Source organism: Streptomyces sp. NPDC051064 (assembly GCF_044455985.1).
Lineage (GTDB): Bacteria > Actinomycetota > Actinomycetes > Streptomycetales > Streptomycetaceae > Streptomyces.
This window is the reverse complement of sequence record NZ_JBITFK010000002.1, coordinates 166,482-221,908: the sequence shown is the minus strand read 5'-3', so window position 1 is coordinate 221,908 and position 55,427 is coordinate 166,482. Positions and strand designations below refer to the sequence as shown.

Below are 55,427 nucleotides of genomic sequence, written 5' to 3'. Positions count from 1 at the left end.
TGCCCAGCACCTTCTTGCCGTCGCTCATGGCGATCAGGTCGACCCGGACGGTGTTGTCGTCCAGCTTCGCGGCGACCTTGCCGCTGACCTCGATCAGCGCCCCGCTGTCGTCGTTCGGCACGACGACCGGCTTGGTGAACCGCACGCCGTACTCGACGACCGCGCCCGGGTCACCGGCCCAGTCCGTGACGACCCGGATCGCTTCGGCCATGGTGAACATGCCGTGCGCGATCACGTCGGGCAGACCGACCTCGCGCGCGAACTTCTCGTTCCAGTGGATCGGGTTGAAGTCACCGGAGGCGCCCGCGTACTGCACCAGTGTGGCCCGGGTCACCGGGAACGACTGCGCCGGCAGCTCCGTACCGACCTCGACCGCCTCGTAGGCGATGCTCGCCGTCATCACGCCTCCTCGGCGGCGCGCGCCACCAGCTTGGTCCATGCGGTCACCACGTGCTCACCGGACTCGTCGTGCACCTCGCCGCGGACGTCCACGATGTCGTTGCCCGCCATCGTCTTGATGGCCTCGATCGTCGAGGTGACCGTCAGCCGGTCACCCGCCCGCACGGGACGCACGTAGGCGAACTTCTGGTCACCGTGCACCACGCGGCTGTAGTCCAGGCCCAGCTGCGGGTCCTGCACCACCTGGCCCGCGGCCTTGAAGGTGATGGAGAAGACGAACGTGGGCGGGGCGATCACATCCGAGTACCCCAAGGCCTTGGCGGCCTCCGGATTCACGTACGCGGGATTGGCGTCACCCACCGCCTCCGCGAACTCCCGGATCTTCTCCCGGCCGACCTCGTACGCCGGAGTGGGCGGATAGGTCCGCCCCACGAAGGACTGGTCGAGCGCCATGAGCCCGGTACCTCCTGGTGAAAGTCGAATGGGGCGTTGACCACCCGAGTCATCAAGATAAACGACACGAGGCCGCCCCCAGTGGGGACGGCCTCGTGTACGAGCCTGTTTCAGCGCGTTTCGCGGTGCGCGGTGTGCGAGTTGCAGCGCGGGCAGTGCTTCTTCATCTCAAGACGGTCCGGGTTGTTACGCCGGTTCTTCTTGGTGATGTAGTTCCGCTCCTTGCACTCCACGCAGGCCAGCGTGATCTTCGGGCGGACGTCGGTGGCAGCCACGTGAGTGCTCCTTGGACGGACGGATGGACGGACGAACGCAAAAAAGAGTAGCCGATCGAAGGACCGACCCCACAATCGGCTACCGTTAGTAGCGGTGACCGGACTTGAACCGGTGACACAGCGATTATGAGCCGCTTGCTCTACCGACTGAGCTACACCGCTTTGATGACGAGTTTCCCCGCCGAAGCGGGGTCACCCGGTCACCAGAGCCCCAATGCGGAATCGAACCGCAGACCTTCTCCTTACCATGGAGACGCTCTACCGACTGAGCTATTGGGGCGAGCGAGGAAGACATTACACGCTCTGTCGCCGATCGCCCAAATCCGTTTCCGCTTCCCGCACCGGACCCCCTCCCGGCCCCCGGACGGCCCTGGTGGCCGCCCCCCTGATCAGGCCCTTGATCAGCACGTACGCCACCTCCACGGGCAGGCCCACGGGCCCCCCTGACGCCGCTCCCACCGCCTGCCCCGCAAGGCCACATTCGTACGACTAATTCGCTCCTCCTCGGAGTGCAGCGGGACCCGGCCTAGGCTCGGCGCACTCTGCGTGATCTTGCGTTTCGTCCAGGACTTCCAGGAGCGCTGCGATGCCCGAAAGTCCCGGCGAGGCGCCCGGGCTCCTCCTCAGCGGGGCACGGCTCACGGACGGGCGCTCCGTCGACGTGCGGATCGGCGGGCAGCGCATCGAGGCCGTCGGGACGGCGGGCAGCCTCACCACCCCCGGCATCCGCCTGGACCTGCGCGGATACCTCCTGCTGCCCGCCCCTGCGGAGCCCCACGCCCACCCCGGCACGGCGCTCACCGCCACCACGGGGGGCTCGCCGTCCCACCGCCCCGAGGACGTCCGGCGCCGTGCCACCGAGGCCGCGCTGCTCCAGCTCAGCCACGGCGCCACCGCGCTGCGCGCCCATGTGCGCGTCGGCGGCGTACAGGAGCTCGGCCTGCTGGAGGGCGTGCTGGCGGCCCGCCGTTCCCTGCGGGGCCTCACCGACCTGACCGCCGTCGCCGTGCCCCGGCTCCTCACCGGGGTGGCGGGCGCCGACGGCCTCGCCGTGCTCCGTGACGCCGTGGACATGGGGGCGGGCGTGGTCGGCGGCTGCCCCGACCTCGACCCCGATCCGGCCGGTCACGCCGAAGCCGTCCTGGATCTCGCCGCCGCCCACGGGCTCCCCGTCGACCTGCACACGGACGGTGACGACCCGGCCCGGCTCGCCCGGCTGACCGCCATGGCCGGCGGGCTCCGCCCGGGCGTCTGCATCGGACCCTGCGCGGGCCTCTCGCGGCTTCCCGGCGACGAGGCGGCCCGCGCCGCCGACCGGCTCGCCGCCGCGGCCGTGACCGTGGTCTGCCTCCCGCAGGGCGGCTGTTCCGAGGCCCGGCTCCGCGGCACCCCGCCCGTACGGCTGCTGCGGGACGCCGGGGTGCGGGTGGCCGCGGGCAGCGGAGCCCTGCGTGACGCCTCCAACCCCGTCGGCCGGGGCGACCCCCTGGAGGCGGCGTACCTGCTGGCCTCGCAGGAGGGTCTCCGCCCCGAAGACGCCTACGACGCCGTCTCCGGCGACGCCAGGGCGGCCCTGGGCCTGCCCGGGGTGCGCGTCGAGGCCGGCTTCCCCGCCGAGCTGCTCGCCGTGCGCGGGGACGGGCTCGCCGGAGCGCTCTCCCTCGCGTACAGCAGGATCGTCGTGCACCGGGGGCGCGTGGTGGCGCGGACCAGTGCCGTACGTGAGTACCGCGACTCCGGGGCCGCCTCGTCGGCCCTCGACCTCCCCCGTCAGGGACGCACCGATTCCGGCCCCGGCGGCGGGCCTTGAGCACGAGCGCTCCCCGCGGCGTACGGTCGGAAGCATGCGCATTGTCATTGCAGGTGGACATGGTCAGATCGCGCTGCGGCTCGAGCGGCTGCTCGCCGCGCGCGGTGACGAAGCGGTGGGCGTCATCCGGAATCCGGAGCAGAGTGACGACCTGAGGGCGGCGGGCGCCGAGCCCGTCGTCCTCGACCTCGAATCGGCGTCCGTCGAGGAGGCGGCGGAGGTCCTGCGGGGCGCGGACGCCGCGGTCTTCGCGGCCGGCGCCGGCCCGAACAGCGGTTCGGCCCGCAAGGACACGGTGGACCGCGGAGCGGCCGTTCTCTTCGCGGACGCGGCGGAACAGGCGGGAGTGCGGCGCTACATCGTGGTGTCCTCCATGGGCGCCGACCCGGATCACACCGGCGACGAGGTCTTCGACGTCTACCAGCGGGCCAAGGGCGAGGCGGACGCGTACGTACGTTCCAGGAGCGGCCTGGACTGGACGATCCTGCGCCCCGGCATGCTCACGAACGACGCCGGGACCGGCCAGGTCCTGCTCGCCGCCTCGACGGGCCGCGGCCCGATCCCCCGCGACGACGTGGCGGCGGTGCTGACGGAGCTGCTGGACACCTCCGCGACGGCGGGTCTGACGCTGGAGCTGATCAGCGGGAGCAAGCCCGTTGCGGTCGCGGTGAAGGACGTCGCCGGGAACTGAGTGCGGGGGCCGCCGGACCGGCTCACTCCCCCGCAGGTGGTTTTCCGCAGGTCCGCTTCCTGCGGAGAACCGCAGCGGAGCGGACGGCCATCCGCATAGCGGCCGTTGAGCTGCGGTTTCTAACGTGGAGGGTGATCGGGGTAGACGCCCCGGGGTAATGACCCGCCGCCTTGGAGACTCATATGCATCTCATGTACTCGGCTTCGCCGCAGGAGCCCTCGGGTGGTATCGCGGGCTGGGCCACGGATCTCGTCGACACCATGGGCGGTCCCGGAGCCGGTCTGGCCATCGCGCTGGAGAACCTGTTCCCGCCGCTGCCGAGCGAAGTGATCCTGCCGCTGACCGGGTTCGCCGCCGGGCAGGGGGTCCTCAGCCTGGCTTCCGCGCTGTTCTGGACCACGCTCGGCTCGGTCGTGGGAGCCGTCGTCCTCTACTGGATCGGCGCGGCCTTCGGCCGTGAACGCATGCACACCATCTGGGGAAAGCTCCCGCTGGTGAAGGCCTCCGATCTGGTGCGCACGGAGAAGTGGTTCGCGAAGCACGGCACCAAGGCGGTCTTCTTCGGCCGTATGGTGCCGATCTTCCGCAGCCTCATCTCCATCCCCGCCGGTGTGGAGCGGATGCCGCTCCACGTCTTCGTCGCGCTGACCGCACTCGGCAGCCTGATCTGGAACTCCGTCCTGGTGATGGCCGGTTACTGGCTGGGGGACCGGTGGGAGACGGTGGAGACCTACGTCGGGTTCGCCTCCAAGGCCGTACTGGTCCTGGTGGTCGTGGCCGTCGCGACATACGTCGTCCGGAGGCTGCGCTCCACCGACCGGGCCCAGCACCGCCGCAGTTCATGACCCACCCCGGGCATCCGCGGGCGGCGGCCCCGCCTCCGCGTCAGCCCGATCGGTCTTGCTGCGCCCCCACGGCCGCACTAGGCTCCGCCGTCGTGGGCGGTCGGACACTCTCCTGGTTGCGCCGGGGCCTGGGCACGATCCTCGGCTGCGTGACCGCCTCGGCCGGATTCCTCTACTTCCTCGCGGCCGGCACCGCTCTCGGCCCCTTCCTGCTGTGGCCGCTCACCCGGGCCCGCGCCCTCGGCGTCCTCATGGCGGGAGCCCTGCGACTGACGGGCGTGGAACGGGCGCGGAGGTCCTTCTTCTTCGACGACCGCTTCCCGGAGCACTACGAGGCGTCCGGCCAGAAGGTCCTCCGCTACCTCGCGGTACGCAGCTATACCGGCCTGTTGTGCGCCCTCGTGATCGGGCTGCTGGGTTTCGGTGTCGTCCTGGCGGGACTGTTGTCCAGGGGGGTGGTCCAGGGCTCGCTCGGGTGGGACGAACTGCTGGTGCAGGCAGTCCTCGGCGGGGTGCTGCTCTTCCTCGACCTCCAGGGGCTCCGCTCGCTCGTCGCCCTGGACTCCCGGCTCGCCCGCGAGTGCTTCGGCCCCTCCGAGCAGGAGCTGTTGCGCCGTCGCATCGACGAACTGTCCAGCAGCCGGGCGGCGGTCGTACAGGCGGTGGACGCCGAACGCCGGCGCATCGAGCGGGACATCCACGACGGGATCCAGCAGCGGCTGGTGGCCCTGGCCATGCTGCTCGGCCGGGCGCGCAGGGGGCGCGAGCCCGAGCAGGCGGAGGCCCTGCTGCTCCAGGCGCACCAGGAGTCGAGGGACGTACTCGCGGAACTGCGCGAAGTGGCCTGGCGGGTCTATCCGTCGGCGCTCGACAGCCTGGGTCTCGAGGAGGCCCTGGGAGGGGTGTCCGAGCGGTGCTCCATACCCGTCCGTACCGTGTTCGATGTCAGCCGGCCTCTGCCACGGCCGGTGGAGACCGCCGCGTACTTCGTGGTGTCGGAGTGCGTGACCAACGCGGCCAAACACTCAGGTGCGACGGCGGTGTCCGTACGCGTCGTGCTGGGCGGGGGCGTGCTCACGGTGCGCACCCAGGACAACGGCAAGGGCGGCGCGGATCCTGCGGGCATGGGGCTGAGCGGCCTGCGCAGCAGGGTGGACGCGCTGGACGGCACCCTGCACATCGACAGCCCCGAGGGGGGACCCACCATGGTGACCGCGGAGCTTCCATGCGTCTGATGCTCGCCGAGGACTCGACGCTGCTGCGGGAGGGTCTGGTACGGCTCCTCGTCGAGGAGGGGCACGAGGTCCTGGCCTCGTTCGGGGACGCGGTGTCCCTGCTGAAGGAGATGGAGACGCGACGGCCGGACATCGTCGTCCTCGACATCCGGATGCCTCCGACGCACACCACCGAGGGGCTGCGCGCGGCCCTGGAGATCCGCGAGCGATGGCCGGAAACGGGCGTGCTGGTGCTCTCCCAGCACATCGAACGCCACTACGCGGCCCAGTTGCTGGCCTCCAGCGCGGAACGCGTGGGGTATCTCCTCAAGGACCGGGTCGCGCAGGTCGACGAGTTCCTGGACGCGTTGGAGCGCATCCAGGCGGGTGGCGCCGCCCTCGATCCCGAGGTGGTCCGGCAGTTGGTCATCCGCTCCACGCACGGGGACCCGCTGGCCCGCCTCACGCCCCGCGAGCGCAGTGTGCTCGAACCCCTGGCCCAGGGGCTCACCAACACGGCGATCGCGAAGCAACTGCACATCTCCGTGAGTGCGGTGGAGAAGAACCTCAACGCGATCTTCGACAAGCTGGAGCTGTCGCACACCACCGGTCACAGCCGGAGGATCCTCGCTGTCCTGAGGTACCTGGAGTCCTAGGTGTAACGACCCGCGAGGCGTTGCGGCTCGCCGGAACGTCCGCGGGCTACCGTCGGGCACATGAACGGTGGCCCGGACAGCCGAGGCTGGCTCCCCTGTTGTCTCAGCGGGGCGGTGTTCGCCGTATGCATGGCGGGGACGACCCTGCCGACCCCGCTCTACAGCCTCTATCAGGACGAACTCGGGTTCTCCGAGCTGACGGTGACGGTCGTCTACGCCGTGTACGCCTTCGGTGTCATCGGGGTCCTGTTGCTCGCCGGAAACGCCTCCGACGCGGTGGGCAGGCGGCCTGTGCTGCTGTGGGGCCTGGGCTGCGCGGCGGCGAGCGCCGTCTGCTTCCTGTGCGCCACCGCCCTGGGCTGGCTCTTCGCGGGGCGGCTGCTTTCGGGCCTGTCGGCCGGGCTGTTCACCGGGGCGGCCACCGCGTACGTCATGGAGCTGGCGCCCGGCAAGGGCTCCCCCAGGGCCTCGTTCGTGGCGACGGCCGCCAACATGGGCGGTCTGGGCTGCGGGCCGCTGCTGGCCGGAATCCTCGCGCAGTACGCACCCTGGCCGCTGTATCTGCCGTTCGTCGTACACCTGGTGCTGCTGGCCGTCTCTGCGGTTGTCCTGCTCGGCCTGAAGGAGACCGTGGGCGAGCGGCGCCCCCTGAGCACCGTCCGCCCGCAGCGCCCGGGGCTGCCGCCCCAGGTCCGTAAGGTCTTCAGGCCCGCGGCGCTCGCCTCCTTCGTGGGGTTCGCCCTGTTCGGCGTGTTCACCTCGGTCAGCCCCGCGTTCCTCTCCGAGTTCCTGGACGTGGACAACCACGCCGTGAGCGGTCTGATCGTCGCGCTGGCCTTCTTCGCCTCGGTCGCGGGCCAGTCGGCGGTCGGCAGGATCGGAGAACAGCGGTCACTGTCGCTGGGCTGCGCCGGCCTCCTGGGCGGACTGGCGCTGCTCGCGGCCGCACTCTGGTGGCAGCTGCTGCCCCTGATCGTGCTGAGCGCGCTCCTCGGCGGCGCAGGCCAGGGGCTGGCGTTCCGGGCGGCCCTGTCCCAGGTGGCGGCGGCGTCGCCCGCGGACAGCCGGGCGGCGGTGATCTCGACGCTGTTCGTGGTGGCGTACGCGGGCATCTCGCTGCCGGTGATCGGCGTGGGCATCCTCTCGGACCACATCGGGCTCCAGGACGCGGGGCTGGCCTTCATCGCGTGCATGGCCGTCCTGGTCACCTGCGCCGGCCTCTACCTCCTGCGGCGCCCCGCGGGGCAGAAGGCCTGAAGGCGGCTCGCCCGGCGCGTGACCACTGCTTCAGGAGTCCTGGGAAACCACCCGACTTGCGACAGGAGCCGCAAGTCAGGAGAAACACGCACCAAAAGGCTAGGGTCGGCGAGTGGACCGAACCGAGGAGAGCGCCGAAGGCGCAGGGCCGTTCACGACCCGGCTGACCTGGCACCTCAGCGACGGGGCCACCGCCGTATGGGAGTCACGACCGGCGCGCAAGCGCGGGCTGCTCACCGTGCGGGCCGTGAGTGAATCGGAACCCCTCTCACGAAGCGCGGACAGCGAATCGGTCGGCCGCCTCAGGCGGCTGAACACCATTGCCTCGGGTGCCTTCACGGTGGGTGGGGGCCTGTTCGCCGCCGGTGCCGCGGTGGCCCAGTTCGGCACCGGCGACGCGACGAGCGCCTGGATCTACTTCGTCGGCGGCCTGTTCTTCAACACGGGCGGTTACGCCTCGCTGCTCCAGGCGGTCAACGCTCCCCGCCGGGACAGCGGAATCGGTGCTCTTGCCGCAACGCGCTGGAGATGGTGGAGCTACGAGCCCGGACGGATCGACTGGCTGAGCACCTTCCTGCTGTTCGTGGGAACGCTCGTGTTCGGCATCAACCTGCTCAGCTCCCTGCTGCAGGGGCTCTCCGTGCAGCAGGAGAACAGGCTGATCTGGGCTCCTGACCTGGTCGGATGCATCCTGTTCCTGGTCTCGGGGCACCTTGCTCTGGCAGAGGTCTGCCACGGCCGGCCGGGCATCCGCCCCCGCGATCTCGGCTGGTGGATCGTCGCGGTCAACCAACTCGGATCCGTGCTCTTCATGGGTTCGGCACTGGCCGACTTCACCCGTCCCGCCACGGGGAGCGTCCTGAACATCGACATCGCCAACTGGGGCACCCTCACGGGCGCGCTCTGCTTCTCCGTCGGAGGCGTACTCCAGTCCTTCGAACGCCCCTAGGATGCGCCGACCGTCCGGCGCACTTCGCGGTCCCACGTGCACACATGCAGAAACCCCGCCCGACCTGGTGTTTAAGCAGGTCGGACGGGGTTTCCCGTCCTGTGGCGGCGCCAGGGTTCGAACCTGGGTAGGCTGAGCCGGCAGATTTACAGTCTGCTCCCTTTGGCCACTCGGGCACACCGCCTCGAACGACGCGTCGGATCCCGGTTGGGGCTCCTTGGCGACGTCGTAAACGATACCTGATGCCCAGGGGTGCTACGCCACCTGATTGATCAGCACCGGACGCGCCCGGGTGGCTAGGCTTTGTGCCGTACCCCAACGCATACGACGCAAGGAGCCACACGTCATGGCCGACTCCAGTTTCGACATCGTCTCGAAGGTCGAGCGGCAGGAGGTCGACAACGCCCTCAACCAGGCCGCCAAGGAGATCTCCCAGCGCTACGACTTCAAGGGGACGGGCGCGTCGATCTCCTGGTCCGGCGAGAAGATCCTGATGGAGGCGAACGGCGAGGAGCGGGTCAAGGCGATCCTCGACATCTTCCAGTCCAAGCTGATCAAGCGCGGGATCTCCCTGAAGTCGCTGGACGCGGGTGAGCCGCAGCTTTCCGGCAAGGAGTACAAGATCTTCGCCACGATCGAGGAGGGCATCTCCCAGGAGAACGCCAAGAAGGTGGCGAAGATCATTCGCGATGAGGGCCCGAAGGGCGTCAAGGCGCAGGTTCAGGGCGAGGAGCTGCGGGTCAGCTCCAAGAGCCGGGACGACCTGCAGGCGGTGCAGGCGCTGATCAAGGGCAAGGACCTCGACTTCGCGGTGCAGTTCGCCAACTACCGGTAGACGGTTCGCTGCCGTGTGCAGCGGGTCGTGGGCGGGGCGGGGCGTGCCGGTCGGCATGGCCCGCCCCGTAGCCGTGTCCTGAGGGGCCGGGCGGGCGCCGGGTCAGCGGCGGTCGCGGGAGTTGCCGAAGAGCAGGCGGTAGGCGATCAGCAGGACGAGGGATCCGGCGATGGCCGCCACCCAGGTGGCCGTGTCGTAGAAGTCCGTGCTGATGGGGCGGTCGAGGAAGCGGGACGACAGCCAGCCCCCGAGGAAGGCGCCCACGATGCCGATGACGGTCGTGCCGATGATGCCCCCGGGGTCGCGGCCCGGCAGAAGAAACTTGGCTATTGCTCCGGCCAGCAGCCCGAGGATGATCCAGCTGATGATGCTCATGTTCGCGTACCTACCCGTCACTTGTTCCTGCAAGCCAGGACGCTTGCGGGGACGGGTGCGGTTGCCCGCGGGCCGTCTGTCTAGCGGGTGGCGAACGGCTGGTCCGTGGGGACGATCTCCTTGCCGAAGGGCATCAGCGAGACCGGGATGAGCTTGAAGTTCGCGAGGCCCAGGGGGATGCCGATGATCGTGACGCACAGGGCGATGCCCGTGAAGATGTGGCCGAGGGCGAGCCACCAGCCGGCCAGGATCACCCAGAGGACGTTGCCGATGAGGGAACCGCCGCCCGCGTCGTGACGGTCGACGACGGTGCGCCCGAACGGCCAGAGGGCGTAGACGCCGATGCGGAACGCGGCCACGCCGAAGGGGATGCCGATGATCGTGATGCAGAGCAGGAGCCCGGCGGCGATGTAGCCGAGGAACATCCACAGTCCGCACAGGACCAGCCAAATCACGTTCAGGATTGCGTTCATGGTCGGTACCCTGCCATCTGCTCGAGTCGGGCGATGCGTTCGGCCATGGGCGGGTGGGTGGAGAACATCTTGGACATGCCCTGACCGGGACGGAACGGGTTCGCGATCATCATGTGACTCGCGGTCTCGATCCGTGGTTCGGGTGGGAGCGGAAGCTGTTTGGTCCCGGCGTCGAGCTTGCGCAGGGCGGACGCCAGGGCGAGCGGGTCCCCGGTGAGCTGGGCCCCGGACGCGTCGGCCTGGTACTCACGGGAACGGCTCACGGCGAGCTGGATCACGGAGGCGGCGAGCGGGCCGAGGATCATGATCAGGAGCATCCCGAGGAGGCCGGGGCCGTCGTCGTCGTCGGACCGGCCGACGGGGATGAGCCACGCGAAGTTGACCAGGAACATGACGACCGAGGCGAGGGCACCCGCGACCGACGAGATGAGAATGTCGCGGTTGTACACATGGCTCAGCTCGTGGCCGAGGACACCGCGCAGCTCGCGCTCGTCGAGGATCTGGAGGATCCCCTCCGTGCAGCACACGGCTGCGTTGCGCGGGTTCCGCCCGGTGGCGAAGGCGTTGGGTGCCTGGGTCGGGGAGATGTAGAGCCGGGGCATGGGCTGGCGGGCCGCCGTAGAGAGCTCTCGGACGGTGCGGTAGAGCTGCGGCGCCTCGAATTCGCTGACCGGGCGTGCCCGCATGGCGCGCAGGGCGAGCTTGTCGCTGTTCCAGTACGCGTAGGCGTTGGTGGCGAGCGCGACCAGGAGGGCCACGATCAGGCCGGTCCGTCCGAAGAAACTGCCGATGACGATGATGAGGGCCGAGAGGCCCCCGAGGAGTACAGCGGTTTTCAGCCCGTTGTGCCGGCGGTGCACGGTACGCCCTCCAAGTGGTGCAGCAGGGGAACCCTTGCTCGGTGGTGCTCCACTCCCCAGTGGAGCCTCCCGTACTGGTCAACGCGAGGCGACGGAAGCTAGTTCCCTTGTGCGAGGTGGCCGGGGGCACAGGCAGCAGGGGCGGATCCGGTCGGATCCGCCCCTGGGCCGTACGGGTGGGTGCGCCTGCGCGAGCCTGTGAGGGCCGGCGGCGACAGGTCAGCGCTGGGCGGGGAGCCCTGCGAGCGCGCGGGCTTCCGCGTCCGGCTCGACCTCGCTGGTGCAGTGGGCGCAGCGGCTGGCGATGGAGGGGATCTCGCTGTAGCAGTGCGGGCAGTCGCGCAGGGCGGCCTTGATGCCGGCCTTCTCCTCCTCCTCCTTGGTCGTGAAGCGGTTCTGGACCTTGGCCATGGGCAGGACGACCAGGAAGTAGAGGACCGCGGCGGTGATCAGGAAGGCGATGGCGGCACTGACGAAGAGGCCGTAGGGGAACGTCACGCCGTCGACGCTGTAGGAGGCCTTGCTGAAGTCGCCGGTGCCGCGGGTGAAGAGGCCGATGAGCGGCACGATGAACGCGTTGCTGAAGCCGGTGACCACCGCGGTGAAGGCGGCTCCTACGGCGAGGCCGATGGCCATGGAGATGACGTTCCCGCGAAGGATGAAGTCCTTGAACCCGTTCAGCACCGCTCTGGCTCCTCTGTGCTCTTCAGTGTGTGCTCGTCCTGCGCGCTCCGATACGTGACGCGTGCACGCATGACCATGCCCTGTGCGTGGCTGCACGGGCAAGCCGGTCGTAGCCGGTCAGAAGAGGCTGAGGGTGGCGAAACGGAGGATGAGCTGGGGGGCGCCGGACAGTGTGATTCCGGCTACGGCGGTGAGGGCGATCGCCAGGGTGAGCGGAGCGGGGACCCGGAGCGCGGGGGCCATGGGCGCCTGCTCGGCCGCCGGGGCCGGCTCCGGGGTGCTGAAGAGCGCGGCGGTCCACCGGAGGTAGTAGTACAGCGCGATCACCACGTTGACGGCCATGACGACGGCGAGCCAGCCGAGCCCGGCGTCGACGGCCGAGGAGAAGACGGTGACCTTGGCGAAGAGGCCGATGATGCCGGGCGGCAGGCCTGCCAGGCAGAGCAGGAAGAAGCCCATGGCGAGCGCGGCCAGGGGGCGGGTGGCGTACAGGCCGCGGTAGTCGCTCAGGCGGTTGCCGGGGCGGGTACGGGCGACCAGGGCGGCCACCGCGAAAGCCCCGAGGTTCACCACGGCGTACATGAGCGCGTAGGCGACGGTCGAGCCGATCTGGGCGTCGCTGGAGTACGCGGCGGCGGCGATCGGGACGAGGAGGTAGCCCGCCTGCCCGACGGACGACCAGGCGAGGAGGCGTACGGCGCTGCGGGCGCGGGTGGCGGTCTGCCGGAGTGCGGCGACGTTGCCGACGGTCATGGTGAGCGCGGCGAGGACGGCCAGGGCGGGGCCCCAGACGTCGGCGTACGACGGGAAGCCGATCACCGTGACGAGGATGAGGCCGGAGAAGCCGACGGCCTTGCCGACGACGGAGAGGTAGGCGGCGATGGGGAGCGGGGCTCCCACATAGGTGTCGGGGACCCAGAAGTGGAACGGCGCCGCGGCCGTCTTGAAGGCGAAGCCGACGAGGGTGAGGACGACGCCTGCCTCGGCGAGGGTGGAGAACCGGCCCGGTACGTCGTCGAGGCGGGCGGCGATCTCCGTGAGGTGCATCGTGCCGGCGGTCGCGTAGACGAAGCTGACGCCCAGGAGCATCACGGCGGTGGCGACGACGGAGGACAGGAAGAACTTCAGGGCCGCTTCGGAGGAACGGCGGTCGCCGCGCTTGATGCCGACGAGGGCGAACGCGGGGAGCGACGCGACTTCGAGGGCGACGACGAGGGTGGCGAGGTCCCGGGCGGCGGGGAGAAGCGCGGCTCCGGCCGCGGAGGACAGCAGCAGGAACCAGAACTCGCCCGCGGGGAGCTTGCGGGTGTCGCCGATCGAGAGCAGCGCGGTGAGCAGGGCTCCGCCGAGCACGAGGGCCTGGATGACGAGGGCGAAGTGGTCGGCGGTGTAGCTGCAGGCCTGTGTCCCGCCGGCGAGGCAGAAGGTGGAGCGGTCCCCGGCGCGCAGCGGGACGAGCATGACGAGCGCGGCTACGAGCCCGGCCACGGCCCCGTAGCCGAGGAGCGGCTTACGGCGTTCGCCGGTGAAGAGGTCGGCGACGAGGACGAGCAGGGCCACGGACGCCGCGATGACGGGCGGGGCGATCGCGAGCCAGTCGATGGACTGGACGAGGCTCGCCGCCCCGGTTGCGCTGTCGGCTGCCACGGTCACGACTTGCCTCCTGCGAGGAGCTTCTGCACGGCCGGGTCGGTGAGGCCGAGGAGGACGGCGGGCCAGAGGCCGGCGAGGACGGTCAGGGCGGCGAGCGGGGTCCAGGCGGCGAATTCGTAGTGCTGGATGTCGGCGACCGGCTGCTGCTCGCGGTGCTCGCCCATGCAGACGCGGCGTACGACGATCAGCATGTACGCGGCCGTGAGCAGGGTGCCGAGGGCGCCGATGGACATGAAGGTGAGGAAGGCGGGGCGGCTGAGCCCTTCGGCGGGGTCGAAAGCTCCGAACAGGGTGAGCAACTCGCCCCAGAAGCCGGCGAGGCCGGGGAGTCCGAGCGAGGCGACGGCGGCGAAGGCGAGGAGGCCGCCGAGCCGGGGCGCACGGCCGTAGAGAGCGGCTCCGGTGGCTCCGGACAGGGTGTCGAGGTCCGCCGTGCCGTAGCGGTCCTTGACCGCGCCGACCAGGAAGAACAGCAGGCCTGTGATGAGGCCGTGGGCGATGTTCGCGAAGAGCGCGCCGTTCACGCCGGTGGGGGTCATGGTCGCGATGCCGAGGAGCACGAAGCCCATGTGACCCACGGAGGAGTAAGCGATCAGGCGCTTGAGGTCGCCCTTCGCGCCGGGGCGCGCGAGGGCCAGGCAGGCGAGGGAACCGTAGATGATCCCGACGACGGCGAACGCCGCGAGGTACGGCGCGAAGGTCTGCATCCCGTCGGGGGTGACGGGGAGCAGGATGCGGACGAATCCGTACGTGCCCATCTTCAGCAGTACGCCGGCGAGGAGCACGGAGCCGACGGTCGGGGCCGCCGTGTGGGCGTCGGGGAGCCAGCTGTGCAGGGGCCACATCGGGGTCTTCACGGCCAGCCCGATCCCGACGGCCAGTACGGCGATGACCTGCACGGATGTGGTGAGGCCCCGGCCGTTGTCAGTGGCGAGTGCCACCATGTCGAAGGTGCCGCTCTTCAGTCCGATGAGGAGCAGTCCGAGCAGCATGATCACGGAGCCGAGCAGCGTGTAGAGGATGAATTTCCAGGCGGCGGGCTGCTTCCGGTCGCCGCCCCAGCGGGCGATGAGGAAGTACATCGGGATGAGGACCATCTCGAAGGCCAGGAAGAACAGCAGCAGGTCGAGGACGGCGAAGGTCGCGAGGGTGCCGGACTCGAGGACGAGGACCAGGGCGACGAAGGCCTTCGGGGAGGGGCCTGCGGGGAGCTTGAAGTAGCTGTAGAGCGCGCAGAGGAAGGTCAGCAGCGCGGTCAGCACGAGAAGGGGGAGCGAGATGCCGTCGGTACCGAGGTGGATCCGGACGTCGAGTGCCGGGATCCAGCTGATGTCCGTGGTGGCCTGCATCTTCGACGGGTGGTCGTGGTCGAAGCCCGCGGCCAGGACGAGCGCGGCGAGGAGTACGGCGCCGGTGACGGTCACGCCGTGGCGGAGCACGGCCTGGTCGGGGCTCCTGCCCTTGAGGCCGGGCGGGGCGGGCAGGAGCGCGGCGGCCGCGCCGAGGAGCGGGCCGACGACGATGAACGCCAGAAGGAACTGCATCACGGATGCGCTGATATCGAACACGGCTCACGCCCCGGCGTAGACGTTGGCAAAGACGACGGCGGCGATCGCCAGGACAAGGGTTCCGGCGAGCAGCGCGCCGAGGTAGGTCTGCACGTTGCCGGTCTGGGCGCGGCGGATCAGGGTGCCGAGTCCGCGGGCGATGCCGCCCGAGCCGTGTACGTAGGTGTCGACGACCTCACGGTCCAGGAAGCGGACGAGCCGTGCGGCGGCTCCCACGGGGTGGACGAACAGCGCCGTGTACACGGCGTCGAGGTGGAATCCGGTGACCGCGTGGCGGTGCAGCGGGCCCAGCAGGAGCCTGCCGGGGTCCGAGGGGTCCTGGGCGTCCGCGATGGTGCCGTACGCCGCGGTGTGCGAGGCCATGGCCTCGGCCTCCACGAGGGCGGGTTCGGCGTCGGGGTGAGCGGCCACCGCGCCGACCGGGGGGCGGTCCGCGAGTGCCGTGGTGTGGCGCCAGGCCCCGTAGGTGACGAGTCCACCGACGAGTCCTACGCCGGTGGAGAGGACGGCGGTCGTGAGGGACGGGGTGAGGCCGTGTCCGTCGAACCAGTCGGTGAGGACGCCGGTGGTGAGACCGAACGCGATGGTGGGGACGGCGAGGACCCAGAGGACGGAGGTCATCGCGGCGGGCTGCCTGCCGTGGTCCGGGGCCTCGGGGCCGCGCCCGCGGAAGGCGAGGAGCCACAGCCGGGTGGCGTAGGCGGCGGTGAGGACCGCGGCGGCGAGTCCGGCGACGAGGATCGTCCAGCCGGCCGCTGCGGGGGCGACGTCACGGTCCCCGAAGGCGGTGTGCTCGGCGGCGACGAGGACGGCTTCCTTGGAGAAGAAGCCGGCGAACGGCGGGATGGCGGCGAGCGCGAGGAGGGCGACGGTCATCGTCCAGTAGGCGTCGGGGATGCGCTTGGCCAGCCCGCCCATGCGGGACATGGCGGCGAGTGAGTTGGTTCCCGCGGCGTGGATGACGACGCCCGCCGCGAGGAAGAGGACGGCTTTGAACGCACCGTGCGACAGGAGGTGGAAGACGGCGGCCCCGCGGTCGCCCACGGCCAGGGCGCCGGACATGTAGCCCAGCTGGCCGATCGTCGAGTAGGCGAGGACGCGCTTGATGTCGTCCTGGGCGAGTGCGGCGAGTCCGGAGCCGATCATCGTGACGGCCGCCATGACGGCGAGGACGACCAGGGCGGCGCCGGAGGCTGCGAAGACGGGGAGGAGCCGGGCCACGAAGTAGATGCCGGCGGCGACCATCGTCGCGGCGTGGATGAGCGCGGAGACGGGGGTGGGGCCGGCCATCGCGTCGGGCAGCCAGGTGTGCAGGGGGAACTGCGCGGACTTGCCCGCGACACCGGCGAGGAGCAGCAGCGCGATGAGGGTGGGGTGGTCGAGCCCGCCGTTGGTGACGGCGGCCAGGATCCCGGTGATGCGGAAGGTGCCGGTGTCGGCGGCGAGCGCGAACAGGCCGATGAGGAAGGGCACGTCGCCGAGCTTGGTGACGAGGAAGGCCTTGAGGGAGGCCGCGCGGGCCTCGGGGGTCTCCCAGTAGTGGCCGACGAGGAAGTACGAGCAGATGCCCATGATCTCCCAGCCGACCAGGAGCACCATCAGGTCGCCGGAGTAGACGACGAGCAGCATCGCGGAGGTGAAGAGGGAGACGAGGGCCGCGTACGACGGGTAACGGACGTCGTCCTTGAGATACGCCGTCGAGTAGATCTGCACGCAGGTGGCTACGAGTCCGACGAGCACGGCGACGAGGACCGCGAAGCCGTCCAGGTGCAGGGCCAGGTCGACCGGGACCGAGCCGGTGGGGGTCAGCTGGGTCGCGGCGTCGATGGGCCGGCCGCCTCCCTGGCGGGCGGCGACGAGGACGGCGAGGACGGCGGCAGCGACCGTCGGTAGCACGGCGAGGGGACGGACGAAGCCGGGTACGGTCCGGCCCAGGAGCAGCCCTGCGGCGGCGCCCAGGAAGGGGAGGAGGGGGACGAGGACGGCGAGGGTCGTGGTGGTCACGCGGTGGCCTCTGCCTTCTTTGCCTTCCCTGCCGGAGCAGTGGCCTGGTCTGCGGTGGTGTCCCGGGCGTCGTTGTCCGCTTCGTCGGGGAGCGTCTCGGCGTCGTCGGTCTCCGCGGTGTCGCGGAGGCGGTCGACGTCCGAGCTGCCGCGGTTGCGGTAGACGGCCAGGACGATCGCGAGGCCGATGCCGATCTCGGCGGCGGCGATGGCGATCGTGAAGAGGGTGAGGGCCTGGCCGGCGTGGAGTGCGTCGCGGAGCCAGACGTCGAAGGCGACCAGGTTGAGGTTGACGGCGTTGAGCATGAGCTCGACGGACATCAGGACGAGGATCGCGTTGCGGCGGGCGAGTACGCCGTAGAGCCCGGTGCAGAAGAGGAGGACGGCGAGGACCGCGGGATAGGCGAGGTGCATCAGCTCTTGTCCTCCCGGTCGGCGGCGGGCCGTCCCTGCTTGTCCTGGTGCCTGCTGTCCTCGCTGCCCCGCCCGCCCTGGCGGCCCTGCCTGTCCTGGCGGTCCTGCCTGTCCTGGCGGTCCTTGCGGGACAGGACGATCGCGCCGACGAGGGCGGCGAGCAGCAGGACGGAGAGCGCTTCGAAGGGGAGCACCCAGTGCCGGAAGAGGAACTCCCCCGCGGCCTTGGTGGAGCCCTGGGCGGGACCGTCCAGATCGATCCAGGTCGTCCGGAAGGCGTCCACGACGACCCAGACGAGGGCGCCCGCGGCGGCGACGGATGCGCCGAGGGCGATCCACCGGTTGCCCGAATCGGCGTCCGGGGAGCGGCCGATGGGGGCTCTGGTGAGCATCAGCCCGAAGAGGAGGAGGACCACGATGGAGCCGATGTAGATCAGCACCTGCACCCATGCGATGAACTCGGCGGTGAGGAGGAGGTACTCCACCGCCAGGCCGCCGAGCGCGACGACGAGCCAGAGGGCCGCGTGCACGAGTTGCTTGGTCGTGACGGTGATGAGAGCCGCGCCGAACGTGGCGAGCCCGACCAGGAGGAAGGCGATCTCGACGCCGGTGGGTGAGAGGAAGCCGGGGTGGCCGGCTGTAGCCGCGAGGGTCATTCCTGGCCCTCCTCGTCCGGGGACTGCCCCGGCCTGGCCTGCTCAGCTTTCTGCGCCGCCTGGGCTTCCTGGGCCGCTTGGGCTTCCTGGGCCTGGAGCTTGTCGGCCGCCTTGCGGGCGGCGGCGATCTCCTTCGGCTCCTCGGCTCCCGGGTCGAGCGCGGGCGGCTCCGGAACGGTCCACATCCACTCGCGGAGCTTGTCGCGCTCGTGGGTGAGTTCGTGGATGTCCGTCTCCGCGTACTCGAACTCGGGCGACCAGAACAGCGCGTCGAAGGGACAGACCTCGATGCAGATACCGCAGTACATGCACAGGGCGAAGTCGATCGCGAAGCGGTCCAGGACGTTGCGGCTGCGCTCACGGCCGCCGGGGGCGGCCGGGGGCACCGTCTCCTTGTGGGAGTCGATGTAGATGCACCAGTCGGGGCACTCACGGGCGCAGAGCATGCAGACCGTGCAGTTCTCCTCGAACAGTCCGATGACGCCCCGGGTGCGGGGCGGCAGTTCGGGCTGGACGTCCGGGTACTGCGCGGTGACCGTGCGCTTCGTCATGGTCCGCAGGGTGACGGCGAGACCCTTGGCCAGGCCTGAGCCGGGGATCGGGGGCACTAGTTGATCGCCACCTTCACGATGCCGGTGAGCGCGATCTGCGCGAGGGCGAGGGGGATGAGCGTGGTCCAGGCGAGCTTCTGCAGCTGGTCCTCGCGCAGGCGCGGGTAGGTGACCCGGAGCCAGATGACGACGAACGCGAGAACGCCGGTCTTGAGCAGGGTCCAGACCCAGCCGAGCCCGTCCGCGCCGAGCGGCCCGTGCCACCCGCCGAGGAACAGGACCGTCGTCAGACCGCACAGGACGACGATCCCGGCATACTCGGCGAGCAGGAACAACGCGAACCGGAGGCCGGTGTACTCGGTGTACGCCCCGAAGATGATCTCCGAGTCGGCGACCGGCATGTCGAAGGGCGGGCGCTGGAGTTCGGCGAGACCTGCCACGAAGAAGACGAGCGCGCCGACGATCTGCCAGGGCAGCCACCACCACTCGAAGGCGTTGAGGATGCCGGGGAGCGAGACGGTGCCGGCCGCCATGGCCACGGAGGCGGCGGCGAGCAGCATGGGCAGTTCGTACGCGAGGAGCTGCGCGGCGGTGCGGAGGCCGCCGAGGAGGGAGAACTTGTTGGCCGAGGCCCACCCGGCCATCAGCGAGCCGAGCACGCCGACGCCCATGACGGCCAGCACGAAGAAGATGCCCGCGTCGACGACCTGACCGACCGCCCCCTCGCTGGGGCCGATCGGGATGGCGACGATCACGAGGAGGTACGGGAGCAGGGCGACGGCGGGTGCCAGCTGGAAGATGCGGCGGTCCGCTTCGGCCGGTACGACGTCTTCCTTCTGCGCGAACTTCACCCCGTCCGCGACGAGCTGCGCCCAGCCGTGGAACCCGCCCGCGTACATCGGGCCGAGGCGGCCCTGCATGTGGGCCATCACCTTGTGTTCGGCCTGTCCCACGATCAGCGGGACGACCATGAACACGGCGAAGACGATGACGAGGCGGAGGGCGACGTCGAGTACGTCGTTCACGCTGTATCGCCTCCGGCGGGACGGTCGGGACCGTCGGAACGGTCCGTGCGGGATGAGGAGTCGGGGGTGCCCTTACGCTCGGCGGTGCTGTCGGGGGCAGGGTCGGCGTCGTCCTGCGCGGGGGCCTCCGACGACGGCTCGGGCTCGCTCGGCCGCTCGGCGACCTCCGACTGCTCCTCGGGCTCGGGCTCGCTCGGCCGCTCGGCCTCGGACGGCGCCGGCCCTTCCGGGGCAGGCTGCTCCGGGGCAGGCCGTTCCGGCGCCGGCCGCTTCGGGGTGTCGTCGAAGGCGGGGCGCGCGTCGTGCCAGGGTGCGTCCGCCCCACCGGCCGCGCCCTTCGCGGGTGCCGAGCCGCCGTCGTCCCCCGGGCCGGCCGGAGGCGTGGCCGCAGGGCCGGTGGTCTGGCTCGCCGAGCCCTGGGAGGCGCTGCGGGTACGGCGTGGTGGCGCCGCCGGCTGCGGGGTCTCAGCCGCGTCCGGCCGCCGGCCCGCCGAGCCCTCGCTCGCGCTGCGGGCCCGGCGCACCGGGCGGTCGCCCGCCGCGCGGGCCCCTCGGGCGGGGCGGGCCGGTGCGGGCGGGAGCTGTCCCTTGAGCGGGCCCCATTCGTTGGGATCGGGCACCCCCGGCGGCAGCATGGTCCGCCGCTTGGGTCCCCCGTGTTCGGACTCTCCCGGCTCCTTCGCCCCCGGCCAGGCCTTGGCGACCCGGGCCGCCAGGACGAAGTCCTTGCGCAGCGGGTGGCCCTCGAAGCTCTCGGGCAGCAGCAGCGGGACCAGATGGGGATGGTCATCGAAGCCGATGCCGAACATCTCGTGCGTCTCACGCTCGTGCCACGCGGCGCCCGCGTAGACGCCGACGGCGGTGGGCAGGGTGGCCGCGTCGTGCGGAACGGTCGTACGGAGCAGCAGGCGCCGGACCGTGCCCCCGCCGAGAGCCGCGACATGGGCGCAGACCCGGAAGCCGGTGCCCGGTTCGTCGACGGCGCTCAGCCAGTCGAAGTAGGTGCAGCCCAGCTCGTCGCGGGCCGTTTCGAGGGCGGCGGTCCAGGAGGCGGCCGGGACGTCGACGGTCAGCAGGTCGTACGCGTGCGCGGCGGTGGCGTCCGCGCCGAAGACGTCGGTGACGGCGTCGGGGAGCGTGCTGTAGAGGTCCGGGGCGGTCACTTCCCCTCCTCCCCCGGTGCCTTCGGCGCCTCGACGAGACCGCTGCGCAGGGCGGCGGCCGACGGGCGGGCCGTGTCCTCGGTGCTGTACCGCTCGGCCAGCGATTCGCGGGCGATCTTCTCCTGGAGCTTGAGGATGCCCTGGAGGAGCGCCTCGGGCCGGGGCGGGCAGCCGGGCACGTAGACGTCGACGGGGATGATCTGGTCGACGCCCTTCGTCACGGAGTACGAATCCCAGTACGGTCCGCCGCAGTTGGAGCAGGCGCCGAAGGAGATGACGTACTTCGGCTCGGGCATCTGCTCGTAGAGCCGCTTCACGGCAGGGGCCATCTTGTCCGTCACCGTGCCGGAGACGACCATCAGGTCGGCCTGCCGGGGGCCGGGCGCGAAGGGGATGACGCCGAGCCGGATGAAATCGTGCCGCGCCATGGAGGCGGCGATGAATTCGATGGCGCAGCAGGCGAGTCCGAAGTTGAAGACCCACAGGCTGTAGCGGCGGCCCCAGTTCAGGACCACCTTCATCGGTTCGGGCGCGAGCCGGGACAGCACGCCGAGCCTCTTCGGCTCGGGCAGCGGCGTCGGGTCGGGCAGCGACACGGGGGGTTCGGGGTTCGGCCGGCTCGTCACGCCCATTCGAGGACGCCCTTCTTCCATGCGTAGAGCAGTCCCACGGCCAGGAAACCGAGGAAGATGAACATCTCCACCAGAGTCGTCGCCCCGTACCCGGGGGCCGCGAAGACCGTCGCCCACGGGAACAGGAAGATCGAGTCGACAGCGAAGATCACGTACAGGAAGGCGTACACGTAATAGCGAACCTGGGTGTGGGCCCAGCCCTCGCCCACGGGGTCCACGCCGCACTCGTACGTGAGGAGTTTCTCCGGCGTCGGGACCACGGGCCTCAGCAGCCGGCCGGCCCCGAAGGCGACGGCGACGAACACCACGCCCACCAGGGCGAGCAGTCCGACCACTGAGTAGCTCTGGAAGTAGTCCGACGCGAGAACGGTCGGTCCCGGCACGTCCGCCACGTCCGCCCCTCGCTCCCTCAACCTGTTCGACGGTCTGTACGCACGGGAGTCTAGGCCCTGTTAAAGAGACGGTAAGCAGCCCCGTCGCACAACGGGTGGGGCAGAAGGCGCATGACGGGTGGGGCGGGAGGTGACGGGGGAGAGCCGACGCGAGGTGGGGTTATCCCTACTCGTCCTCACCCACGAACCCCATGGCGTGGGCGCGCCCGGCCCGGCACGCTGGTCGTATGACCATGAGCCCCTCCCTGCCGGACAACGACCGGCCGCCGCCCGCGCGCTTCGCCTTCGACCGGTGGACGTGGAAGGAGATCGCGTATCTCCTGGCCAATCTGCCGATGGCGCTCGTCGGGTTCGTCTACACCGTGTTCCTGGTCGCCGTGGGCGCGGGGCTCTCCGTCACCGTGATCGGGCTGCCGCTGCTCGCGCTGGGGCTGAAAGGCGCGCGCGGTCTCGGCCGGGCCGAGCGCGGCAGGGCGCGGAGGATGCTCGGGGTGCGGATCGAGGAACCGAGCCCGATGGTGCGCGGCCGCCGGGACCAGGGCTTCTTCAGCTGGCTGTGGTCGGGGCTGAAGGACCCGGTCGGCTGGCGGGCGTTGCTGTATTCGTTCATCCGGCTGCCGTGGGGTGTGGCGACGTTCGCCGTGACGCTGGTGAGCCTGTTCGTCCTCTGGCCGGTGCTCCCCTACCTCGCGCGCGGCCTGACGAACGCGGACCGGGCGATGGTACGGGGGCTGCTCTCGCCCTCCGACGAACTGGAACGCAGGATCGCCGAGCTGGAGTCGGACCGGGGTGTGGTGGTGGACACGGCCGCCGCGGACCTGCGCCGCATCGAACGCGACCTCCACGACGGCGCACAGGCCCGCCTCGTCGCCCTCGCCATGGGCCTGGGGCTGGCGAAGGAGAAGCTCGAACACGACCCCGAAGCCGCCGCCCGCATGGTCGACGAGGCCCACGGCGAGGTCAAGGTCGCTCTCCAGGAACTCCGCGACCTCGCCCGCGGCATCCACCCCGCCGTCCTCACCGACCGCGGACTCGACGCCGCACTCTCCGCCATCGCCTCCCGCTGCACCGTCCCCGTGACCGTTTCGGTGCAGCTGCCGGCCCGCCCGGCCGAGGCCATCGAGGGCATCGCGTACTTCACGGTCTCCGAGCTCCTCCAGAACGTCAGCAAGCACAGCCGCGCCGGTCAGGCCTCGGTCGACGTGTGGCGGTCCGGCGACCGGCTGATGCTCCAGGTCCGGGACGACGGGACGGGCGGCGCCCGGCTCGACGGCGGTACGGGCATGTCGGGGCTGGCGGAGCGGCTGGGAGCGGTCGACGGGGTGTTCGTCCTGGACTCCCCCGAGGGCGGCCCGACCACGGTCACCGCGGAGCTGCCCTGGCGCGACCGCCTCGCCACCGTGGCCGAGCGGGCCGGTGCGGCGTGACGCGGCGACAGCGGGGGCTCCCGTCCCGGGTAGGGGGCGGGGCGTCCCCGTGGTGGGGAAAACCCCCGGCCGGATACGGAGACGGCCCTCATGGTGAGGCGGGCCCCGGCACAGCACTCTTGAGCTATCAGCCGTTGTATCGGTCCGCGGGGAGTTCCCGCTCAGAAGAAACGGACGGACGCCACTGATGGCCACGGCATACGGACCGGACACCCGGGACCAGCACAGGCCCGGCACCGGGTCGGGGGGCTACCCGCCGGCGAAGCACTTCTTCCCCGCGGCGCTCCGCGCGCCCTTCGAGGCGCGTACGTGGCGCGAGCTGGCCTATCTGCTCCTGAGCCTGCCGATCAGCGTGGTGCTGTTCTCCTTCGCGGTGACCATGGTGTCGCTCGGCCTCGGCATGCTGATCACCTTCCTCGGCATTCCGATACTCGCCGCCGGCCTCGTCATGTGCCGCGGCTTCGGTGTCATGGAACGCGGCCGGGCGCGCGGGCTGCTGAAGCTGGATGTCGCGGATCCCGCACCGGTGCGCGGCAGGGGCGGCCTGATGTCCTGGGTCGGCGCGACGCTGAAGAGCGGGGTGTCCTGGCGGCATCTCCTCTACGCGGTGCTGCACATGCCGTGGGCGGTGTTCGCGTTCACCGTGGCGGTGACCTTCTGGTCCTACGGCTGGGCCGCGTTCACCTATCCGCTGTGGCACTGGGTCTTCCCCGCGTACGTGGGTGTCGACGGCCTCCAGCTGTACGGCGACAACACGCACCAGGTCTACCTCGACTCGCCCTTCGAGCTGGCGGTCACCAGCGGGCTCGGCCTGGCTCTCGTCCTGGTCACGCCGTGGATCATCAGGGGCCTGGCGACCGTGGACCGGGCCATGGTCGCGGGTCTGCTCGGCCCTTCCCGGCTGGCCACCAGGGTCTCGGAGCTGGAGTCGGGCCGGGGTGTGGTGGTGGACACGGCCGCCGCGGACCTGCGCCGCATCGAACGCGACCTCCACGACGGCGCACAGGCCCGCCTCGTCGCCCTCGCCATGGATCTGGGGCTGGCGAAGGAGAAGCTCGAACACGACCCCGAAGCCGCCGCCCGCATGGTCGACGAGGCCCACGGCGAGGTCAAGGTCGCCCTCCAGGAACTCCGCGACCTCGCCCGCGGCATCCACCCCGCCGTCCTCACCGACCGCGGACTCGACGCCGCACTCTCCGCCATCGCCTCCCGCTGCACCGTCCCCGTGAAGGTCGTGGTGGACCTGGAGTCGCGACCCGCGCAGGCCATCGAGGGCATCGCCTACTTCACGGTCTCCGAACTCCTCCAGAACGTCAGCAAGCACGCCCGGGCCACCCGCGCCTCGGTCGACGTGTGGCGGGCGGCGGACCGGCTGATGCTCCAGGTCAGCGATGACGGGCGCGGCGGAGCCGGTGTGTCGACGGGCAGCGGTCTCGCCGGGCTGACGGAGCGACTGGACGCGGTGGACGGCATCCTCGTCGTCGACTCCCCCGCCGGCGGACCCACGACCGTCACGGCCGAGCTGCCCTGGCGGGGCTGACCATCCGGCTCCGCACCGCGCCGCAGTGCCCCGGCCGCCATCACGGCGGCCGGGGCACTGCGGCGCGTCCGGTGCCGCCGGAACCGCTGGTGTACGGCCCATCCGGGCGCCGGAGCTGGAATGCTGGGCACACGAGCGGCCGCGTGCCGGCGGCGAACAGACGGAACACCGACAGTGGGGGACACAACGTCGTGGAGGAAAGAGTGCGGGTCGTCATCGCCGAGGATTCGGTGCTGCTCCGGGAGGGACTCACCCGGCTGCTGACCGATCTGGGGCACGACGTCGTCGCGGGGGTCGGGGACGCCGAGGCGCTGATCAAGACGGTGGGCGACCTCGCCGGGCAGGACGCGCTGCCGGACGTGGTGGTCGCCGATGTGCGGATGCCGCCGACCCACACCGACGAGGGCGTGCGGGCGGCGGTGCGGCTGCGCAAGGACTACCCGGACATCGGGGTGCTGGTGCTCTCGCAGTACGTCGAGGAGCAGTACGCCACCGAGCTGCTGGCCGGCAGCAGCCGCGGGGTCGGCTACCTGCTGAAGGACCGGGTCGCCGAGGTCAGGGAGTTCGTGGACGCCGTGGTCCGGGTGGCGCAGGGCGGGACCGCCCTGGACCCGGAGGTCGTGGCACAGCTGCTGGGCCGCAGCCGCAAGCAGGACGTGCTGGCGGGGCTCACGCCGCGCGAGCGGGAGGTCCTGGGTCTGATGGCGGAGGGGCGCACGAATTCAGCCGTCGCGCGGCAGCTGGTGGTCAGTGACGGAGCGGTGGAGAAGCACGTCAGCAACATCTTCCTGAAACTCGGCCTGTCACCCAGTGACGGGGATCACCGGCGTGTTCTCGCTGTTCTCACTTATCTGAACTCGTGACAAGGCGATGATCTAGTCGCGAGGATCTGGATGATCCACCGGTAGCCGAGTGCGACCCCAGGACCAGGACGAAAGGATGAGCACCGGGGCCTCGTCCAGTGATCGAAAGGTCCGGAAAAGATATGGCAAAGCGTGACGCTTTCATGTCTCAAAAACGCGTCCACCATATGACCGGTCCGAGGAAGGCGACCCTTACAGAAGTAGGGTGGGGCCCGGACCGCCGACGGGTCGGCCGGTCCCGAGCCGCCGCCCCGAGGGAGGTCCAGTTCAGTGACCAGCCAGGTCAGTAGCCCAGCCGGAAAGTCCGATGAGGCCGACGAGGCTGTCGTCGGGGAGCAGCGAGCCCCGCGCATTGATCGTACGGGTGCCACCGAGAAGGAAATCCGCCGCCTGGACCGGGTGATCATCCGTTTCGCGGGTGACTCCGGTGACGGCATGCAGTTGACGGGCGACCGGTTCACGTCGGAGACCGCGTCGTTCGGGAACGACCTGTCGACGCTGCCCAACTTCCCGGCCGAGATCCGGGCACCTGCCGGGACGCTGCCGGGCGTGTCGTCGTTCCAGCTGCATTTCGCGGACCACGACATCCTGACCCCGGGCGACGCGCCGAATGTGCTGGTCGCGATGAATCCCGCAGCGCTGAAGGCGAATATCGCCGATGTGCCGCGCGGGGCCGACATCATCGTGAACACGGACGAGTTCACGAAACGCCCGATGGCGAAGGTCGGGTACGCCGAATCCCCTCTCGAGGACGGCTCGCTCGAGGCGTACAACGTGCATCCTGTGCCGTTGACGACCTTGACGATCGAGGCATTGAAGGAGTTCGGGCTTTCCCGCAAGGAGGCCGAGCGGTCGAAGAATATGTTCGCGCTCGGGCTGTTGTCCTGGATGTACAACCGTCCGACCGAGGGGACGGAAACATTCCTCCGGACGAAGTTCGCCAGCAAGCCGGACATCGCCGAGGCGAATGTGGCGGCGTTCCGCGCGGGCTGGAATTTCGGTGAGACCACGGAGGATTTCGCGGTCTCGTACGAGGTCGCACCGGCGTCGCAGGCCTTCCCCACCGGCACGTACCGCAATATCTCGGGGAACCTGGCATTGTCGTACGGGCTGATCGCGGCGGGCCGGCAGGCGGATCTGCCGGTGTATCTGGGCTCGTATCCGATCACTCCGGCGTCCGACATCCTGCACGAGCTCAGCAAGCACAAGAACTTCGGCGTACGGACGTTCCAGGCGGAGGACGAGATCGCCGGCATCGGGGCGGCGCTCGGCGCTTCGTTCGGCGGGTCGCTGGGTGTGACGACCACGTCGGGTCCGGGTGTGGCGCTGAAGTCGGAGACGATCGGTCTGGCGGTGTCGCTGGAGCTGCCGCTGCTGATCATCGACATCCAGCGGGGCGGGCCGTCCACCGGCCTGCCGACCAAGACGGAGCAGGCCGACCTGCTCCAGGCCATGTACGGGCGCAACGGTGAGGCACCGGTCCCGATCGTGGCGCCGAAGACCCCGGCGGACTGCTTCGACGCGGCGCTCGACGCCGCCCGGATCGCGCTGACGTACCGGACACCGGTGTTCCTGCTCTCGGACGGGTATCTGGCGAACGGCTCCGAGCCGTGGCGGATCCCGGAGATCGACAGCCTCCCGGACCTGCGGACACAGTTCGCGACCGGGCCGAACCACGAACTGGCCGACGGCACCGAGGTGTTCTGGCCGTACAAGCGGGACCCGGAGACCCTGGCCCGCCCCTGGGCGGTGCCGGGCACGCCGGGTCTGGAGCACCGGATCGGCGGGATCGAGAAGCAGGACGGCACGGGGAACATCTCCTACGATCCGGCCAACCACGACTTCATGGTCCGTACGCGTCAGGCGAAGATCGACGGCATCCGGGTCCCCGACCTGGAGGTCGACGACCCGGCCGACGCCACGACCCTGGTCCTGGGCTGGGGTTCGACGTACGGGCCGATCACCGCGGCCGTACGGCGGCTCCGCGCGGCGGGCGAGACGATCGCGCAGGCCCATCTGCGCCACCTCAACCCGTTCCCGCGGAATCTCGGTGAGGTGCTGCGGCGTTACGACAAGGTCGTGGTCCCGGAGATGAACCTCGGGCAGCTGGCTTTGCTGCTGAGGGCCGAGTACCTCGTGGACGCCCGGAGTTACAACCAGGTCAACGGAATGCCCTTCAAGGCCGAGCAGCTCGCCACCGCCCTCAAGGAGGCCATCGATGCCTGACGCCAACGAACTCCTCCAGCTGGTCCCCAAGGCCGAGGGCAAGCAGTCCATGAAGGACTTCAAGTCCGACCAGGAGGTGCGCTGGTGCCCGGGCTGCGGTGACTACGCGGTCCTCGCGGCCGTGCAGGGCTTCATGCCCGAACTGGGGCTGGCCAAGGAGAACATCACGTTCGTCTCCGGCATCGGCTGCTCGTCCCGCTTCCCGTACTACATGAACACGTACGGGATGCACTCCATCCACGGCCGCGCCCCCTCCATCGCGACGGGCCTGGCCACCTCCCGCCGCGACCTGTCCGTCTGGGTCGTCACCGGTGACGGCGACGCGCTGTCCATCGGCGGGAACCACCTCATCCACGCCCTGCGGCGCAACGTCAACCTCAAGATCCTGCTGTTCAACAACCGGATCTACGGGCTCACCAAGGGGCAGTACAGCCCCACATCCGAGATCGGCAAGATCACCAAGTCGACGCCGATGGGCTCCCTCGACGCCCCCTTCAACCCGGTCTCCCTCGCCCTGGGCGCCGAAGCCTCCTTCGTCGCCCGCACCGTCGACTCCGACCGGAAGCACCTCACGAGCGTGCTGCGCGCGGCCGCCGACCACCCCGGCACCGCGCTCGTGGAGATCTACCAGAACTGCAACATCTTCAACGACGGCGCCTTCGAGGTGCTCAAGGACAGGGAGCGGGCCCAGGAGGCGGTCATCCGCCTCGAACACGGCCAGCCGATCCGCTTCGGTGCGGAGAATGCCAAGGGGGTCGTGCGCGATGCGCTCACGGGTGACCTGAGCGTCGTCGCGGTCACCGAGGAGAACCAGTCGCGGATCCTCGTCCACGACGCCCACAACCCCAGCCCCACGACCGCGTTCGCGCTGTCCCGGCTGGCCGACGCCGACACCCTGCACCACACGCCGATCGGCGTGCTGCGCAGTGTGGAGCGCCCGGTCTACGACGCGCTCATGTCCGACCAGCTCGATGCCGCGATCGAGCAGCACGGCAAGGGTGACCTGAGCACCCTGCTGGCGGGCAACGACACATGGACCGTGGTCGGCTGATCCGCCGTCACGCCTGTCCGCCGGGGCCCGGAGCCGACTGGTTCCGGGCCTCGTCGTATGCCGCGCGGGCGGCCTCGACCCCGTCCACCTGCCGCTCGGACCAGCGGGCCAGAGCCCAGACCTGGTCGGCGGCCTCCCTGCCGACGGGGGTGAGCGAGTAGTCCACGCGGGGCGGGATCACCGGCTTCGCGTCCCGGTGCACGAAGCCGTCGCGCTCCAGCGTCTGGAGGGTCTGGGCCAGCATCTTCTCGCTGACGCCACCGACCGTGCGGCGCAGTTCGCTGAACCTGTAGGAGCGTTCCAGGAGCGCGGCCAGCACGAGCACGCCCCACCGGCTGGTGATGTGTTCGAGGACCAGCCGGGAGGGGCAGTTCTGCTGGTTGACGTCCGGGCGCCGGCCGCCCACTTCGTCCAGGATGCTCACCGTCATACCAGCACCTTACTTCAAAGTGGGTACTTTCCCAGAGTTAGTACACCCCCTATGGTGAGTTACGTTCCACTCGCAGCAGGACCAGCGTCACCAGGAGAGAACCCTCATGAGCATCGTCGTCACCGGAGCCACCGGCGCCCTCGGCCGCCTCGTCGTCGAGCGTCTGCTCGACACGGTCCCGGCCAACCAGGTCGTCGCGGTCGTCCGCGACAAGGAGAAGGCCGCCGCGCTCGCAGCCCGGGGCGTCGAGCTCCGTATCGCCGACTACGACCACCCCGAGACCCTCGCCGGCGCGTTCCGGGCAGGTGACCGCGTGCTGCTGGTCTCGGGCAGCGAGGTCGGCAGGCGGATACCGCAGCACACCGCGGTGATCGACGCCGCGAAGGCGGCCGGGGTCGCACAGCTCGCGTACACCGGGGTGCTGGGCGGGCCCGGGGCGGATTTCCTGCTGGCCGAGGAGCACAAGGCCACCGAGCAGCTGATCCTCGACTCCGGGCTCCCGTACACCTTCCTGCGCAACGGCTGGTACACCGAGAACTACACGGCGAATCTGGCGCCCGTCCTGGAGCACGGCGCCGTCGTCGCCAACGCGGGTGACGGACGCGTCGCCTCCGCCACCCGGGCCGACTACGCGGACGCGGCCGCCGCCGTGCTGACCGGAGAGGGCCACCTGGGCGTGGCGTACGAGCTGAGCGGCGACGTGGCCTGGTCGCTGGCCGAGTACGCCGACGTGGTGGCCGCCGCGGCCGGCAAGGAGATCGCCTACAAGAACGTCCCGGCCCCGGTGCACCAGGAGATCCTCGTCGGCGCCGGGTTGCCCGAGCCCTTCGCCGCGATCCTCGTCGACGTCGACGAGGCCATCGCACGCGGCCTCCTCGCCGGGACGAGCGGCGACCTGGCCCGCCTGATCGGCCGGCCGACCACTCCGCTGGCCGAGACGGTCGCGGCGGCGGTCGCCACGGCCTGAACGGGCACGCCCGCGCCTGTCACGACCGTTTCCCTGAGACGGCAATGACAGAGGGCCCTTCCGGCGCTACCGTCGTGCAGTCGGCCGTCCGCCGACGCAGGAGTGCCGGGAGGGCCCGTGAAGGGGAAGAACGAACAGCGGGCAGGCCTGCTGTACGGAATCGGCGCGTACGGGATGTGGGGCCTCGTGCCCCTCTTCTGGCCGCTGCTGGAACCGTCGGGGGCGGTGGAGATCCTCGCCCACCGGATGGTGTGGTCGCTGGGCGTCGTCGGCATCGCCCTGCTGTTCCTGCGTCGCTGGGCGTGGATCGGGGAGCTGCTCCGGCAGCCCCGGCGGCTGGGGCTGATCGCGATCGCCGCGACGGTGATCTCGGTCAACTGGGGTCTCTACATCTGGTCCGTGAACAACGGCCACGTCGTCGAGGCGTCGCTCGGCTACTTCATCAATCCGCTGGTCACCATCGCCATGGGCGTCCTGCTGCTCGGCGAGCGGCTGAGGCCGGTGCAGTGGACCGCGGTGGCGACCGGCTTCGCCGCGGTGCTCGTGCTGGCGATCGGCTACGGGCAGCCGCCGTGGATCTCGCTGGTGCTGGCGTTCTCCTTCGCGACGTACGGGCTGGTGAAGAAGAAGGTCAACATGGGCGGCCTGGAGTCCCTGGCCGCCGAGACCGCCGTGCTGTTCGTGCCCGCGCTCGGGTTCCTGCTCTGGCTCGGGGCGAGCGGCGACGCGACGTTCCTGGCCGGGGGCGCGGGCCACGGAGCCCTGCTCGCCGCGACAGGACTCGTCACCGCGATCCCCCTCGTCTGCTTCGGCGCCGCGGCGATCCGGGTGCCGCTGTCCGTCCTGGGCCTGCTGCAGTATCTGGCGCCGGTGTTCCAGTTCGCGCTCGGCATCCTGTACTTCCACGAGGAGATGCCGCCCGAGCGGTGGGCCGGATTCGCACTGGTCTGGGTGGCCCTGATGCTGCTGACCTGGGACGCGCTGCGGTCGGCTCGTCGCACGAGGGCCGAGGCCCTGCGCCTGGCCGTCCGGGCGGCGGAGGCCTCGGCCCCCGTCGACACGGCTTCCGCTTCCAGGCCGGACACGGACACCCCGGCCATAAAATAGTTACTGAGTTGCCTTTTTGACTCGGTTGCGTTTTCCTGTACGGCAGGACGACGCCCACCGAGGAGCAGGCATGACCGACGTACTGATCGTGGGCGCGGGCCCGACCGGACTGACGCTGGCCTGCGATCTGGCCAGGCGTGGCATCGCGGTCCGGATCGTGGACAGATCGCCGGAGTATCCGCGCAGTTCGCGGTCGAAGGGCCCCAACGCGCGCTCCCTGGAGGTGCTGGAGGACCTGGGGGTCGTCGAGGCGGTGCTGGCGGCGGGTTCACCGCCGCTTCCGATGCGCAAGTACCGCGACGGTGTGCCGGTCTCGGACGCCGATCCGTACGCCGGTTCCTCGCCGACGCCGGACGCCCCGTACGACCGGGGCCGGCTGATCGCCCAGTGGCGGCTGGAGGAGATCCTGCGCGACCGCCTCGCCGGGTACGGCGTGGCGGTGGAGACCGGCACCGAGGTCGTGGGCCTCACCGACGACGGGTCCTCGGTGACCGTCGCCCTCGCCGACGGGTCCGTCGCCCGCGCACGGTACGTGGTGGGCTGCGACGGTGCCCACAGCCGCGTGCGGAAACTGCTCGGCGTCCCGTTCGACGGGGAGACGGACGAGGAGCAGATGATGGTCTGCGGCGACGTCGAGATCACCCCGGGCGTCCTGGACCGGGGCATCTGGCACCAGTGGTTCGACGAGGACGGAGCCGTCATGCTCTGCCCCATCCCCGGCACACGGACGGGCTGGTGGTTCCAGTCGGGCCCGGAGCGTGACGCGGACGGCCGGCCCCTCGCCCCCGCCCTCGACGGTTTCAGGCGGCTCTTCGCCCGGCACACCCGGCTGCCGGCCGACAGCCTCACCGGGGCCACACTGCTCTCGACGTACCGCGTCAACGTGCGCATGGCCGACCGCTACCGGGTGGGCCGGGTCCTCCTGGCCGGGGACGCCGCCCATGTGCACGCCATCGCGGGCGGGCTGGGCATGAACACCGGCATCCAGGACGCCTACAACCTCGGCTGGAAGCTCGACCGGACGCTGCGGGGGCGGGGCGGACCGGGGCTGCTGGACACCTACGAGGAGGAGCGGCTGCCGGTCGCCGCCTGGACGCTGGACCTCACCTCGGAGCGGCTGCGGGCCACGCTGGAGGCGATCAGGGAACCGGGCGGCGGACTGGACACCGCGATCACCCCGTCGACGGCGGGGCTCGACCGCGGCTACCGGTGGAGCTCCCTCGCCCGGCCCGGGGGCGGGGACGGCGTACGGTCGGGCGACCGCGCGCCGGACGCCCCCTGCACCGAGGCCGCGACCGGTGCGCCCACCCGCCTGTTCCGTCTCTTCGCCGGTCCGCACATCACGGTGCTGGGCTTCGGGGCGGGCGCGGAGCGGGCGTTGCGGGAGGCGGCCGACAACCATGGCGACGCGGTGCGGACCTTCCGGGTGTACGGCGCCGGGGCCTCCGGGCCCGGCGCCGGCGCCGCCGCTCCGGACGCGCTGCACGACCGGAAGGGGCTCGCCCGCGCGGCCTACGGCGTCGACGGTGACACCGTCGTCGTGGTCCGGCCCGACAACCATGTGGGGCTGATCGCGGACGCCCGCGACCGGGACGCGGTACGGCGGTATCTCGACGCGCTGGACGGGGCGCGGGAGCCGGATCCGATGAGTGTGGCAAGCATGGTGGACGGCACCCGCAAAGGCTGATTGAGTGCCCGGATGGGGACGATCCTGAGGGACATGAGGCACGTTCAGTGGCATGAGCTGCGCCATGCCCAGGGCTCCGCGTCCCAGGTCCCCGGGTTGCTGTCACGGATCGCCTGGGGCGACAGCGAGTCGGCGGAGGACGCCCTGAGCGATCTGGGGCGGTGGATCGGCGCCATGGCCGTGTTCGACGCGACGGCCGCCACGGTGCCGTTCCTCTGGGAGCTCGCCGCCATGGAGACCGTGAAGGACCGCGTGGGGGTGCTCGGCCTGCTGGGGACGATCCTCGCCCATGGCCACGCGCACCATCCGGAGTGGACCAGGGACGCGCATCTGGCGGTGCTGGCGGGCCGGACGACGGCCGAGCGGCTCGCCACGGACGGCGATCCGGCGGTGCGCGCGGCTGCCGGGACCCTGCTGACCGCGTGCGCCGGACACGTCTGCTCGGCCTGCCCGCCACGGTGAGCAGGCCCTGGAGTGCGCCGGATTCAGCCTCCGCCGACGGGGCCGACCGTCCCCGCAGGTCAGCGACGTAGGACGGGAAGGCGATCTCTCTAGGCTGACCCCATGTTCACGCCACCCGCCGCATACACCCTTGTCGCCACGGATCTGGACGGCACACTGCTGCGTTCCGACGACACCGTGAGCGCCCGCTCACGCGCCGCCCTCACCCGCGCCGCGTCGGCCGGCGCACGACATCTGATCGTCACGGGCCGGCCGGTGCCCGGCATACGCGCCCTGCTCGCGGACCTCGGCTACGAAGGGCTCGTGGTCTGCGGCCAGGGCGCACAGGTGTACGACGCCGGGTCGGCCCGCATGCTGAGTTCGGTGACCCTGGACCGGGAGCTGGCCGACACCGCGCTCGGCAAGATCGAGGCCGAGGTGGGGCAGGTGTTCGCCGCGGTGGACCAGGACGGCGCCGACGGCCGGACCCTGATCGAGCCGGGCTACCGCATGCCGCACCCCTCGCTCCCCGCTCAGCGCGCCGGGCACCGGTCGGAGCTGTGGGCGGCGCCCGTCATCAAGGTCCTGATACGCCACCCGGAGCTGACGGACGACGAGCTGGCCGCCGCCGCCCGGGGAGCGGTGGGCGGCGATCTGGCGTCCGTCACGATGGCGGGCCCCGGCACGGTGGAGCTGGCCCCCTTCGGCGTGGACAAGGGCACGGGGGTCACTCTGGCCGCCGGGCTGCTGGGCCTCGACCTCGCCGGCGCCGTGGCGTTCGGCGACATGCCCAACGACCTGCCCATGTTCCGCCTGGTCGGCCACCGGGTGGCGATGGCCGACGCGCACGCGGAGCTGCGGGCCGCCGCCGACGAGATCACGCTCTCGAACGAGGAGGACGGCGTCGCGGTGGTCCTGGAGCGGCTGTTCGCCTGAGACCGCACGCGCGGCCGGCCGGGACCATGCGCCGACACCCAGGACCATGCGCCGCCCCCGGGCCCTCGCGACACACCCGAGGCTTCGCGACACCCCGCGGCCGAAAAGCACCTCCCAAAACTTTATGCACATGCATATGATTGCGTACGCCGGTAAAAGCCGTACGCAATCAATTGGGGGCATGGCATGACCACGCGCGACTTCCTCTTCCTGCTCGGCAGCAGCCGCACCGGCGGCAACACCGAGACACTGGCCCGGCTCGCGGCCGAGCAGCTCCCGGCCGGCACGGGACAGCGCTGGCTGGACCTGCGGGACCTCCCGCTGCCCGACTTCGAGGACCGGCGGCACGCGGACGGACGGCCCCCCACCCTCACGGGCAACTCCGCGACCTTGCTGGAGGCGACACTCACCGCCACCGACGTGGTCATCGCCTCGCCGCTGTACTGGTACTCCGTCTCCACCTCCACCAAGCGCTACCTCGACCACTGGTCCGGCTGGCTGGAGGCCCCCGGCGCCGACTTCCGGCGGCGGATGGCCGGGAAGACGCTGTGGGGGGTCACCGCACTCGCGGACGACGACCCCGCGGTCGCCGAACCGCTCGCGGGAACCCTGCGGAATTCGGCGCGGTACCTCGGGATGCGGTGGGGCGGGGTACTGCTGGGCAACGGCAGCAGGCCCGGTGACGTGCTGACCGACACCGAGGCCGCGGCCCGGGCGAAGGTCTTCTTCAGCTGACGCGCCCACCCCCGGCGGCGCCCCCACCGCCGGGGGCGTCCCCGGGCGTGCCGGCGCCGGTCAGGGACCGCAGGACATGGGCCACCAGCGTGGCGACCGTCGCCTCGTCCTGCGCCGGCTTCCGCAGCACATGGCGGTAGTAGACGGGTCCGTAGAGCATCTCCACCGCGAGCGGCAGATCGGCGCCGTCCGGTATCTGCCCCTGCTCCTGGGCACGCCGCATGCGCCCCACGGCGGCCTCGAAGCGCGGGTCGACCAGCTGCTCGCGTACGGCCAGTGCGAGTGCGTCGTCATGATGCATCTCGGACAGGATCCCGGCATAGGCCGGGCCGTAAGGCGCCGTGGAGACCAGCTTCACCGCACTGTTGATGTGCGTCCGCAGATCGGCCTCGATGTCACCGGTGTCGACGAACGGCGTGGAGCCGACGAACACCTCGGCGAACGCCTCCAGCATCACCGCGCCCTTCGACGGCCACCAGCGGTAGATCGTCTTCTTGCTCACGCCGGCGCGGGCCGCGATGGCCTCGACGGTGACCCGGCCGTACCCCTTCTCCGTACACAGCTCCAGCGCGGCGTCCAGCGTCGCCCGTCGTGACCTCTCACTGCGGCGCAGGGAACTCGGCGATGTGATCATTCGGTGAGCATAGGGGTATTCCGCCCACCGCTTATTGACAGGTCGTCGCCAAAAGTCGAACAATGACCAGGCTGGAAACGGAACGTACCGTGTCGTGACGTTCCGTGCAGTACACCGTTCGTGCCGTTCGTGCCGCGACGAGCCGATCGGGGGACGGCTCGACCGGCCGACGGTACGGACGGCCCGTGCCGAGCCCCTCAGACGGTGACGTCCCTCGTGGTGAAGCGCGCCCAGGCCGCGGAGCCGAACACCGCCGCGTACACCGCCTGCAGGCCCAGATTCCTGGCCATCTCGTCCCAGTAGACCGGGTCCCGCAGCAGGTCCGTGAAGGACAGCCAGTAGTGCGGGAAGAGATACGGATGCATCCCGTGCAGCTGCGGCATCGTGTCCAGGATCTGCACGGTGATCAGCACACCGACGGTGGCCGCCATCGCCGCGATCCCGCTGTTGGTGAGCGTCGAGACGAAGAGGCCCAGCGCCGCGAAGCCGACGAGGGACACCGCCACCGCGACCGCGATCAGTCCGGCCCGCAGGAGTCCCTCGCCGAAGCCGATCCGGGTACCCGAGATCGTCGTGACCTCCCCGACGGGGAAGAGCAGCGCCCCGGCCGCGAGCGCCGATGCCACCACGACCAGGGTGGCGACCAGGCAGAACACCAGCACGGACGCGTACTTCGCGAGCAGCAGCCGGGTGCGGCCCGCCGGCGCCACCAGCAGATAGCGCAGGGTGCCGCCGCTCGCCTCGCCCGCGACGGAGTCCCCCGCGATGACGCCGACGGCCATAGGGAGGAAGACGGGCAGCGTCGCGGAGAGGGCCGCGAAGACCAGGAACAGTCCGTTGTCGGTGACCTGGGAGAGGAAGGCGGGTCCGCCCCCGCCGCCGGGCCCGGCCTGGGAGCCGTCACCCGTCCCGATGCGGAGGGCGATCCCGATGAGGACGGGTACGGCCGCCAGGACCCCGAGCAGCGCCAGGGTCCGCCACCGGCGGAGCATGGTGGTCAGTTCGGAGCGGAGGATCCCGAGGGTCCACAGCGCACGGCGCGCCGCCGGGGGCGCCGGGGGCGCCGTGAGTTCAGCCTGCGACATCGAATCCCTCTCCGGTGAGCGCGACGAAGGCGTCCTCCAGCGAGGCCCGTTCGACGCCGAAGGCGCGTACGCGGACACCGCCGCGCACCAGGGCCGCGTTGAGGTCCGCGAGTTCCACCTCGCCCGGCGGCGCGTCGGCGCTCACCCGGTCCCCGTCGGTCACGAGGCCCGTCGCCCCGCGTTCCGCGAGGACGCGGGCCGCGTCACCCGGGTCGGGCGTGGTCACGGCGAGGCGGTCCCGGGCGCCCGCGGCGAGCGTGGCGACCGGGCCCTGGACGAGGAGCCGGCCGCGGGCCATCACCGCGGCGTGGGTGCAGACCTGCTCGATCTCGTCGAGCAGGTGGGAGGAGAGGAAGACGGTGGTGCCCTCGCCCGCCAGCTCCCGCACCAGGGAGCGGATCTCGCGCATGCCCTGCGGGTCGAGGCCGTTGGTCGGTTCGTCCAGCACGAGCAGTCTGCGCGGCTGGAGGAGAGCGGCGGCCAGCCCGAGCCGCTGCTTCATCCCGAGTGAGTACGCCTTGGCCTTCTTGCCGGCCGCGGCGGCGAGCCCGACCCGCTCCAGGGCATCGCCCACTCGCGCGCGCCGGGTACGTGGGTCGGCGGCCGGGTCGGCGGAGTCGAAGCGCACGAGATTGTCGCGGCCCGTCAGGAACCCGTACAGCGCGGGCCCTTCGATGAGCGCGCCGACCTGCGGGAGCACCGCCCGGGCTGCCGCCGGCATGGGGCGGCCCAGGACCTGTGCGGTGCCGGAGGTCGGGTCGATGAGCCCCATGAGCATCCGGATCGTGGTGGTCTTGCCGGAGCCGTTGGGCCCCAGGAAGCCGAAGACGCTTCCGGCGGGGACGGCGAGGTCGAGCCCGTCGACGGCCAACTGCCCGCCGCGGTAGCGCTTGGTGAGCCCGCGCGTCTCGATCACCGCGCCGGGCTCCCGCCCTGTGTCCGGTCCGGCCGTAGCGGCCGCTGTGTCGGTCATACGCACTCCCGGTCCTGTCCCGCCGTGGTCCGGCACCCCGCGACCTGTGTCCGCCGGGCCCCGTCGCACGGACCGCCCCGCCGTACGGAGCGTACGACGGGGCGGGGCGTACGGTGCGTCCTACTTGGCTGTGTCGGCCGCCTTCACCAGCGCGTCCTCGGTGACCGCGCCGACGTAGACCTTGCCGTCGTCCGTCAGCAGCGCGTTGACCAGGCGTGTCTTGAAGACCGTGCCCGAGCCGAAGTCGCCGGTGACCTTGTCGCCGAGCGCGTCGAGGAACTGCTGCGCCTCCGCGGGGACACCGCCGGAGCCCTGGGCGGGCAGCCCCGCCCCGCCCGGGGCGTCGATCTCGGCGACGGCGTTCCAGCCCTCGCCGATGACGTTGAGGCCCTTGAAGTCCTCCAGGGCGCCCAGGTCCTTCCGCGCCTTGTCCGCCGTGCCCTTCTTCTCCGTGTCGGCCTTCAGCTCGTCGGCCTCGGTCACCTTCGCGCCCTTGGGCGGGGTGAAGGAGAAGGAGGAGGCGTCGGGCTTCCCGAAGTCGACCTTCGTGAAGCCGGCGTCGACCGCCGCCTTGCCGCCGCTGCTCGGGGCCAGGGTGAACTTCAGCGGTACGCCGGTCGAGGCGTCGACCGCGACGGTGACGGAGCCGATCGTCGAACCGGACTGCTTCGGCTTGATCACGAGCTTGTAGGCGTCGCGTCCCGCCACCTGCGCCGTGCCGCCGACGGTGACGGACGTGGTGTCGTCCGCGGCGGCGAGCGCCTCCTCGGCGAGCTCCTTCGGAGTGGCCGGCACTCCCTCCGGCGCCTTGTGCTCCTCGGCCTTTCCGCCCGGACGTCCGTTCCCGTCGGACTCCGCGTGGTAGACCTCGTTGCTCTCGCTGTCGTATCCCCAGATGTCGTCACCGTTGTGGACGACGCTGTACTCGGAGCCCTCGCCGAGGATCGAGAGGCGCTGCTTGTCGGGGCCGTCGGCCGCGACCCGGAGCGTGTGGGTCCCGGAGGCGAGCTCCATCAGCTTGGCGTCGGGGGACGCGCTCGACTCCCCCGGTCCCGATGCGGCGTCCGGCGCGAAGGAGCCCGCGAGCCCGCCGAGCGACGGGATGCCGAGGTCGGTGCTGACCTTCACCGTGCCGGACAGCTGCTCCTGGTCCGATGCGGCGATCTTCTCGATGAGTTCCTGCGCGGTGATGTCCGGGAGCTCCGGGTCTCCGGAGTCCGCGAGTGCCGGGACGAGTCCGATCGTCGCGGCCGCCACTCCCGCCACCGCGAACGGGACGATGTAGCGCGCCGCCTTCCGGCGGCCCACGACAGTGCCCGTGGCCTCGCCGTTGGTCTCTGCGCTGTCGTTCGGTGCCATGTGTGCTCTACCTCCGTGGTCGGCGGCTGCCATCCCGTGCACGTGTCCACTCCCCGCCGCCATTCTCACCCGATGTGGTCAGGAGTGGTTGTCATCCATCTGACCAAATCGGGCGAGGACAAGCGTCAGCCCTCGGGAGCAACTGTGCGTACCTCTCCGGGATGACCCCGGGAGTACACGGTCCACCGAGCCCTTAGGGGTCAGCCCGCGCGGTGCACCACGGCGTCGCACAGTTCTTCGAGTGCGGCCTTCGCGTAGCACTCGGGCAGGGGTGCCAGCGTCGCCCGCGCCTCCTCGGCGTAGCGGACGGTGTCGCGCCGCGCCTGTTCGAGGGCCGGGTGGGCGCGCAGGCCGCGCAGTGCCTCCGCGAGCCGGGCGTCGTCGGTGAGGTCGCCGTCCAGCAGCTCCACGAGCTCCTTGTCCTCCGGACGGCCCTCGGCCGCCGCCCTGGCGCGCAGGTGCAGGACAGGCAGGGTGGGGATGCCCTCGCGCAGGTCGGTGCCGGGCGTCTTGCCCGACTCGTGGGAGTCGGAGGCGATGTCCAGGACGTCGTCGGCGAGCTGGAAGGCGATGCCGAGGCGTTCGCCGTACTGGGTGAGGATGTCGACGACCGACTCGTCGGCCCCCGACATCAGGGCGCCGAACCGGCCGGACACGGCGACCAGTGAGCCGGTCTTGCCGCCCAGCACGTCCATGTAGTGGTCGACGGGGTCACGTCCGTCGCGCGGACCCGCGGTCTCCAGGATCTGACCGGTGACCAGGCGTTCGAACGCCTCCGCCTGGATGCGGACGGCCTCCGGCCCGAGGTCGGCCAGGATGTGCGAGGCGCGGGCGAAGAGGAAGTCGCCCGTCAGGACGGCGACGGAGTTGCCCCAGCGGGTGTTGGCGCTGTCCACCCCTCGGCGTACGTCCGCCTCGTCCATCACGTCGTCGTGGTACAGCGTCGCCAGGTGCGTCAGTTCGACGACCACGGCCGAGGGGACGACGCCCGGGGCGTCGGGGTCACCGAACTGGGACGCGAGCATCACCAGCAGCGGCCGGAAACGCTTGCCCCCCGCGCTGACGAGGTGCTGCGCGGCCTCCGTGATGAACGGGACCTCACTTTTGGTGGCATCCAGCAGCCCCGCCTCGACAGCGGCCAAACCGGCCTGGACATCGGCCTCAAGAGCCTGGTCCCGCACGCTCAGTCCGAACGGCCCGACGACGGTCACGAGGGGATCTCCTGTCTGCTGACGATCACACGGAATGTCGATGTGTCGTTGTCCTCACTCAACTCAGCGTATCCGGTCCCCTTTGGATCATCATGGGCGCCTTCCCGCCACCGCCGGTATGTTCGGCATCAGCTCATACGATCAGGAGTTGTCGCTTTGTCCCACGCCCCGACCGGTACCGAACCGGCCCAGCCACCGCCCGGAGACGATCACGCCTTCTTCGGCCAGCCACGGGGCCTGATGACCCTGTCCGGGCTGGAGGTCTGGGAGCGTTTCTCATTCCTCGGGATGCAGGCGATCCTGGTCCTCTTCTTCGCGGACACGGTCTCCGACGGCGGCATGGGCATGGACCCGGGCACCGCGGCGTCCGTGTCCGCCGCCTACGGCACCCTCGTCTACCTCGTCTCCGTCGCCGGCGGCTGGCTGGCCGACCGGATCCTCGGTTCGTACCGCGCCGTCCTGTACGGCGGCATCCTCATCGCCTGCGGCCACTACGCCATGGCCGTGCCGACCGCCACGATGACCTGGGTGGGCCTCGGCCTGATCAGCGCGGGGACGGGGCTGCTCAAACCCAATGTCGCCTCGATGGTCGGCAAGCTCTACCGCACGGAGGACCAGCGCCGCGACGCCGGCTTCGCGCTCTACTACATGGGCATCAACATCGGTGCCTTCGCCGGGCCGCTGGTCACCGGCTGGCTCGGCGACCACGCCGGCTGGCACTGGGGCTTCTCGGCCGCCGCGGTCGGCATGACGCTCGGCCTGATCCAGTACGTCGCGGGCCGGCGTCACCTGGCCGGGCGAAAGCACGCGGCGGAGTACGCCCTCGCGCCCGGCCCGATGCGCCGGGCCGTGCTGACGATCGTGGCCGGCGTCGTGCTGGCCGCCCTGGTGGCAACGGCTCTGGCGCTGGCCGGCTGGCTCACGATGGACCGGTTCGTCGACGTGCTCACCCTCGTCTCGGTGATCGCGCCCGTCGTGTACTTCGCCGTGATGTTCAGGAGCCCCCGGGTCACCCCGGAGGAGCGCGGCAGGCTCCGGCCGTACGTCGTGCTGTTCCTGGCCTCCGTCGTCTTCAACTTCATCCTCTTCCAGGCGTACTCGACGATGATGCTGCTCGCATCCACCAACGCCCGTACGGAGATCTTCGGCTTCCACTTCCCGGCGAGCTGGTACGCCTCCGCGCTGGGCGCCTTCGAGGTCGCTCTGGCGCCCGTCGTGGCTGCCGTCTGGGCCCGGATGGGGCCGCGCCAGCCGCACGCCTCGAACAAGATCGCGATCGGGGTGATCCTCGGCGGCCTGTCCTTCCTCCTGATGGTCATCCCCACCTCGGGTCACGCCGACGAGACGTACAAGATGGCCGCCTGGTGGATCGTCGGCTCCTATCTGCTGCTCGGCCTCGGCGACATCCTGCTGGAGACCTCCGGCATGTCCGCCACCACGAAGCTCGCCCCCAAGGCGTTCGCCAGCCAGACGATGGCGCTGTGGTTCCTCTCGCTGGCCCTCGCCAACGGCATCCAGGCACAGATCGTGAAGCTCTACGGCGAGGTGTCCAACCCCGCCTACTTCGGTGTCAATGGCGCTATCGCGGTGGCGGCCGGTGTGGCCGTCATCGCCGCCGCTCCCTGGCTCAAGCGCACCATGCACCCCGTCCACTGAGGTACCGCCATGCGAATCCGCACCGATTTCCCGTACGAGACCACCCACGAGGACCTCTACATCCCGCTGGCGGACGGCACCCAGCTGTACGCCAGGATCTGGCGGCCGGTCACCGACGAACCGGTGCCCGCGCTGCTGGAGTACCTGCCCTACCGGCTCAGCGACTGGACGGCGCCGCGCGACTGGCAGCGCCACCCCTGGTACGCGGGCCACGGCTACGCCTCCGTACGGGTCGATGTCCGCGGGCACGGCAACAGCGAGGGCATGCCGGGCGACGAGTACGACGCGCAGGAGCTCGCCGACGGGGTCGCCGTCGTGCACTGGCTGGCCCAGCAGGAGTGGTGCTCCGGGAAGGTCGGCATGTTCGGCATCTCCTGGGGCGGCTTCAACTCGCTCCAGATCGCCGCGCTCGCACCGGAGCCCCTGAAGGCGGTCGTCACCGTGTGCTCGGCCGACGACCGCTACGACAACGACGTCCACTACATGGGCGGCTCCGTCCTCGGTGTGGACATGCACGCCTGGGCCTCCACCATGCTGGCCTTCGTCTCCCGGCCCCCGGACCCGGCGGACGTCGGCGACGACTGGCGGGAGATGTGGCTGCGGCGGCTCGAAAAGGTGGAGCCGTTCATCCACACGTGGCTGGCGCACCAGACCCGCGACGCCTACTGGAAGCACGGCAGCGTCTGCGAGGACTACGGCGCCGTCAAGGCGAAGGTCCTCGCGGTCGGCGGCTGGCACGACCCGTACCGCGACACCGTCCTGAGGCTCGTCGAGCACCTGGACCCCGGGCAGGTACGCGGGCTGATCGGCCCCTGGTCGCACCAGTACCCGGACCGTGGTCTCCCCCCGGGACCCGCGATCGGCTTCCTCCAGGAGACGCTGCGCTGGTGGGACCAGCACCTCAAGGACGAGGACACCGGGGTGATGAACGAGCCCCTCCTGAGGTCCTGGATCAGCGGCTCGCACCCGCCTGCCACGGTGTACGAGACGCTGCCCGGACGCTGGGTCGGCGACGCGAGCTGGCCGTCCGAGAACGTCGCGCCGGTGGCGTACGCCCTGGCGGGCGGACCGCAGACCGTCCGCTCACCGCAGCAGACCGGGCTGGACGCGGGCCGCTTCTTCCCGTTCGGCAACGACGCCGACCTGCCGCCCGACCAGCGGGACGAGGACGCCAAATCGGTGTGCTTCGAGTTCCCCGTCGAGGACGCCCCCATCGAGATCCTCGGGCGCCCCCGGGTGACGCTCCGGGTCCGGATGGACGTACCGCGCGGCCAGGCGATCGCCCGGCTCTGCGACGTGGCCCCGGACGGAGCCTCCACTCTGGTGACCCGCGGGGCCCTCAACCTGGCCACCCGTCACGGGCGCGAGCGCGCGGAGGACTGGCCCGTCGGGGAGACCGAGGACGTGACCTTCGAGCTGAACGGCATCGGGCACACCTTCCCGCCCGGCCACCGGATCAGGCTCGCCGTCTCCTCCTCGTACTGGCCGTGGATCTGGCCCCAGGCGGGTTCGGCGGGCTTCACGCTCGAGGCGGACGGCAGCCTCGTCGAGCTCCCGGTGCGCCGGCACACCGAGGACCCGGGCATCACCTTCGGCGAACCGGAGCAGTCGGAGCCGCTCGGCGTCGTGTACCCGGTCACACTCGACGAGCAGCGCCCGGAGCGTCTGGTGGTCCGGGACGTCGCCAAGGGCGAATGGCGCCTGGAGGTCGATCCGCGTTACGGCGGCACGCGTGTCTACCCCGACGGGCTGGAGTTCACCGAGGACGCCCTGGAGACGTACACGATCCAGGAGGACGACCCGCTGTCGGCGCGGGCCCGTTCGGACTGGACGATCCGGCTGCACCGGCCGGAGATGGCCTGGGACGTGCGGATCGAGACGCGTTCGGAGACGAGCGCGGACGCGGACGACTTCATCACGTCCAACGAGGTCGTGTGCAGGGACGGTGACGAGATCGTCTTCCACCGGACCTGGGAGAAGCGGATCCCCCGCACGGCGGGCTGACCAGGGTTATCGCGTAACTTTCCGGGCATTACGCCTACTTGAGGCGCTGCCGCCCGCCGACGGCGGCCACGTACGGTGTTCCTCAAGCGACTGGAAAGGGGCAGCGACAGATGCCCGAGCAGAGCAGCCCGCTCGACCTGGCCGAGGGCGATCCCTTCGGTCCGCACAACCTTCCGTACGGCGTGTTCTCCACCCCTGGACACCCCGAGGACCGAAGGGTCGGAGTCCGTGTGGGGAAACACGTGCTGGACGCCGGGGCGGCGGCACACGCACTGGGTTCGCCGTACGCCCGGCTGCTGGCGCAGCCGAGCCTGACGCCCCTGCTGGCGGCGGGGCGCACCGCGTGGCGGGACGTGCGGCGGGCACTGACGGCGTGGGTGACGGTCCCGTCCCACCGCCCGGACCTGGAACCACTGCTGTACCCGCTCGACTCGGTGACCCTGCACCTGCCGTACGAGGTCGCGGACTACGTCGACTTCTACGCCAGCGAGCACCACGCCACCAACGTGGGGCGGATCTTCCGTCCCGACGGCGCGGCCCTCACCCCCAACTGGAAGCATCTGCCGATCGGTTACCACGGGCGGGCCGGCACGGTCGTCGTCTCCGGCACGGACGTGGTCCGCCCCTCCGGGCAGCGCAAGGCGCCGGCCGACCCCGTCCCCGTCTTCGGCCCCTCGGTGAAGCTGGACATCGAGGCCGAGGTCGGCTTCGTCGTCGGTGTCCCCTCGGAGCAGGGCTCCCCCGTGGCGCTCGGTGACTTCCGCGAGCACGTCTTCGGGCTCTCCCTGCTCAACGACTGGTCGGCGCGGGACATCCAGGCCTGGGAGTACGTGCCGCTGGGCCCGTTCCTCGGCAAGTCCTTCGCCACGTCCGTCTCGGCGTGGGTGACTCCGCTGGAGGCTCTGGACGCGGCCCGCACGGCGCCGCCGGCCCGTGACGCCGAGCTGCTCCCCTATCTGGAGGACGCGGACGACGAGGAGCCGGGCGGCTTCGACATCCGGATCTCGGTGGAGATCAACGGACAGACCGTCTCCGAGCCCCCGTTCGCCTCCATGTACTGGACGGCGGCCCAGCAGCTGGCGCAGATGACGGTGAACGGCGCGTCGCTGCGCACGGGCGACCTGTACGGCTCCGGCACCGTCAGCGGTGCGGAGCCGGAGCAGCGCGGCTCCCTGCTCGAACTCACCTGGAACGGCCGCGACCCGCTGGACCTGGCCGATGGCAAGCGGACGTTCCTGGAGGACGGCGACACGGTCACCCTGACCGCCTGGGCGCCCGGTCCGCACGGCACGCGGGTAGGGCTCGGCGAGGTCACCGGACGGATCACGGCCGCACCGTGACCGGCACCGCGCCCACGCTCCCCGAGGAGCTGCTGCTGCTCGCCCTGGATCCCGTGAGCGGCAAGCCGTACTGCCGGGGCGGGTTCCTGGAGTACGGCGTCGCCGGGGCGGTCCTGGCGGAGCTGGAGCTCCAGGGGCGGATCGCCGAGGAGCGCGGCCGGGTGGTCGTCGTGAATCCGCTGGACCCGCCGGATCCGCTGCTCGCGGTGTTCCTGCGGAGCCTTCCGCCGCCGGGCAAGAGCAGGCTCGGCTCGGGGATCTCGGCCCCGCGCTGGGTGCGGCAGTCGGGGCGGCGGGCCGAAGGGCTGTATCTGGACGCCCTGGTGGAGCGCGGCGTCCTGCGCCGGGAGTCCCGCCGCTTCCTCGGCCTGTTCCCGCTCCACCGGCACCCGGCGGGTCCGGCCTCCCCGGCGGAGCAGGTGCGGCAGCGCTTCGAGGAGTCCCGTGCGGCGGGCTTCCCCGACCGCGGGAGCCGTCTGCTCGCGGCGCTGGCGGCGGCGGTGGAGCTGCCGTCCGTGGTGAAGCAGGGCGACCGCCGCACGCGCGCGGCGGTGCGGTCCCTGGCCCGCGAGGAGTGGCCCGCGCAGGCCGTGCACCGCAATGTGCGCCAGGACAAGGCCGCAGCGGCCGGTGGCGGGGACGGCGGCGGCGGGGGCGGCGGGGACTGAGTGAGGCGGTGTCCGACTCGGCACGCTCCGGCGGCGAGGGGAGCGGTGGCCAGCGACGCGTCAGGCGGTCACACGTTCGGGGGGGACCTCATTCCATCCCCTGCGGATACGCTGAAGAGGCCCGCGAGACTGCCTCCCATGGGAGCACTGATGAGCAGCGAACCCGAGGCACCCGAGCCGCGGTGGGCGGTCCCGCCCGTGGGCGGCTGGACCGCCGATGACCTGGACACACTCCCGAATCTGCCTCCGCACACGGAGCTGATCGACGGGAGCTTGGTTTTCGTGAGCCCGCAGACGTTGTTCCATACACGGGCGGTCGACTTCTTCAACTGGCAATTGCGGTCACTGGCACCGCCTGAGCTGGAGGCCGTCCGGGAGTTCACCATCGACATCGACTTCCAGAACCGGCCCGAAGCCGACGTCGTCGTCGTGCGGGCGGACGCGGTCGAGAGTCTGCGGCAGACACGGTTCCCCGCGAGCAGTGTGCTGCTGGCTGTCGAGGTCGTGTCCGACGAGTCCGTCACCCGTGACCGGGAGACCAAGCCCGTGAAGTACGCGCGGGCCAGGATCCCGCACTACTGGCGGGTGGAGAACAAGGACGGCCGGGCGGTCGTGTACGTCTTCGAGCTGGAACCCGCCACCGGCGCCTACACCTCCACCGGGATCTTCCATGACCGGATGAAGGTCTCCACGCCCTTTCCCGTCGATCTCGACCTGACCGCGATCGTCTCCCGCCGCCGGGCGCCCACGGAGTAGGACCGGCCGGACGGGCGGACCCACCCGGGGTTCAGTCGAACTCGGGGGGCTCCTCGTCCCAGCCGAACTCCGGGTCCGGGACCTGAGCGGCGGGCTGAGTCACCGGCGTCGGCTCGGGCGCCCGGGCCGGTGCAGCAGCCGGCGAAGCCTCCGGCGCGGCGGCCGACGGGCCCGAGCCGTCCAGCCCCGCCAGCACCTCCAGCACTCCCTCGCCGTACGTCGCGAGCTTCTTCTCGCCGAGGCCGCTGACCCCGCCCAGCTCCGCCAGGGTCGTGGGACGCAGGGCGGCGATCTCGCGCAGCGTCGCGTCGTGGAAGATCACGTACGCCGGGAGGCCCAGCTCCTTCGCCTGGGCGCCGCGCCAGGCGCGCAGCGCCTCGAAGACCGGGACGGCCTCGGCGGGGAGGTCGGCCACGGCCGCCGCCGACTTGGCCTTGCGGTCGCCCGAGCCGCCGGACCGCGTCGTGGGCTTCTTCGGCTCCTTGCGCAGCAGCACCTCGCGCTCCCGGCCGAGCACGGAACCGCTCTCCTCGGTCAGCACCAGCGTGCCGTACTCACCCTCGACGGCGAGCAGCCCCTGGGCGAGGAGCTGGCGCACCACGCCCCGCCACTCCGCCTCGGCGAGCTCCTCGCCGATACCGAAGACCGAGAGCTGGTCGTGGTCGAACTGGATGACCTTGGCCGTGCGGCGGCCCAGCAGGATGTCGATGATCTGGCCGGCCCCGAACTTCTGGTTCCGCTCCCGCTTCAGCCGGACCACGGTGGACAGCAGCTTCTGGGCGACCACGGTGCCGTCCCAGGTCTCCGGCGGGGTCAGGCAGGTGTCGCAGTTGCCGCAGCTCTCGGCGCCGGGCTCCTGGCCGAAGTACGTCAGGAGCTGGGCCCGGCGGCACTGGACGGTCTCGCAGAGCGCCAGCATCGAGTCCAGGTGCGCGGCCGCACGCCGCCGGAACGCCTCGTCGCCCTCGCCGCCCTGGATCAGCTTGCGCTGCTGGACGACGTCCTGGAGGCCGTACGCCATCCAGGCCGTGGACGGTGCCCCGTCACGGCCGGCGCGGCCGGTCTCCTGGTAATACCCCTCGACGGACTTGGGCAGGTCGAGGTGAGCGACGAAACGCACGTCGGGCTTGTCGATGCCCATGCCGAACGCGATGGTCGCGACGACGACCAGGCCCTCCTCGCGCAGGAAGCGCGACTGGTGGGCGGCGCGCGTGCCGGCGTCCAGACCCGCGTGGTACGGCACGGCCTCGATGCCGTTGCGGCAGAGGTACTCGGCGGTCTTCTCCGTGGAGTTGCGCGAGAGGCAGTAGACGATCCCTGCGTCCCCCGCGTGCTCCTCCTTCAGGAAGGTCAGCAGCTGCTTCTTCGGGTCGGACTTCCCCACGACGCGGTACTGGATGTTCGGCCGGTCGAAGCTGGCCACGAAGTGCCTGGCGTCGGGCATGCCCAGCCGCTGGGTGATCTCCCGGTGCGTGGCATCGGTCGCCGTGGCCGTCAGCGCGATGCGGGGTACGTCGGGCCAGCGCTCGCCCAGCACGGACAGGGCCAGGTAGTCGGGGCGGAAGTCGTGGCCCCACTGGGCGACGCAGTGGGCCTCGTCGATGGCGAAGACGGAGATCTCGCCGCGGGCAAGCAGCGCGAGCGTCGAATCGAGGCGCAGGCGCTCGGGGGCCAGATACAGCACGTCGAGCTCACCGGCGACGAACTGGGCCTCCATCGAGCGGCGCTCGTCGAAGTCCTGCGTGGAGTTCATGAAGCCCGCGCGGACCCCCAGCGCGCGCAGGGCGTCCACCTGGTCCTGCATGAGCGCGATCAGCGGGGAGATCACGACACCGGTGCCGGGCCTGACCAGGGCGGGGATCTGGTAGCAGAGGGACTTGCCGCCGCCGGTGGGCATGAGCACCACCGCGTCGCCGCCCTCGACGACATGCTCGATCACCGCGCCCTGCTCGCCGCGGAACGCCTCGTAACCGAACACCCGGTGCAGCGTCTGCTGTGCAGCGCTCTCGGTCGTCACACTCATGGTCGCGCCCGTCCGTCCGTCTTCACCCGTCACCGGCAACCATAGGCGCCGCCTACGACAACGCCGGACGGGCTTGACTTTCCAAGGCCCGTCCGGCGTCGCAGCGCGTTCGTCCGGTTACCGCACGAACACTCCCGCCTGGCTCGCCAGGTCGAGGAAGTACTGCGGGGCGAGGCCGAGGACCAGGGTCACGGCGACCCCGACGGCGATCGTGGTCATCGTCAGCGGGGACGGGACGGCGACCGTCGGGCCGTCCGCCTTCGGCTCGCTGAAGAACATCAGGACGATGACCCGGATGTAGAAGAACGCGGCGATGGCCGACGAGATCACACCGATCACGACGAGGCCGCCCGCGCCTCCGTCCGCCGCCGCCTTGAAGACGGCGAACTTGCCGGAGAAGCCCGAGGTGAGCGGGATGCCGGCGAAGGACAGCAGGAACACGGCGAAGACCGCCGCGGTCAGCGGTGAGCGCCGGCCGAGACCGGCCCACTTCGACAGATGGGTCGCCTCGCCGCCCGCGTCCCGCACCAGGGTGACGACGGCGAAGGCGCCGACGGTCACGAAGGAGTACACCCCCAGGTAGAAGAGGACCGAGGAGACGCCTTCCGGGCTGGCCGCGATGACACCGGCGAGGATGAAGCCCGCGTGTGCGATCGAGGAGTAGGCCAGGAGCCGCTTGATGTCGGTCTGGGTGATCGCGACGATCGCCCCGCCCAGCATCGTGACGATCGCGACACCCCACATGACGGGACGCAGGTCCCAGGTGAGGCCGGGCAGCACGACGTACAGCAGGCGCAGCAGCGCGCCGAACGCGGCGACCTTCGTGGCGGCCGCCATGAAGCCGGTGACCGGGGTCGGTGCTCCCTGGTAGACGTCCGGGGTCCACATGTGGAACGGGACCGCGCCGACCTTGAAGAGCAGGCCCATCAGGATCATCGCGCCGCCGATCAGCAGCAGCGCGTCGTTGCCCATGGTGGAGGCGAGCGCCGGGTCGATCTGCTGGACGCTGCCGTCCACGACGTTCGCGATGCCCGCGTACGAGACGGTGCCCGCGTATCCGTAGAGCAGGGCGATCCCGAAGAGCAGGAAGGCCGAGGAGAAGGCGCCGAGCAGGAAGTACTTCACGGCGGCTTCCTGCGACATCAGCCGCTTGCGGCGGGCGACGGCGCAGAGGAGGTAGAGCGGGAGGGAGAAGACCTCGAGCGCCACGAAGAGGGTCAGGAGGTCGTTGGCCGCCGGGAAGACCAGCATGCCCGCCACGGAGAAGAGGGCCAGCGGGAAGACCTCGGTGGTGGTGAATCCGGCCTTGACCGCGGCCTTCTCCCCGTCGCTGCCGGGCACCGAACCGGCCTGGGCGGCGAAGGAGTCCACGCGGTTGCCGTGCGAGGCCGGATCGAGGCGCCGCTCGGCGAACGTGAAGACGGAGACCATGGAGACCAGCAGGATGGTGCCCTGGAGGAACAGGGCGGGTCCGTCGACGGCGACGGCGCCCATCGCGGCGATGTGCGCGTTCTTCGTGGCGTACCCGTCGGCGGCGAGTCCCACCACCGCGGCGAACGCGGCGGCGATCGCGACCACCGTCAGGAGCACCTGGGTGGTGTAGCGGGCCCGTCGCGGGACGAACGCCTCCACCAGGATCCCGATGACTGCGGCACCGACCACGATCAGGACGGGTGCCAGCTGGGCGTACTCGATGGTCGGCGCGGTGAACTTGTCGCCCGGGGCAGCCGATGTCACCTCGCCCGCCGTCGTCCACAGGCTGTGGACAGCTGTTGCGCTCACTTGGCGGCCTCCACCTCGGGCTGGGGGTCCTTCTTCTGTACGTCGTGCATGGTGTGCTGGACCGCCGGGTTGACGACCTCGGTGAGCGGCTTCGGGAAGACGCCCAGGAAGATCAGCAGGGCGATCAGCGGAAGGGCCACCGCCAGCTCACGGACCTTGAGGTCGGGCATGCCCCCGATCCCCTCCCTGACCGGTCCCGTCATCGTCCGCTGGTAGAGGACGAGGACGTAGAGCGCGGCGAGCACGATGCCAACGGTGGCGATGATCCCGGCCACCGGGTACGCGCTGAACGCTCCGACCAGGACCAGGAACTCACTGACGAACGGGGCGAGGCCGGGCAGGGAGAGCGTGGCCAGACCGCCGATGAGGAAGGTTCCCGCCAGGACGGGCGCCACCTTCTGCACCCCGCCGTAGTCGGCGATGAGCCGGGAACCCCGCCGTGTGATCAGGAATCCGGCGACCAGCATCAGCGCCGCCGTCGAGAGCCCGTGGTTGACCATGTAGAGCGTGGCGCCCGACTGGCCCTGGCTGGTCATCGCGAAGATGCCGAGCACGATGAAGCCGAAGTGGGAGATCGACGCGTAGGCGATGAGCCGCTTGATGTCGCGCTGGCCGACGGCGAGCAGGGCGCCGTAGACGATGGAGATCAGCGCCAGGACGATGATCACCGGCGTCGCCCACTTGCTGGCCTCCGGGAACAGCTGGAGGCAGAAGCGGAGCATCGCGAAGGTGCCGACCTTGTCGACGACCGCCGTGATCAGGACGGCCACCGGCGTGGTCGCCTCCCCCATGGCGTTGGGCAGCCAGGTGTGCAGCGGCCACAGCGGGGCCTTCACCGCGAAGGCGAAGAAGAACCCGAGGAACAGCCACCGCTCGGTGGAGGTCGCCATGTCCAGCGAGCCGTTGGCCCGGGCCTCGGCGATCTCGGAGAGAGAGAAGCTCCCCGCGACGACGTAGAGCCCGATGACGGCGGCCAGCATGATGAGCCCGCCGGCGAGGTTGTAGAGGAGGAACTTCACGGCCGCGTAGCTCCGCTGCGCCGCCGCGTTCTCGTCGCTGCCCGAGTGCGCCCGGTCCCCGAAGCCGCCGATGAGGAAGTACATCGGGATGAGCATGGCCTCGAAGAGGATGTAGAAGAGGAAGACGTCGGTGGCCACGAAGGAGAGGATCACCATCGCTTCCACCATGAGGATGAGGGCGAAGAAGCCCTGGGTGGGGCGCCAGCGGCTGGAGTTGGTCTCCAGGGGATCGGCGTCGTGCCAGCCGGCCAGGACGATGAAGGGGATCAGCAGTGCGGTGAGCGCGAGGAGCGCCACCCCGATGCCGTCCACGCCCAGTTCGTACCGGACGCCGAAGTCCTTGATCCAGGCGTGCGATTCGGTGAGCTGATAGCGGTCACCGCCCGGTTCGAAGCGGGCGAACACGATGCCCGCGAGCACGAGCGTCGCCAACGAGACGAGCAGGGCGAGCCACTTGGCCGCGGTGCGCCGGGCGGCCGGGACAGCGGCGGTGGCGATCGCGCCGATCGCCGGGAGCGCCGCCGTCGCTGTCAGGAGGGGAAAGGACATGGGATCAGACCGCCCTCATCAGCAGGGTCGCGGCGATGAGGATCGCCGCACCGCCGAACATCGAGACCGCGTAGGAGCGGGCATAGCCGTTCTGCAGCTTGCGCAGCCGGCCGGACAGCCCGCCCATCGAGGCGGCCGTGCCGTTGACGACACCGTCGACCAGGGTGTGGTCGACGTAGACCAGGGAGCGGGTGAGGTGTTCACCGCCGCGGACCAGGACCACATGGTTGAAGTCGTCCTGGAGGAGGTCCCGGCGGGCCGCCCTGGTGAGCAGGGAACCGCGCGGGGCGACGGCGGGTACGGGCCTGCGCCCGTACATGGCCCAGGCGATGGCGACACCGATGACGAGCACCACCATGGTGGCGGCGGTGACGGTGGTCGCGCTGACCGGGGCGTGTCCGTGGTCGTGTCCGGTGACGGGCTCCAGCCAGTGCATGAAGCGGTCACCGATGGAGAAGAAGCCTCCGGCGAAGACCGACCCGAAGGCCAGCACGATCATCGGGATCGTCATCGACTTCGGTGACTCGTGCGGGTGCGGCTCGTGGCCCTCCCCCGCGGCGGAGCCGCTGTCGGACGCAGTGGGCTGCCAGCGCTTCTCGCCGAAGAACGTCAGTAGCATCACGCGCGTCATGTAGAACGCGGTGATCGCGGCGCCCAGCAGGGTGACGGAGCCGAGGATCCAGCCCTCGGCGCCGCCCTTGGCGAAGGCCGCCTCGATGATCATGTCCTTGGAGAAGAAGCCGGACAGACCGGGGAAGCCGATGATCGCGAGATAGCCGAGGCCGAAGGTGACGAAGGTGACCGGCATGTACGTCCGCAGGCCGCCGTACTTCCGCATGTCCACCTCGTCGTTCATGCCGTGCATGACCGAACCGGCGCCGAGGAAGAGTCCGGCCTTGAAGAAGCCGTGCGTCACGAGGTGCATGATCGCGAAGACGTAGCCGATGGGGCCGAGGCCCGCGGCGAGGATCATGTAGCCGATCTGCGACATCGTCGACCCGGCGAGGGCCTTCTTGATGTCGTCCTTCGCGCAACCGACGATCGCACCGAAGAGGAGCGTGACCGCGCCGACGACCACGACGACCAGCTGGGCGTCCGGTGCCGCGTTGAAGATCGCGCCGGAGCGGACGATGAGGTAGACGCCCGCGGTGACCATGGTGGCGGCGTGGATGAGGGCCGAGACCGGGGTCGGGCCCTCCATCGCGTCACCGAGCCAGGACTGCAGCGGCACCTGGGCCGACTTGCCGCAGGCGGCGAGGAGCAGCATCAGGCCGATCGCGGTGAGCTTGCCCTCGCTCGTGTCGCCGGTCGCCTCGAGCACCGGTCCGAAGGCGAACGTGCCGAAGGTGGTGAACATCAGCATGATCGCGATGGACAGGCCCATGTCGCCGACCCGGTTGACCAGGAAGGCCTTCTTGGCCGCGGTGGCCGCGCTGGGCTTGTGCTGCCAGAAGCCGATGAGCAGGTACGACGCCAGACCGACGCCCTCCCACCCGACGTACAGCAGGAGGTAGTTGTCGGCGATGACCAGGATGAGCATCGCCGCGAGGAAGAGATTCAGATAGCCGAAGAAGCGGCGGCGGCGCTCGTCGTGCTCCATGTAGCCGATGGAGTAGATGTGGATCAGCGTGCCCACACCCGTGATCAGCAGGACGAACGTCATCGACAGCTGGTCGAGCTGGAAGGCCACGTCGGCCTGGAACCCCTCGACGGGGATCCAGCTGAACAGCTTCTGGTGCAGGGCGCGGTCCTCGGCGCCCTTGCCGAGCATGTCGGTGAAGAGCACGACACCGATGACGAACGACGCGGCGGCGAGCACCGTGCCGATCCAGTGTCCGGCCCGGTCGAGCCGGCGGCCGCCGCAGAGCAGGACCGCCGCTCCGAGCAGGGGCGCCGCGACCAGCAGCGCAATCAGGTTTTCCACGATTCCGACCCCTTACAGCTTCATCAGGCTGGCGTCGTCGACCGAGGCCGAGTGGCGGGAGCGGAACAGCGACACGATGATCGCGAGCCCGATGACGACCTCCGCGGCGGCGACGACCATCGTGAAGAAGGCGATGATCTGGCCGTCGAGGTTGCCGTGCATCCGGGAGAACGCGACGAGCGTGAGGTTGCAGGCGTTGAGCATGAGCTCGACGCACATGAACACCACGATCGCGTTCCGCCTGATCAGCACGCCGGAGGCGCCGATCGTGAACAAAAGGGCCGCGAGGTAGAGGTAGTTGACGGGATTCACTTGGCGACCTCCTCCTCTTCTTCCGCCTGGTCACGGACTGGTCCGCGGTCACGGCCGAGCCGCTCCCCGGAGCGCTGTTCCAGCGCCTTGAGGTCGGCGAGCGACTCGGCGGCCACATCGCGGATCTGGCCGCGCTGCCGCAGCGTCTGCATGACGGTGAGCTCGGACGGGGTGCCGTCCGGGAGCAGGCCCGCGATGTCCACGGCGTTGTGCCGGGCGTAGACGCCGGGGGCCGGCAGCGGCGGCACATGGCTGCCGCGCACCCGCTCCTGGGAGAGCTCGCGCTGCGTCTTGGCGCGTTCGGTGCGCTCGCGGTGCGTGAGCAGCATCGCGCCGACGGTCGCCGTGATCAGCAGGGCGCCGGTGATCTCGAACGCGAAGACGTACTTGGTGAAGATGAGGTTGGCGAGGCCTTCGACGTTTCCGCCGTGCCGGGCGTTCGCCGCTCCCAGACCGTTGAAGGACGTGAGGGACGCCTGCCCGATGCCGGCGATCAGCAGGATGCCGAAGCCGAGTCCGCAGGCGGCGGCCAGCCAGCGCTGCCCCTTGAGCGTCTCCTTCAGCGAGTCCGCCGCCGTGACGCCGACGAGCATGACCACGAAGAGGAACAGCATCATGATCGCGCCGGTGTAGACGACGACCTGGACGATGCCCAGGAAATAGGCGCCGTTGGCGAGGTAGAAGACCGCCAGCACGATCATGGTGCCGGCGAGCGACAGCGCGCTGTGCACCGCCTTCTTCATCAGGACGGTGGAGAGGGCGCCGATGACGGCGACGGTGCCGAGGATCCAGAACTGGACGGCCTCGCCCGTCGAGGTGGCGGTGGCCGCTGCGGCCAGGGTGGAGGTCATGCGTCCACCTCCTCGTCCGCTTCTCCCTTGGAGACGGC

General features: G+C 70.7%; 54 protein-coding genes and 3 tRNA genes (2 of these 57 cut by a window edge). 24 read left to right on the top strand and 33 right to left on the bottom strand.

What is annotated here, in order from left to right:
- From ACIBCU_RS07780 to ACIBCU_RS07760, 5 genes are all read right to left on the bottom strand, one after another.
- Positions 1 to 400, bottom strand: the 5' portion of a protein-coding gene (locus tag ACIBCU_RS07780; RefSeq protein WP_362933775.1) for a MaoC family dehydratase. 29 nt of this gene lie to the left of the window's left edge; 400 of the gene's 429 nt are visible here — the first part of the coding sequence; it begins with the start codon at positions 398 to 400; its stop codon lies beyond the left edge, outside the window.
- Positions 400 to 852 carry a MaoC family dehydratase N-terminal domain-containing protein gene (locus ACIBCU_RS07775; protein WP_399230019.1) on the bottom strand — a complete coding sequence of 151 codons (453 nt, stop codon included), beginning with the start codon at positions 850 to 852 and terminating at the stop codon, positions 400 to 402. Before ACIBCU_RS07775 ends, ACIBCU_RS07780 begins: the two co-directional genes overlap by 1 nt.
- Before the next feature lie 110 nt (positions 853 to 962).
- Positions 963 to 1,127, bottom strand: a complete 165-nt coding sequence (rpmG, locus tag ACIBCU_RS07770) for a 50S ribosomal protein L33 (protein ID WP_003956487.1) — start codon at positions 1,125 to 1,127, stop codon at positions 963 to 965.
- 89 nt (positions 1,128 to 1,216) lie between these two features.
- A tRNA-Met gene (locus tag ACIBCU_RS07765) sits at positions 1,217 to 1,289 on the bottom strand.
- Between the two features lie 45 nt (positions 1,290 to 1,334).
- Positions 1,335 to 1,407 (bottom strand) — tRNA-Thr (locus ACIBCU_RS07760).
- A gap of 306 nt (positions 1,408 to 1,713) precedes the next feature.
- Between ACIBCU_RS07760 and ACIBCU_RS07755 the strand changes: the two genes are divergently transcribed.
- The 7 genes from ACIBCU_RS07755 to ACIBCU_RS07725 all read left to right on the top strand — a co-directional run bounded on the left by ACIBCU_RS07755 (position 1,714) and on the right by ACIBCU_RS07725 (position 8,549).
- Positions 1,714 to 2,937, top strand: a complete 1,224-nt coding sequence (locus tag ACIBCU_RS07755) for an amidohydrolase family protein (RefSeq protein WP_399230017.1) — start codon at positions 1,714 to 1,716, stop codon at positions 2,935 to 2,937.
- Between the two features lie 34 nt (positions 2,938 to 2,971).
- On the top strand, positions 2,972 to 3,628 hold the full coding sequence (locus ACIBCU_RS07750; protein ID WP_362933766.1) for an SDR family oxidoreductase: 657 nt from the start codon (positions 2,972 to 2,974) through the stop codon (positions 3,626 to 3,628).
- A 182-nt stretch (positions 3,629 to 3,810) separates the two neighbouring features.
- The gene (locus ACIBCU_RS07745; protein WP_399230014.1) at positions 3,811 to 4,473 is read left to right on the top strand and encodes a DedA family protein; all 663 of its coding nucleotides are present in this window, start codon (positions 3,811 to 3,813) and stop codon (positions 4,471 to 4,473) included.
- Positions 4,474 to 4,565: 92 nt separating this feature from the next.
- On the top strand, positions 4,566 to 5,708 hold the full coding sequence (locus tag ACIBCU_RS07740) for a sensor histidine kinase (protein ID WP_399230012.1): 1,143 nt from the start codon (positions 4,566 to 4,568) through the stop codon (positions 5,706 to 5,708).
- Entirely contained in the window at positions 5,699 to 6,343 is a 645-nt protein-coding gene (locus tag ACIBCU_RS07735; RefSeq protein ID WP_362933757.1) for a response regulator transcription factor, read from the top strand. The genes ACIBCU_RS07740 and ACIBCU_RS07735 overlap by 10 nt, the downstream gene beginning before the upstream one ends.
- Before the next feature lie 60 nt (positions 6,344 to 6,403).
- Entirely contained in the window at positions 6,404 to 7,600 is a 1,197-nt protein-coding gene (locus ACIBCU_RS07730) for an MFS transporter (protein WP_362933754.1), read from the top strand.
- A gap of 112 nt (positions 7,601 to 7,712) precedes the next feature.
- Positions 7,713 to 8,549 (top strand): hypothetical protein, encoded by an 837-nt coding sequence (locus ACIBCU_RS07725; RefSeq protein WP_399230009.1) that lies wholly within the window; start codon positions 7,713 to 7,715, stop codon positions 8,547 to 8,549.
- Between the two features lie 102 nt (positions 8,550 to 8,651).
- Here ACIBCU_RS07725 and ACIBCU_RS07720 read toward each other — a convergent pair.
- A tRNA-Tyr gene (locus ACIBCU_RS07720) sits at positions 8,652 to 8,733 on the bottom strand.
- Positions 8,734 to 8,895: 162 nt separating this feature from the next.
- Between ACIBCU_RS07720 and ACIBCU_RS07715 the strand changes: the two genes are divergently transcribed.
- Positions 8,896 to 9,384 (top strand): YajQ family cyclic di-GMP-binding protein, encoded by a 489-nt coding sequence (locus tag ACIBCU_RS07715; protein WP_014154639.1) that lies wholly within the window; start codon positions 8,896 to 8,898, stop codon positions 9,382 to 9,384.
- 102 nt (positions 9,385 to 9,486) lie between these two features.
- On the opposite strand, the gene ACIBCU_RS07710 is transcribed toward ACIBCU_RS07715, so the two are convergent.
- From ACIBCU_RS07710 to ACIBCU_RS07645, 14 genes are all read right to left on the bottom strand, one after another.
- Positions 9,487 to 9,759 carry a GlsB/YeaQ/YmgE family stress response membrane protein gene (locus ACIBCU_RS07710; RefSeq protein WP_104788223.1) on the bottom strand — a complete coding sequence of 91 codons (273 nt, stop codon included), beginning with the start codon at positions 9,757 to 9,759 and terminating at the stop codon, positions 9,487 to 9,489.
- An 80-nt stretch (positions 9,760 to 9,839) separates the two neighbouring features.
- Positions 9,840 to 10,232 carry a YccF domain-containing protein gene (locus tag ACIBCU_RS07705; RefSeq protein ID WP_362933748.1) on the bottom strand — a complete coding sequence of 131 codons (393 nt, stop codon included), beginning with the start codon at positions 10,230 to 10,232 and terminating at the stop codon, positions 9,840 to 9,842.
- A complete protein-coding gene (gene htpX, locus ACIBCU_RS07700; RefSeq protein WP_099173877.1) occupies positions 10,229 to 11,092 on the bottom strand; it encodes a zinc metalloprotease HtpX in 864 nt (287 codons plus the stop codon). Before htpX ends, ACIBCU_RS07705 begins: the two co-directional genes overlap by 4 nt.
- Before the next feature lie 219 nt (positions 11,093 to 11,311).
- On the bottom strand, positions 11,312 to 11,776 hold the full coding sequence (mscL, locus tag ACIBCU_RS07695) for a large conductance mechanosensitive channel protein MscL (RefSeq protein WP_362933745.1): 465 nt from the start codon (positions 11,774 to 11,776) through the stop codon (positions 11,312 to 11,314).
- A gap of 117 nt (positions 11,777 to 11,893) precedes the next feature.
- Positions 11,894 to 13,429: an NADH-quinone oxidoreductase subunit N gene (locus ACIBCU_RS07690; RefSeq protein ID WP_362933741.1), complete on the bottom strand. Its 1,536-nt coding sequence runs from the start codon at positions 13,427 to 13,429 to the stop codon at positions 11,894 to 11,896.
- The gene (locus tag ACIBCU_RS07685; protein WP_399230872.1) at positions 13,426 to 14,973 is read right to left on the bottom strand and encodes an NADH-quinone oxidoreductase subunit M; all 1,548 of its coding nucleotides are present in this window, start codon (positions 14,971 to 14,973) and stop codon (positions 13,426 to 13,428) included. Before ACIBCU_RS07685 ends, ACIBCU_RS07690 begins: the two co-directional genes overlap by 4 nt.
- Positions 14,974 to 15,000: 27 nt before the next feature.
- On the bottom strand, positions 15,001 to 17,001 hold the full coding sequence (locus ACIBCU_RS07680) for an NADH-quinone oxidoreductase subunit L (RefSeq protein ID WP_399230005.1): 2,001 nt from the start codon (positions 16,999 to 17,001) through the stop codon (positions 15,001 to 15,003).
- Positions 16,998 to 17,414 (bottom strand): NADH-quinone oxidoreductase subunit NuoK, encoded by a 417-nt coding sequence (gene nuoK, locus ACIBCU_RS07675; RefSeq protein WP_399230003.1) that lies wholly within the window; start codon positions 17,412 to 17,414, stop codon positions 16,998 to 17,000. Before nuoK (ACIBCU_RS07675) ends, ACIBCU_RS07680 begins: the two co-directional genes overlap by 4 nt.
- Positions 17,414 to 18,070 (bottom strand): NADH-quinone oxidoreductase subunit J, encoded by a 657-nt coding sequence (locus ACIBCU_RS07670; RefSeq protein ID WP_399230001.1) that lies wholly within the window; start codon positions 18,068 to 18,070, stop codon positions 17,414 to 17,416. Before ACIBCU_RS07670 ends, nuoK (ACIBCU_RS07675) begins: the two co-directional genes overlap by 1 nt.
- Positions 18,067 to 18,678, bottom strand: a complete 612-nt coding sequence (locus ACIBCU_RS07665; RefSeq protein ID WP_399229999.1) for a NuoI/complex I 23 kDa subunit family protein — start codon at positions 18,676 to 18,678, stop codon at positions 18,067 to 18,069. Before ACIBCU_RS07665 ends, ACIBCU_RS07670 begins: the two co-directional genes overlap by 4 nt.
- Entirely contained in the window at positions 18,678 to 19,646 is a 969-nt protein-coding gene (locus tag ACIBCU_RS07660; protein ID WP_104788209.1) for a complex I subunit 1 family protein, read from the bottom strand. Before ACIBCU_RS07660 ends, ACIBCU_RS07665 begins: the two co-directional genes overlap by 1 nt.
- Positions 19,643 to 20,809: an NADH-quinone oxidoreductase subunit C gene (locus tag ACIBCU_RS07655; protein ID WP_399229997.1), complete on the bottom strand. Its 1,167-nt coding sequence runs from the start codon at positions 20,807 to 20,809 to the stop codon at positions 19,643 to 19,645. Before ACIBCU_RS07655 ends, ACIBCU_RS07660 begins: the two co-directional genes overlap by 4 nt.
- The gene (locus tag ACIBCU_RS07650) at positions 20,806 to 21,441 is read right to left on the bottom strand and encodes an NADH-quinone oxidoreductase subunit B (protein ID WP_399229995.1); all 636 of its coding nucleotides are present in this window, start codon (positions 21,439 to 21,441) and stop codon (positions 20,806 to 20,808) included. Before ACIBCU_RS07650 ends, ACIBCU_RS07655 begins: the two co-directional genes overlap by 4 nt.
- A complete protein-coding gene (locus ACIBCU_RS07645; RefSeq protein WP_099173887.1) occupies positions 21,432 to 21,833 on the bottom strand; it encodes an NADH-quinone oxidoreductase subunit A in 402 nt (133 codons plus the stop codon). Before ACIBCU_RS07645 ends, ACIBCU_RS07650 begins: the two co-directional genes overlap by 10 nt.
- 227 nt (positions 21,834 to 22,060) lie before the next feature.
- On the opposite strand from ACIBCU_RS07645, the gene ACIBCU_RS07640 reads away from it, so the two are divergent.
- From ACIBCU_RS07640 to ACIBCU_RS07620, 5 genes are all read left to right on the top strand, one after another.
- Positions 22,061 to 23,260, top strand: a complete 1,200-nt coding sequence (locus ACIBCU_RS07640; RefSeq protein ID WP_362933720.1) for a sensor domain-containing protein — start codon at positions 22,061 to 22,063, stop codon at positions 23,258 to 23,260.
- Between the two features lie 187 nt (positions 23,261 to 23,447).
- Positions 23,448 to 24,800 carry a sensor histidine kinase gene (locus ACIBCU_RS07635; RefSeq protein WP_399229992.1) on the top strand — a complete coding sequence of 451 codons (1,353 nt, stop codon included), beginning with the start codon at positions 23,448 to 23,450 and terminating at the stop codon, positions 24,798 to 24,800.
- 203 nt (positions 24,801 to 25,003) lie between these two features.
- Positions 25,004 to 25,663, top strand: coding sequence for a response regulator transcription factor (locus ACIBCU_RS07630; protein ID WP_362933806.1), 660 nt, complete (start codon positions 25,004 to 25,006; stop codon positions 25,661 to 25,663).
- 270 nt (positions 25,664 to 25,933) lie between these two features.
- On the top strand, positions 25,934 to 27,889 hold the full coding sequence (locus ACIBCU_RS07625; protein ID WP_362933714.1) for a 2-oxoacid:acceptor oxidoreductase subunit alpha: 1,956 nt from the start codon (positions 25,934 to 25,936) through the stop codon (positions 27,887 to 27,889).
- Positions 27,882 to 28,940, top strand: coding sequence for a 2-oxoacid:ferredoxin oxidoreductase subunit beta (locus ACIBCU_RS07620; RefSeq protein WP_362933711.1), 1,059 nt, complete (start codon positions 27,882 to 27,884; stop codon positions 28,938 to 28,940). The genes ACIBCU_RS07625 and ACIBCU_RS07620 overlap by 8 nt, the downstream gene beginning before the upstream one ends.
- Positions 28,941 to 28,947: 7 nt before the next feature.
- Here the strand turns inward: ACIBCU_RS07620 and ACIBCU_RS07615 are convergent, their stop codons facing one another.
- The gene (locus tag ACIBCU_RS07615) at positions 28,948 to 29,370 is read right to left on the bottom strand and encodes a helix-turn-helix domain-containing protein (RefSeq protein ID WP_362933708.1); all 423 of its coding nucleotides are present in this window, start codon (positions 29,368 to 29,370) and stop codon (positions 28,948 to 28,950) included.
- Between the two features lie 106 nt (positions 29,371 to 29,476).
- Between ACIBCU_RS07615 and ACIBCU_RS07610 the strand changes: the two genes are divergently transcribed.
- The 6 genes from ACIBCU_RS07610 to ACIBCU_RS07585 all read left to right on the top strand — a co-directional run bounded on the left by ACIBCU_RS07610 (position 29,477) and on the right by ACIBCU_RS07585 (position 35,243).
- Positions 29,477 to 30,337: an SDR family oxidoreductase gene (locus ACIBCU_RS07610; protein ID WP_399229989.1), complete on the top strand. Its 861-nt coding sequence runs from the start codon at positions 29,477 to 29,479 to the stop codon at positions 30,335 to 30,337.
- Positions 30,338 to 30,454: 117 nt separating this feature from the next.
- Positions 30,455 to 31,444 (top strand): EamA family transporter RarD, encoded by a 990-nt coding sequence (gene rarD, locus ACIBCU_RS07605; RefSeq protein WP_399229987.1) that lies wholly within the window; start codon positions 30,455 to 30,457, stop codon positions 31,442 to 31,444.
- Between the two features lie 70 nt (positions 31,445 to 31,514).
- Entirely contained in the window at positions 31,515 to 33,131 is a 1,617-nt protein-coding gene (locus ACIBCU_RS07600; protein ID WP_399229985.1) for an FAD-dependent monooxygenase, read from the top strand.
- Positions 33,132 to 33,143: 12 nt separating this feature from the next.
- Positions 33,144 to 33,593, top strand: a complete 450-nt coding sequence (locus tag ACIBCU_RS07595) for a hypothetical protein (RefSeq protein WP_362933696.1) — start codon at positions 33,144 to 33,146, stop codon at positions 33,591 to 33,593.
- Between the two features lie 102 nt (positions 33,594 to 33,695).
- Complete coding sequence (locus ACIBCU_RS07590) at positions 33,696 to 34,508, top strand: HAD family hydrolase (RefSeq protein WP_362933693.1); 813 nt, start codon at positions 33,696 to 33,698, stop codon at positions 34,506 to 34,508.
- 186 nt (positions 34,509 to 34,694) lie between these two features.
- Complete coding sequence (locus tag ACIBCU_RS07585) at positions 34,695 to 35,243, top strand: flavodoxin family protein (RefSeq protein WP_399229982.1); 549 nt, start codon at positions 34,695 to 34,697, stop codon at positions 35,241 to 35,243.
- On the opposite strand, the gene ACIBCU_RS07580 is transcribed toward ACIBCU_RS07585, so the two are convergent.
- The 5 genes from ACIBCU_RS07580 to ACIBCU_RS07560 all read right to left on the bottom strand — a co-directional run bounded on the left by ACIBCU_RS07580 (position 35,236) and on the right by ACIBCU_RS07560 (position 40,505).
- Positions 35,236 to 35,877 (bottom strand): TetR/AcrR family transcriptional regulator, encoded by a 642-nt coding sequence (locus ACIBCU_RS07580; protein WP_399229980.1) that lies wholly within the window; start codon positions 35,875 to 35,877, stop codon positions 35,236 to 35,238. The two genes, ACIBCU_RS07585 and ACIBCU_RS07580, sit on opposite strands and share 8 nt — an antisense overlap.
- Before the next feature lie 197 nt (positions 35,878 to 36,074).
- Complete coding sequence (locus tag ACIBCU_RS07575) at positions 36,075 to 36,962, bottom strand: ABC transporter permease (protein ID WP_399229978.1); 888 nt, start codon at positions 36,960 to 36,962, stop codon at positions 36,075 to 36,077.
- Complete coding sequence (locus ACIBCU_RS07570) at positions 36,949 to 37,935, bottom strand: ABC transporter ATP-binding protein (RefSeq protein WP_362933681.1); 987 nt, start codon at positions 37,933 to 37,935, stop codon at positions 36,949 to 36,951. Before ACIBCU_RS07570 ends, ACIBCU_RS07575 begins: the two co-directional genes overlap by 14 nt.
- Before the next feature lie 120 nt (positions 37,936 to 38,055).
- Positions 38,056 to 39,294, bottom strand: a complete 1,239-nt coding sequence (locus ACIBCU_RS07565) for an outer membrane lipoprotein carrier protein LolA (protein ID WP_399229976.1) — start codon at positions 39,292 to 39,294, stop codon at positions 38,056 to 38,058.
- A gap of 200 nt (positions 39,295 to 39,494) precedes the next feature.
- Positions 39,495 to 40,505: a polyprenyl synthetase family protein gene (locus ACIBCU_RS07560; RefSeq protein ID WP_399229974.1), complete on the bottom strand. Its 1,011-nt coding sequence runs from the start codon at positions 40,503 to 40,505 to the stop codon at positions 39,495 to 39,497.
- 156 nt (positions 40,506 to 40,661) lie between these two features.
- On the opposite strand from ACIBCU_RS07560, the gene ACIBCU_RS07555 reads away from it, so the two are divergent.
- From ACIBCU_RS07555 to ACIBCU_RS07535, 5 genes are all read left to right on the top strand, one after another.
- The gene (locus ACIBCU_RS07555) at positions 40,662 to 42,161 is read left to right on the top strand and encodes a peptide MFS transporter (protein ID WP_362933672.1); all 1,500 of its coding nucleotides are present in this window, start codon (positions 40,662 to 40,664) and stop codon (positions 42,159 to 42,161) included.
- Between the two features lie 9 nt (positions 42,162 to 42,170).
- Positions 42,171 to 44,165, top strand: coding sequence for a CocE/NonD family hydrolase (locus ACIBCU_RS07550; protein WP_399229972.1), 1,995 nt, complete (start codon positions 42,171 to 42,173; stop codon positions 44,163 to 44,165).
- Positions 44,166 to 44,275: 110 nt separating this feature from the next.
- A complete protein-coding gene (gene fahA / locus ACIBCU_RS07545; RefSeq protein WP_362933666.1) occupies positions 44,276 to 45,505 on the top strand; it encodes a fumarylacetoacetase in 1,230 nt (409 codons plus the stop codon).
- Positions 45,502 to 46,173, top strand: a complete 672-nt coding sequence (locus ACIBCU_RS07540) for a GPP34 family phosphoprotein (RefSeq protein WP_399229969.1) — start codon at positions 45,502 to 45,504, stop codon at positions 46,171 to 46,173. The genes fahA and ACIBCU_RS07540 overlap by 4 nt, the downstream gene beginning before the upstream one ends.
- 150 nt (positions 46,174 to 46,323) lie before the next feature.
- Positions 46,324 to 46,929: a Uma2 family endonuclease gene (locus ACIBCU_RS07535; RefSeq protein WP_399229967.1), complete on the top strand. Its 606-nt coding sequence runs from the start codon at positions 46,324 to 46,326 to the stop codon at positions 46,927 to 46,929.
- A 31-nt stretch (positions 46,930 to 46,960) separates the two neighbouring features.
- Here the strand turns inward: ACIBCU_RS07535 and recQ are convergent, their stop codons facing one another.
- The 7 genes from recQ to nuoI form a co-directional block, all read right to left on the bottom strand.
- A complete protein-coding gene (gene recQ / locus ACIBCU_RS07530) occupies positions 46,961 to 48,952 on the bottom strand; it encodes a DNA helicase RecQ (RefSeq protein ID WP_362933657.1) in 1,992 nt (663 codons plus the stop codon).
- Between the two features lie 117 nt (positions 48,953 to 49,069).
- Complete coding sequence (nuoN, locus tag ACIBCU_RS07525) at positions 49,070 to 50,734, bottom strand: NADH-quinone oxidoreductase subunit NuoN (RefSeq protein ID WP_362933654.1); 1,665 nt, start codon at positions 50,732 to 50,734, stop codon at positions 49,070 to 49,072.
- Positions 50,731 to 52,302 carry an NADH-quinone oxidoreductase subunit M gene (locus tag ACIBCU_RS07520; RefSeq protein ID WP_399229965.1) on the bottom strand — a complete coding sequence of 524 codons (1,572 nt, stop codon included), beginning with the start codon at positions 52,300 to 52,302 and terminating at the stop codon, positions 50,731 to 50,733. Before ACIBCU_RS07520 ends, nuoN begins: the two co-directional genes overlap by 4 nt.
- 4 nt (positions 52,303 to 52,306) lie before the next feature.
- Positions 52,307 to 54,226, bottom strand: a complete 1,920-nt coding sequence (gene nuoL / locus ACIBCU_RS07515; RefSeq protein ID WP_399229963.1) for an NADH-quinone oxidoreductase subunit L — start codon at positions 54,224 to 54,226, stop codon at positions 52,307 to 52,309.
- Between the two features lie 12 nt (positions 54,227 to 54,238).
- The gene (gene nuoK / locus ACIBCU_RS07510; protein WP_014154680.1) at positions 54,239 to 54,538 is read right to left on the bottom strand and encodes an NADH-quinone oxidoreductase subunit NuoK; all 300 of its coding nucleotides are present in this window, start codon (positions 54,536 to 54,538) and stop codon (positions 54,239 to 54,241) included.
- Positions 54,535 to 55,389, bottom strand: a complete 855-nt coding sequence (locus ACIBCU_RS07505; RefSeq protein WP_362933645.1) for an NADH-quinone oxidoreductase subunit J — start codon at positions 55,387 to 55,389, stop codon at positions 54,535 to 54,537. Before ACIBCU_RS07505 ends, nuoK (ACIBCU_RS07510) begins: the two co-directional genes overlap by 4 nt.
- A protein-coding gene (nuoI, locus tag ACIBCU_RS07500) for an NADH-quinone oxidoreductase subunit NuoI (RefSeq protein ID WP_362933642.1) crosses the window boundary here: on the bottom strand, positions 55,386 to 55,427 show its 3' portion. The gene runs 555 nt beyond the window's last position; only the last 42 of its 597 coding nucleotides appear in the window; the start codon falls outside the window, past its right edge — the gene reads right to left on this strand; its stop codon occupies positions 55,386 to 55,388. The genes ACIBCU_RS07505 and nuoI overlap by 4 nt, the downstream gene beginning before the upstream one ends.

Excerpts from the sequence above, each read along its gene's own strand:
- ACIBCU_RS07775 (WP_399230019.1), bottom strand. The coding sequence starts at position 852 with ATGGCGCTCGACCAGTCCTTCGTGGGGCGGACCTATCCGCCCACTCCG.
- ACIBCU_RS07755 (WP_399230017.1), top strand. The coding sequence starts at position 1,714 with ATGCCCGAAAGTCCCGGCGAGGCGCCCGGGCTCCTCCTCAGCGGGGCA.
- ACIBCU_RS07750 (WP_362933766.1), top strand. The coding sequence starts at position 2,972 with ATGCGCATTGTCATTGCAGGTGGACATGGTCAGATCGCGCTGCGGCTC.
- ACIBCU_RS07745 (WP_399230014.1), top strand. The coding sequence starts at position 3,811 with ATGCATCTCATGTACTCGGCTTCGCCGCAGGAGCCCTCGGGTGGTATC.
- ACIBCU_RS07735 (WP_362933757.1), top strand. The coding sequence starts at position 5,699 with ATGCGTCTGATGCTCGCCGAGGACTCGACGCTGCTGCGGGAGGGTCTG.
- ACIBCU_RS07730 (WP_362933754.1), top strand. The coding sequence starts at position 6,404 with ATGAACGGTGGCCCGGACAGCCGAGGCTGGCTCCCCTGTTGTCTCAGC.
- ACIBCU_RS07715 (WP_014154639.1), top strand. The coding sequence starts at position 8,896 with ATGGCCGACTCCAGTTTCGACATCGTCTCGAAGGTCGAGCGGCAGGAG.
- ACIBCU_RS07710 (WP_104788223.1), bottom strand. The coding sequence starts at position 9,759 with ATGAGCATCATCAGCTGGATCATCCTCGGGCTGCTGGCCGGAGCAATA.
- ACIBCU_RS07705 (WP_362933748.1), bottom strand. The coding sequence starts at position 10,232 with ATGAACGCAATCCTGAACGTGATTTGGCTGGTCCTGTGCGGACTGTGG.
- ACIBCU_RS07685 (WP_399230872.1), bottom strand. The coding sequence starts at position 14,973 with ATGCAGTTCCTTCTGGCGTTCATCGTCGTCGGCCCGCTCCTCGGCGCG.
- nuoK (WP_399230003.1), bottom strand. The coding sequence starts at position 17,414 with ATGCACCTCGCCTATCCCGCGGTCCTCGCCGTCCTCCTCTTCTGCACC.
- ACIBCU_RS07670 (WP_399230001.1), bottom strand. The coding sequence starts at position 18,070 with ATGACCCTCGCGGCTACAGCCGGCCACCCCGGCTTCCTCTCACCCACC.
- ACIBCU_RS07650 (WP_399229995.1), bottom strand. The coding sequence starts at position 21,441 with ATGGGCGTGACGAGCCGGCCGAACCCCGAACCCCCCGTGTCGCTGCCC.
- ACIBCU_RS07640 (WP_362933720.1), top strand. The coding sequence starts at position 22,061 with ATGACCATGAGCCCCTCCCTGCCGGACAACGACCGGCCGCCGCCCGCG.
- ACIBCU_RS07635 (WP_399229992.1), top strand. The coding sequence starts at position 23,448 with ATGGCCACGGCATACGGACCGGACACCCGGGACCAGCACAGGCCCGGC.
- ACIBCU_RS07620 (WP_362933711.1), top strand. The coding sequence starts at position 27,882 with ATGCCTGACGCCAACGAACTCCTCCAGCTGGTCCCCAAGGCCGAGGGC.
- ACIBCU_RS07615 (WP_362933708.1), bottom strand. The coding sequence starts at position 29,370 with ATGACGGTGAGCATCCTGGACGAAGTGGGCGGCCGGCGCCCGGACGTC.
- ACIBCU_RS07610 (WP_399229989.1), top strand. The coding sequence starts at position 29,477 with ATGAGCATCGTCGTCACCGGAGCCACCGGCGCCCTCGGCCGCCTCGTC.
- ACIBCU_RS07600 (WP_399229985.1), top strand. The coding sequence starts at position 31,515 with ATGACCGACGTACTGATCGTGGGCGCGGGCCCGACCGGACTGACGCTG.
- ACIBCU_RS07595 (WP_362933696.1), top strand. The coding sequence starts at position 33,144 with ATGGGGACGATCCTGAGGGACATGAGGCACGTTCAGTGGCATGAGCTG.
- ACIBCU_RS07590 (WP_362933693.1), top strand. The coding sequence starts at position 33,696 with ATGTTCACGCCACCCGCCGCATACACCCTTGTCGCCACGGATCTGGAC.
- ACIBCU_RS07585 (WP_399229982.1), top strand. The coding sequence starts at position 34,695 with ATGACCACGCGCGACTTCCTCTTCCTGCTCGGCAGCAGCCGCACCGGC.
- ACIBCU_RS07580 (WP_399229980.1), bottom strand. The coding sequence starts at position 35,877 with ATGATCACATCGCCGAGTTCCCTGCGCCGCAGTGAGAGGTCACGACGG.
- ACIBCU_RS07575 (WP_399229978.1), bottom strand. The coding sequence starts at position 36,962 with ATGTCGCAGGCTGAACTCACGGCGCCCCCGGCGCCCCCGGCGGCGCGC.
- ACIBCU_RS07570 (WP_362933681.1), bottom strand. The coding sequence starts at position 37,935 with ATGACCGACACAGCGGCCGCTACGGCCGGACCGGACACAGGGCGGGAG.
- ACIBCU_RS07565 (WP_399229976.1), bottom strand. The coding sequence starts at position 39,294 with ATGGCACCGAACGACAGCGCAGAGACCAACGGCGAGGCCACGGGCACT.
- ACIBCU_RS07550 (WP_399229972.1), top strand. The coding sequence starts at position 42,171 with ATGCGAATCCGCACCGATTTCCCGTACGAGACCACCCACGAGGACCTC.
- fahA (WP_362933666.1), top strand. The coding sequence starts at position 44,276 with ATGCCCGAGCAGAGCAGCCCGCTCGACCTGGCCGAGGGCGATCCCTTC.
- ACIBCU_RS07535 (WP_399229967.1), top strand. The coding sequence starts at position 46,324 with ATGAGCAGCGAACCCGAGGCACCCGAGCCGCGGTGGGCGGTCCCGCCC.
- recQ (WP_362933657.1), bottom strand. The coding sequence starts at position 48,952 with ATGAGTGTGACGACCGAGAGCGCTGCACAGCAGACGCTGCACCGGGTG.
- ACIBCU_RS07520 (WP_399229965.1), bottom strand. The coding sequence starts at position 52,302 with ATGTCCTTTCCCCTCCTGACAGCGACGGCGGCGCTCCCGGCGATCGGC.
- ACIBCU_RS07505 (WP_362933645.1), bottom strand. The coding sequence starts at position 55,389 with ATGACCTCCACCCTGGCCGCAGCGGCCACCGCCACCTCGACGGGCGAG.